Source organism: Flavobacterium branchiophilum NBRC 15030 = ATCC 35035 (assembly GCF_002217205.1).
GTDB classification, from domain to species: domain Bacteria; phylum Bacteroidota; class Bacteroidia; order Flavobacteriales; family Flavobacteriaceae; genus Flavobacterium; species Flavobacterium branchiophilum.
Genome location: NZ_MUGT01000054.1, coordinates 1 through 51,949 on the forward strand (window position 1 = coordinate 1; position 51,949 = coordinate 51,949).

Genomic DNA, 51,949 nt, shown 5'->3' on the forward strand with positions numbered 1-51,949 from the left:
AAGAAATAAGCCAACCTACGGTAAATTTCAAACAAATTAACAACATCATTCAACAACTAAAATCTGGATTACGAACAATACAAACTCACGTTAGTAAACATCATTTACAAAAATATTTAAACGAATATTTTTATCGATTAAATAGATCAATATATAAAGAAACAATTTTTGATAATCTAATAAAAAGAATGATAAATCACGAATGGGTAGGATGGAAATTAATTGTAGCTCCTAAGTAAGTAACTCGAAAATGAAATTTTTAAATACTAATAAAAATTGATCATTTATTTTAATTTTGATTAAAAAACTTATATTTAAACAGTTTTTCCAAAAAAACTTATCAATATTAAAATAATCACAATCAACAAACTCATTAATTATTCTAAGAATTGTTGTTTTTCCAGTTCCATTTTTACCAATAAAACATACTTTATTTACCGGTTCTCCCGTTTTGGGGTCGGTAAAATCGATGTAAGTATCTTGAAATTGTTTGTATCCTTTGATATGTATGCTGCAGATTTTCATTATTTTCCAAATTTTACAACAAATATAAACATTTGACATTTAAAATACAATTAGAATCTTATTTAAACTTTTATTAAGTAATTACATGTTTAACGTATCCTAATTGAATTTTATTATTGTAGTTGTAATGCTATAAACGCATCATTTTTTGTTTTTTATAAAATATTATAGCTATTTCTTAATTCTATTTTCATTTTGTTTTACAAAGGCATCCCAGCCAGTATAATTTTTTCCTATTTCTTGTTTGCCAGAATTAAAAAAATGACACACAGCAGCCGCTAAACCATCGGTTGAATCCAGGTTTTTGGGCAAGGTTTTTAAATCTAATAATTGTTGTAACATCTTGGCTACTTGCTCTTTGCTGGCATTTCCGTTGCCTGTTATGGCCATTTTTATTTTCTTGGGTTCATATTCTGTAATGGGAATCCCCCTAGACAAACCCGCTGCCATAGCTACTCCTTGGGCTCTACCTAGTTTGAGCATTGATTGGACATTTTTACCAAAAAAAGGTGCCTCAATGGCTATTTCGTCTGGATGATGTGTTTCTATAAGTTCGATGGTACGTTCAAAAATAATTTTTAATTTTTGATAATGATTATCGTATTTGGATAATTGTAACTCATTGAGTTGTAAAAAAGTCATTTTTTTTTGGACAACTTTGATCAGTCCAAATCCCATTATGGTTGTTCCTGGATCTATTCCAAGTATGATGCGTTCGTGTGTCAAAAGTCTTGTTTTTAAGGTATTAAAATGTAAAAAACATAAATTGTATTGGCAAGTCTAAAGTTTTCCTTTACTTTGTACCATGATAATTATTGCAGACAAAGTTAAACATTTATTGGTTTTTGCTATCAAAATTTTAATTGTTTTGGGAGCTTTCTATTTTATTTATAATCAATTGGTTCACAATCCCAAATTGGATTGGCAAAAAATTCAAAAATTAGTTTTTCAAAAAGCCACTTTTTTGGGAGTGATAACCATGTTTTTTTTGAGTTTTGTAAACCGTTTTTTAGAAATTATAAAATGGCAAAATTTAGTTTCTACTTTCAAATCCATTAGCTTGGCCGAGGCTACAAAACAAGTTTTGAGTGCCTTAACAGCAGGTTTGTTTACCCCAAATGGTTTGGGCGAATATGCTGGAAAAGCCTTTTATTTTAAAGCAACCGAGACCAAAAAAGTTATTTTTTTAAATCTGGTTTGCAATGGCATACAAATGATAATTACCATTTTTTTTGGAACTATTGGTCTCTTTATTTTAGGTTACACCAAAATAGGCGGGCTTATTTTATTGGTAGTTGGGATACTATGTGTAGTCTTATATTTTGTAAAAGATATTAAATTTAAAATATATTCTTTAAAAAATATTTATACCGAATGGCATCGTATTCCAAAAATTATACATACAAAAAATTTATTTTTAGCCTTGGGTCGCTATATCACTTTTTCGCATCAATATTACATGTTATTTATAGCTTTCGATGTGCAGGTGCCTTACATAACGCTAATGGCCTCCATAGCATCGGTTTATTTTTTGGCCTCATCTTTACCGTCATTTCAGTTTTTAGATTTTGCTGTAAAAGGCAGTATAGCGGTTTATTTTTTGCAACAACTTGGAGTTCAGGAGTGGATAGCCGTTTGGGTAACAACGCTTTTATGGCTGCTTAATACCGCTATTCCTGTTGGTATTGGTAGTTTTTATGTAATGCAATTCAAGATAAATAAAAATCTTTGAAATTGCTATTAACAACTTGTTTGTTGCAAACAAACGCCAATAAACAAAAGGCGGTAACATATTTGACCAAATTACAAATATGAAAATTGGAACACCCCTTTTTTATTACAATGAATGATACAACAGCAGATCATCTTTGCCAATGATTCATATATTTTGACAAAGATGATGGCGTATTAAATAATCATTTCAGGTATGTTGCCTTCTATAATCAATTGGGCTTCTGTAGCAGCAATAATGTGTTCTACACTTACACCAGGAGCTCTTTCGAGCAACTGAAACCCTTTTGGTGTTACTTGTAATACGGCCAATTCTGTTACCACTTTTTTTACACAACCAACGCCTGTAAGTGGAAGGCTGCATTTTTTTAAAATTTTACTTTCGCCTGCTTTGTTTACGTGCATCATGGCTACAATTATATTTTCTGCAGAGGCCACTAAATCCATTGCTCCACCCATGCCTTTTACCATTTTGCCTGGTATTTTCCAATTGGCAATATCGCCATTTTCCGAAACTTCCATAGCTCCCAAAATGGTCAAATCAACGTGTTGCCCACGAATCATACCAAAACTAAAGGCAGAATCAAAAAAACTAGCACCTGGCAAGGTTGTAATAGTTTGTTTGCCCGCATTGATGAGGTCTGCATCTTCCTGGCCCTCTATTGGAAAAGGCCCCATACCTAATACTCCATTTTCGCTTTGAAATTCGACCGAAATATTTTGCGGCACATAATTAGCTACAAGTGTGGGGATGCCAATTCCTAAATTTACATAAAACCCATCTTGAACTTCTTTGGCAATTCTTTTTGCAATATCTTCTTTTGTTAGCATCTTATTTTTCTTAAAAATATTTTCAAAATTTTATTTTTTTCGAACAGTTCGTTGTTCAATTCGTTTTTCGAAGTGATTGCCCTGAAAAATTCTTTGTACTAATATGCCAGGAATGTGTATTTGATTTGGATCTAAACTTCCGGCGGGTACTAATTCTTCTACTTCGGCAACAGTAATAGCCGCAGCACCACACATGCAGGGATTAAAATTTCGAGCTGTACCTTTAAAAATAAGATTTCCAGCTTCGTCTCCTTTCCATGCTTTTACAATGGCAAAATCTGCCTGAAAGGCATGCTCTAAAATGTGCATTTTACCATTAAATTCTCGAGATTCTTTGCCAATGGCTACTTCTGTGCCATAGCCCGCTGGCGTAAAAAATGCTGGTATGCCTGCTTGTGCTGCTCGACATCTTTCTGCCAAGGTGCCTTGTGGAATCAAATCAACTTCCAGCTCGCCCGATAGCATTTGACGCTCAAACTCGGCATTTTCGCCTACATAAGACGATATCATTTTCCGAATTTGTTTGTTTTGAAGTAATAAACCTAAACCAAAATCATCCACACCTGCATTATTAGATATACAAGTCAAATTGTTAATTTTCATATCAACAAGTGCTGCAATTGCATTTTCTGGAATGCCACACAATCCAAAGCCTCCTAACATCAAGGTCATATTGCTTTGAATGCCTTCTAGTGCCGCTTGTACGTGGGCTACTTTTTTTGAAATCATAATTTTTTAGGGACTTTATTTATTATCAACTTATTAAATATTTGTATATAGTATAAGGCCTTTTTTGTGGCTGTTGCACTTTTTTTTTGCCTTATTTCAAAATGATTTCAATTATAATTTTCAGTTTATACCAAAAAAATTGAATTTATAACAAAATTAAGGTTTTAAATGTAATAATAAAATAAAAACATCATTTTTTATTCAAAAAAAATGATGTTTTTAAATTGGGGGAATGTATGATTATGATTTGTTTTTTTGAAAAGAGAAATAAGCTATCAACGTACTGATAAACATTAAAATGCCTCCTAAAACAAATGGAGCTCCTGGAAATATAAAAGGGGCTTGGTTGTGAGTAAAATAATAAAAAACGGAACTCATCATGGGCGGGCCAATGATGGCAGAAGCACTCATCAAACTAGACAAAGTGCCTTGAATTTCGCCTTGCTCGTTTGCGGGTACTTGACTAGACACAACCGCTTGCATGGCCGGTCCTGCTATGCCTCCAAGACAGTAAGGAATTAAAAACACAAACATCATCCAACTTTTGGTAGCGGTGGCAAACAAAAACATTCCTACACAATACAATGCCATACCTAAATATATACTTTTTTCGTTGCCCAATTTTGGATTGATAACTCGAATCAAACCCCCTTGAACAATTCCTACTAAAAGTCCAATGGCACCAAGCGAAAAGCCTACCATTTTTTCGTCCCATTTGAATTGGTACATTGTAAAATAGCTCCAATTGCTATGTACTGCGTGAGAGGCTATGTAAAGTAAAAAAATAGAAAATACTAGTCCTATAAGGTGAGGGTATTTTTTGAGATGCAAAAAGGCTCCAATTGGATTGGCTCTTTTTAGATTGAATGGCCTACGGTTGTCAATGTCTAATGATTCTGGTAAAATAAATAGGCCATACAAAAAATTAACCAAACAAAGTACAGCTGCCGCATAAAAAGGGACTCTAGAGCCATATTGTCCTAAAATGCCACCAATTACAGGGCCAATTATAAATCCTAGCCCAAAAGCTGCTCCAATCATTCCAAAATTTTTGGCTCTATTTTCGGGTGTGCTAACATCTGCAATATAGGCAGAGGCAGTAGTAATACTAGCTCCCGTTAGTCCAGCAATAATTCGACCTACAAATAACCATTGGATTGTTGGGGCAAATGCCAAAAGCAAATAATCCATAGAAAAAGCAAATAAAGAAATCAAAATAATGGGTCTTCTTCCGTATTGATCACTTAAATTTCCAATTAGTGGTGCAAATAAAAACTGTGTTATGGCATAAGCAAATGTCAGCCAACCGCCATATTTTGAGGCTTCGCTAATGTCGCCGTGTATCAATTCCTTGATTAATTTCGGAATTACAGGTATAATGATACCCCAACCCGTAATGTCTATTAGCATGGTGATAAAGATGAATCCAATTGCAGCAGATTTTTTATTAGATGACATAAAATGTTGTTTGATAATTGTTTTTTAGAAAATGTTGTTTCTTTTGTATTTACAAGACTATATTTTTGAAAAAATAAACCCTATTTCTTCAAATACAAATGTTGCAAATAAAATGTGAATGTATAAAAAAAAAGATAATATTTTGATATATATATTAATATTTGTTAAAAAATTACATTTTAAATTTTAAATCTGCAATACTGTCTAATTCATTTTTTAGCGGCAACATATATTTGTTAAATGCAGGCTTACTGTTGTTATCCATTGGGGTAGAGGTGGGTAGTTTTAATTTTAGGGCATCTACCTGAACACCGTTTTTCCAAAATCGATAACAAACGTGAGGACCTGTGGCTAATCCTGTGCTGCCCACTTTGCCAATGATGTCGCCTTGTTTGACCGTTTGCCCCCTACGAACTACTATTTTGGACATGTGCAGGTATTGTGTGGCATAAGTACGGTCGTGTTTGACTTTTACAAAATTGCCATTTCCAGCCGTATATCCTGTTTGTTCTACTACTCCACTTGCTGTTGTCATGATGGGAGTACCTTGTGGTGCAGCATAATCTGTTCCGTTGTGTGCCTTCCATATTTGTTGCACAGGATGAAACCTGCTTTTGGTGTAATGCGAGGTGATGTTGATGAATTTTAGCGGAGCTTTTAGAAAAAAATTCTTTAAGGTTTTGCCATTTTCATCATAATAATCAGTGCGACTGCGGGGCGAAATTTGGTATGGGAAAGCATATATTTTGCGGCCTTTATATTCAAAAAATGCTGCTTTTAAGCTGTCCACACCATCATAAATAGTGTCGTCTATATACCTTTCGGTAATGGTAATGGCAAACTTATCGCCTCGCCTCGATTTGAAAAAATCGATAGACCAAGCATACATTTTTGTAATTTTATTGGCTAAATTGGCATCGATGCCATATTTGTTAAGTGTATAATATAGCGAGCCATCTAACCGACCTGCAATAGTACGTTGTTTATAAGAAATAGGTTTGGATTTGTTGTAAACCAACAATGAATCTCTAAAATCAATTAATGTAAAATGGCCTCTATCCTTTTGATATACAAAATACTGCAACTTTTTGGAGGCATATTTTGTTCTCAATAACCAGTAGGGTTTGCCCACTTTTATGGTTTTGACGTCAAATGAATCTTTAACCGTTTCGATGACTTGATGAACTTCTCGTTTGCCAAGGTTTTGTTTTTCTAATATTGCTCCAAAAGAATCTCCGTTTTTGATAGTATCTTGTATGACGTCAAAATTGTTTAGTACCAATCCAAAATCGACTACAATGGGAGCCACTTTTGGTTGGGGCAATACGACGACTTCGTTGTTGTTTTTACAAGATATAAATCCAATAAAAAACAATATGAGAATTGTTTTTCTAAACATAATATTCTATTTTATTTGGCAATAATAATAAAAATTTTTTATTCGCCCCAATGTTTGAGTTCCTCTTCCGACCAAAGTTCTGGAAAAAAGATCCTGCGTTGGTATTTAGGGTGCATGTATTTTTTCCAATCGCTTCCTCCTGTTGCCTCTCCGTTGCCCAAGCCACTTTGTTCGATGTATTTGATGGCGGTGTTCAAATGTTGCATTACCCATGTTACATTTACCGTATGGTCATAATGTTTCATGGCTTGAATCAGTTGGGGATTTTGCTGAGCCGATTCGGGCAATTGCTTGAACTTTTGCCAAATGTTAATGTCTTTATAATCAGACATATATTGTAAAAAAAGGGCTTTGTATTTTTTTTCAAATTCTAAAATCAAATACGATTTTTGACCCGTTTGATGGTCTTTGCCAGCTGCTTGCCAATACAAATGTTCAAATGCTGTTTGGTAATTAGTGTCTATTTGAGGGGTGTTTCGATACCTAAAATCTATCAAATTGATTACATCTGTTGATACAAATTCTATCAAACGGTATTGGGCACTCTGAAAACCACTAGCGGGTGTTAAAGTGGTTCTAAATTTCATATATTGTGCTACTTCCATCCCATTTCCCATGATATCAAACGAAGTAGTAAGCATGTCAAAATACCGACTCATACGACCTAATTTGTCTGTAAATAGTTCAGTTGCCTGTGTAGGGTTTTTTGAAAAATCATGATGGCAAATTTGATTCATCTCCCATAATATCATTTTAAATAACAATTCGTTAATTTGATGATACATAATAAATACCATTTCGTCTGGCAAAACAGTACGCTGTGTTTGTAAATTGAGCAACGCATCAGTTTGAATGTAATCCCAGTAGGTGATGGGTTTAGCCCACAACAATCCTTCCAAATGGGTTTCGGTATGTTGATTGATGTTTGAAAATTTGTCGTTTAATGCAGCAATAATCTTCGGAATGCTATCTTCCATTAGTTTGTTTTTATTTTAAATGAATTATTTAGTCCTTTGAAACTTTGTAAATCGGCTTTTAACGAACCCACTACTAAACTGGCCTTGATGCGAATCGGTATTTTATTATCATCGTCGGAAATCCAAACGGTTAAACTTTCTTGTTCTTTAAAAACCCGACCTGTTTGAACTAAAGGACGAAATATTTTGGTAGGTACTACTCCAAAATCCGTATCTAAATCTTCTTTTCCTAAATATTTGAGTTTGAATTTGGTTATTTCATCATCAAAAAACATATCAATAGCAATAGATTCTCCTACTTTCACTTTATCTACCATAGGATGATTTCTTAAATAATAGAACGTCGAAATAATATCTTGAACCTCTTCGGTAACATGAAATGTTTTTTCGGTTTTGTCTTTATAGTTTTTAACAAATACTTTATTGGCATCCTGATTGAAAAAACCCTCCTGGTTTTTGGTATAGCCTCCCTCATTTATTTTTCTAACAAATTGAAAGGGTTTGCCTGTATTTCTGTCAAAATAACTTTCATAATTGTCTTCTACTTTAAAAAACATTTTGGTCATACCTGTTGTATAACCTTTGCCAACGGCATGAAAAACTTTTCTATTGTTTACAACGGCATCTTTTAATTCTAGTGTGGCATATCCTGCATTGACAAAGCCATAATGAATTCTAAATTTAAACCATTCTCCCACTTCAAAGGCATCTTCTCGTTGTACACTATCAAAGCTTAAAAGACTACAGATACACAAAATTGCAACTATTTTTTTCATCTTGAATTGTATTTTTTTTTGAATTGTTACAAATTTCGTTCCAAATGTATGAAAACAAAAAAACCCAGTCAAATAAATGACCGAGTTTTTATGCTATTAACCAACCAAAAAATTATAAATTATGAAAACTTATAAAAAAACAGATAGGAAACCACTCCTAATTGTTTTACGGTGCAAATTTAATATATTTTTGTTAAATATTCAACATTTTATCAATTTTAACATATATTTATCAACTATATGGTTGCGATAACGTTGTATTATGAAAAATTGATAAAAAAAACTCGTTTTTTTTATGCAGAATGTTTTTTTTGGCTATAATAATTATATTTTATAAATGGTCTTACTTTTTTATATAAACTACATTATTTTCTTTTTATTGCTCATGCAACAAATTTTTAAGGCTATTTCTTTATGGTTTTAATTAATATTACAAAAAATGACTGTTTGTAACAGACAACAACTCAAATTCAATTAATTTACTTCACAATAATACTGTTGCGGTTAGTCAATTATTAAAACACTTAACTAATGTTTTGAATTGATATTAAAACTTAAAAAACGTATTAAGAGAGTGATCATTGGGCTAAATGAACACCATATTACATTTTGATTGCCATGTACCATTTTATAGAGTAAATCAGTCTCTAATGAATGGTGTTTCGTTATTTAAAATATTTTAGAATATAAAAGCAATAAGTTGGTTCCGTTTTTTGATTGAAATAATAAATGTTAAATGACTAAAAATTAAATTTTTAATTCGAAATAACTTCTATTTATCGCTTCTTACATTTACTTTTATTTCGATTGAAAATAGTCTATCAATAACTGTATTTTTAGTGAATTTTTCAATTAGAACTGATTACAAAAATAGTATATTTGTAAACAATAAACAGATAGAATAAAAAAGTTCTTTGTTTTTTTTAATTATTTCAAATACTTTTGTAATATTGTAAATCTATTATAAACAATTTTAAGCATGGCAATAAATTTACAAAAAGGTCAAAAAATTGACATCGGATTATCAAAAATCACGGTAGGTTTAGGTTGGGATCCCAATGAAGGCACAGGACATGGTTTTGATTTAGACGCTTCGGCAATCATGATTGATGAAAACAGAAAATTATTAGGCGAAGAATATTTTATTTTTTATAACAATTTGAGTTCGCCAGACGGTTCTTTAACCCACACGGGCGATGACCCAACAGGTGGAAACAGCGACGGAAGTGACGATGAAGCAATAAAAGTAGATCTTAATCTAGTAAACGAAAAAGTGCAAGAAATCCTTTTTGTAGTTACTATTGAAGACTTTGAACGCAGAAAACAAAACTTTGGACAAGTTAGAAATTCGTACATCCGAATAGTGGATGAAAACACAAATACAGAAATTGCCAAATACGAATTGGACGAAGACTTTTCTATAGAAACAGGTGTTGAGTTTGGAAGGCTTTATAAAAGAAATGGCCAATGGAAATTTGAAGCTTCGGGTATAGGCTATCGAGCTGATTTGGGTTTCTTTTTAGAGAAATATTATTCAGGACAAATCATCAAATAATTTTGAAAAACACATCATTTCCTAACTTGCCAATACATCAATTCGAACATTTGTCTTTTGATTTATGGCTTACATTAATTCGATCGAATCCTGAATTTAAAGCCAAAAGGAATCAATTATTTCTTGATTTTTTTGAAATCAAGGCCTCTTTTGAAACCGTAAGTAAGATCATAAGATATTATGATGTGTTATGCAATACTATGAATGAAAAAACGGGTTTAAATATTGATACTTTTGAAATTTATTATTTAATTTTAAACGCATTACAGGTTGATATTTCAGCCATTTCTATCGAAAAATTAAATTTATTTTATTCGGAAACAGAAAAATTATTTATGCAATATAAACCAGTATTAATATATCCTAAATTGAAACAACAATTTAATGTTTGGTCTAAAGAGCATAAAACAATTAATATTTTGAGTAATACTGGATTTATAAAAGGAAAAACATTGCGTAAATTATTAAATTATTATGAGTTAGATACTTACATTTCTTTTCAAATATATTCTGATGAAGAAAAGTTTTCTAAACCAAATTTTATTATATTTGACAAAGTTTTTTGCCAAGTAAACCAAATCAAATCGCTCCAAAAAAACCAAATTGTACATATTGGCGATAATCCATTAGCCGATTATCAGGGAGCAGCTTCTTTTGGATTTAAAGCAATATTAATTTAATAAAATATAAGTGAATACACGTTTTAGCTTACATAAAATAATAGACAAAGACCAATATCCTTTTGATCCAAAGGCTTACAGCTGGTTTAAATTTGGCGATAAAAAATATGCACAAGCATTTGCTTATGATTTGTTTCAAGCATTTATTTCAAATTATAAAGAGGTACTTTTAAAACATGACGAAATTGTCATTTTACCTAGCCCTTATTTGTCTATTCCTACGGCTTCTAATTTTTTGTGTTATTATTTTAAAAAAGAACTCAATCAATTTTTATTCCATCACCATAAAAAGGCCTCTTTAGAATCTAAAATCTATCGCAATCAAACGTATGTTACGGATTATGGTAATTTAAACTTTGAGGATAGGGTGCAATTGATTTCGAATGATACTTATTATATTGACAGTAATTTTATAAAAAACAAACTATGTTTGTTTGTAGATGATATAAAAATAACCGGAAGTCATGAGCATACTGTAAATAAAATTCTAAATCAATATCAGGTCAAAGGCGATTTTATATTTATTTATTTTGCAGAATTAATTAATAAAGAAATACATCCAAAAATTGAAAATTTTTATAACTATTATGCTGTTCAAAACCTACATGATATTATCAACATCATCAACAGGCCAACTTTTCAGTACAATACTAGAATTGTAAAATACATTTTGAATTTGAATCAAGATTCGTTTCAAACTTTAATAAATGCTATTGGAGAAAACCAAAAAAAGGAATTATTTCATTTGGCAATTAGTAATAATTACCATCAAATCACGGATTATAAAACAAATATTCAATCAATTATAATTTAAAAAAAAACTAAAAATTATGGCTATTAATTTACAAAAAGGGCAAAGAGAAAATATCAATGCTCCACAATTTACAATCGGTTTAGGTTGGGACACCAATCAATCGTCAACAGGCTCAGGATTTGATTTAGACGCTTCGGTTTTTGTATTAGGCGAAAACAAAAAAATGTTGTCCGATGATCATTTTGTTTTTTATAACAACTTAAAAACACCAGATGGCGCTGTAGAGCACACCGGAGATAATTTAACAGGTGATGGCGATGGGGATGACGAGCAAATCAAGGTAAATTTATCAAAAATAGCAGCCAATGCTTCTGAAATTTGTATTGTTGTTACCATTCATGATGCCGAAGAACGAAAACAAAATTTTGGACAAGTTCGCAATTCTTTCATCCGAATATTTGATACAGCAAGCAATCAAGAGATTTTAAAATATGAATTGGACGAAGATTTTTCTATAGAAACTGCAGTAGAATTTGGTCGAATTTACAAACGCAATGACGAATGGAAATTTGAAGCAGTAGGAATGGGAATGAAAGGCGGATTACAAGATTATTTAAACAAATACAATTAAATCATGGCTATCAATTTAGAAAAAGGACAAAGAATCAACCTCGAAAAAGGCAATGGAAGCAAATTACAAAATATTTGTGTAGGAATCAACTGGGGTGCTATTGAGAAAAAAGGGTTGTTTGGTACCAAAAAAGAAGCCGTAGATTTAGACGGAAGTTGCACCGTTTATGATGCCAATAAAAATGCAATAGATACCGTTAGTTTTAAAAAATTAATGTCATCTGATCAAGCTATAAAACACAGCGGTGATGATTTAACAGGCGATTTGAATGGAGACGATGGTCTTGATAATGAGATTATTACATTAGATTTAGCCCGTTTAAATCCGAATGCAAATTATGTTGCATTTTATATCAATAGTTTCCGTGGACAAGATTTTAAAGATATTCCTTTTGCATCCATTCGTATTTTTGAAGGAACGCCTTCAAGAGTGCAAGAAGTTTTTGCAAAATATGATGTGGCAAACGATAAAAATTTTGCAGGAAGTGTCTCTATGGTTTTAGGTGTTTTCTACAAAAGAAATAATGAGTGGAAATTTAATGCTATTGGGGAACCAACTAGAGATCGAAATATCGAAGAAACAGTGGTTACAATTCAACAAAATTATTTATAATTAAATGGAAACCAATCAAAACATGCATCCAGAGAATGCTTTAGTCATTTCTAAAGAAGGAACGGTAAATTTAGAAGTGATTTCTCCAGCAGACATGACTGTTTATCAACCTATTACTGAAAAATTAGTAGAAAGCGACACCAATTCAATCATCAATTTTGGGGCTGAAATTCAACAAAATATTTCCAAACAAAGTGATCATTTTTTGAATTCCGTTCGAACGTATAATTCCGGAGAAGTGGGCAATCATATCAATGAATTATTAACCGAATTGAATTATATAGACGTTGACGAATTGCAACAATCGGGTTTTAAGAAATTCTTGAAAAATGTTCCTTTTCTGAAAAATTTGGTAACAAATGTTGAAAAAATGTTCCAAAAATATGATAAAGTTACAGCAAATATTGAAAAAATAAGCAATAAGGTGAAAGCAGGAATGATCAATTCTGCAAAAGATAATGCCGCTTTGCAAACTATGTTTGATGCCAATGTAAATCAAATTAAGGAAATCGAAAAATACATCGTTGCGGGTTCGTTGAAATGGAAACAAGTTAACGAAGATTTGGCCGTTATGGAAGGCAATCCATCGCAATATCAAGACTATCAAATTGCCGATAAAAGAGATTTTTCTATCCGTTTAGACAAGCGATTGGCAGACATGAAAATTGTTCGTTTTATTATGATGCAAACCCTGGCACAAATTCGTGTGGTGCAAAATAATAACACCTCAATAGCCGAAAAAGCACAATCTATATTGACCACGACCATGCCTGTTTGGAAAAACCAATTGACATTGGCAGTAGCATTACAACGTCAAAAACAAAATATTGAGGTGCAAAGAAAAGTATCCGAAACAACGAATACAATTCTACAAAAAAATGCGGAAATGCTCAAACAAAATAGCATCGAAGTGGCTCGAGAAAATGAAAATACCATTGTGTCTTTGGAAACCTTAAAAATGACTACACAATCTTTGATTGAAACCTTAACAGAGGTGAAACAAATTCATGAACAAGGTACAGAAACAAGAAGAGCATTGGATACGGGATTACAACAATTAGAAACCGAATTGAAGAAAAATATTATTTCTTAATCTATAAAAAATCATTTTTTTGGAAGAAAATGCCCTCATAAAAGACAGTGAAAAGCGCATAAACAAGTTGAAAGTATTGCATCATTTTTTTGATCATCAACTTGTTGTGGCTATTTCCGTTCGCACAAGGGTTATTCATGATATATTCGCTTCAAATACGGCTTTGGATAGCAACAAATTAGAGCTTTTTCATTTGCAATATACCGATTCACTTTTGGATGTATTGAAAAAATTAAAGAAAAAAAACGAACAAAAATATTTGATTTTCAATAATGAAATCACGATAAATCAAGAATTGATAGATGAATTTCAAAAAGAAATAGAAAAAGATGTTTTTTATGATAGGGTAAAAACACACAACTTGATCATGCAGGCATTTATGCAATCGCTTTATCAGGATTTGGCTTATGAAAATACGGTTTCTGTTTTAACCAATTTGAAAGAAAAAAACGATTTATCAGACGAATTGGGATTGGAATTTTATCGTAAAATTTCAGAAGAAAATTATCAAAAATTTGTATCCTATCCTAGAAATGCTTCGTATCAGTTTTTAGATTTTGAAATCGAAAAAAAATTAATTGGAAAACTAAATACACAACATTTTATGTTCAAATTAGGTTGTGGTTTTCAATTTAATGGCTTTTTTATTGAAGTTTATGAATTCATTCATAGCAATGACTATTTTGTTTATATAAAAGACAAAAAACAGTATTTTTTCATTAATAAAAAAGATTTTAATGGCTTGGATTTTTCAAGAAACAAGTCCAATAAAAAGGAAATTATTGTGCAACTCAAACAAAAAAATGAACAAATTCAAATAAAAGCCAAACAGCAATTGCATTTGGTGCCCAATGAAGTAGAAAATGTATTAAAAGAGTATTTAGACAAAATTACTTCGGTAGAATTTTTAGATGATTTACAAAATATCGATGAAGAAACAAATATTTTAAAAACAATGTTAAACTTAAACATAAAATAATATGGCGATCAATTTAGAAAAAGGTCAAAGAGAAAAAATTAATGTACCGAGCTTCAAAGTAGGCTTGGGATGGGATAGCAATCAAAGTGCCACAGGGGATGCATTCGATATTGATGCCTCGGTTTTCATTTTAGGAGCAAACGGAAAATTAGTAAGTGATAATCATTTTGTATTTTTCAATAATTTAGCGTCACCAGATGGAGCTGTGGTGCATAGTGGTGATAATTTAACAGGTGCTGGCGATGGAGATGATGAAGTAATTTCAATAGATTTATCCAAAATAACAAACGATGTAACCGAAATTACATTTGTTGTAACCATTCACAAAGCCGCTGAAAAAAGACAAAATTTTGGTCAAATTAGAAATTCATTTATCCGAGTTGTGAACCAACAAAATAATGAAGAAATCGTTAAATACGAATTAGATGAAGATTTTTCTATAGAAACCGCAGTCGAATTTGGACGAATTTATAAACGCAATGACGAATGGCGTTTTGAAGCCGTTGGGAATGGACTAAAAGGCGGATTACAAGATTTTTTAAACAAATATAACTAACCAAAATCAATCAAAAATGGCAATTAATTTATCAAAAGGTCAAAAAATTGACTTAAGAAAAACCACAGGCGAAACATTAACAAACTTTTGTGTAGGTGTAAACTGGGGTGGTATTGAAAAGAAAACATTATTCGGTTTATCCAAAACAACTCAAGATGTAGATTTGGATTTAAGCTGTGTATTAATTGACGATCAAAACAATATTTGCGATCATTTATATTCTCCATTATATCGTGTGGAAGTATTGCAACAATTTGGTCTTCCTAAAGGAAAATTATTAACTTCGGATAGCGCTTTGAAACATACAGGTGATGATTTACAAGGAGATAAAGGTGGTGATGATGGTCTTGACAACGAAATTATTACGGTAGATTTAACAAAAATAAATAGCAATGTAAGCCAAATATTCTTCTTCTTGAACAATGCAGGTGCTGAAGATTTTGCTCAAATTCCGTATGCAAAAATCAGAATGTATGAAGGAACGCCAACGCGTGTAAATTCCGTTTTTGCAGATTATAATGTTTCTGCTGAAGCACAATATGCAGGTAAACGCTCATTAATTATGGGTAAATTATACAAAAGAAATGGCGAATGGAAATTTAGTGCCATTGGAGATCCAACAGAAGATTCTTTCTTAGGACAAACTATTCATCGAATTGTAAAATCCTATCTATAATTTATGCTAATCAAAAACATCGAAGGATTACGAGTTGCAGAAATTAAAGATTTAGTAAATAGAGGGGGGAAATTTGTTATTTTCCCCTATACCATTTCTTTTGTTGTTATGACTCTTCAACGCAATTCCGATATCTATTTTATTCGTCCTGAAGAAAAATCAATAAAATATTCTTTATCTTATGTTTTAATGAATTTTTTTATTGGTTGGTGGGGCATTCCTTGGGGTCCCATTTACACAATTGGTGCTATTTACAGACATTTACAAGGTGGTAAAGATGTAACCGCTATTGTCCTGACAGACCTGATTCAAAATGATCCTGAAGCAGATACTTCAACTTATGCTATCAATACCATGAATTCTTCAGATTCTAATGCTAACAATGGGTATAATATTCCCCGTTAATTTCAATTTATTATGAGAAGATTACCAGTTTATTTGCTTTTAGACACTTCGGGTTCCATGAATGGCGAACCTATTGAAGCCGTGAAAAATGGCGTTCAAGTGATGATTTCTTCTTTAAGACAAAATCCGCAAGCTATTGAAACCGCTTTTTTGAGTGTTATTACCTTTGATAGTGTGGCACAACAACTTATTCCGCTTACCGATTTGGCTTCTTTTCAAATGGTAGATTTGAAAGCAACTGGAGTTACCGCTCTTGGTGAAGCACTAAAATTAGTAGCTCACAAAATAGATACCGAAGTAGCTAAAACTACTATGGATCACAAAGGCGACTGGAAACCATTAGTATTTATTATGACCGATGGAATTCCAACTGACGACTGGCAAGCCGGATTAATTGAATTTAAAAACAGAAAAACCGCATTTACCGTAGCTTGTGCCGCAGGTAGTGGTGCAGATACAAAAGTACTCAAACAAATTACAGATAATGTAGTGAGTTTGGACAATGCAGATGGTGCGAGTATTAGTAAATTTTTTCAATGGGTAACCGCTTCTATCGGCGTTAGTTCTACAAAAGTGGAAGACAATGGTAAAGATATCCAAGGGTTTAAAGAATTGCCACCGCCACCGCCTGAATTAAATATTGTAGTTTAAAATGTCAAAATTCGGATTTTCATTTTCGCTTTCTAGATTATTAGGCATTACAGGTGTAAAGCAACGTTTTGCTAGAAAAACAGGCATACCAACATCAAAAACTGGTATAGAACGAAAAATGGGAAGTTTGATAATTCGTTCCTTATTTAAAAAATAATTTTATGAGAAGATTACCCGTTTATTTTTTATTAGACACTTCGGGTTCTATGTATGGCGAACCTATTCAGGCTTTGAATAATGCCCTTGCTGGAATGGTCAATAATTTACGTCAAGACCCATTAGCGCTGGATTCTCTTTGGATCAGTATTATTACTTTTGATCGAGATGTAAACGAAATTTGCCCGTTGACCGAATTGGCTTTGTTTCAATTGCCAGAAATTTCTTGTCCGCAAAGTGGCCCCACGCATACTGGAAAGGCTTTAGAATTATTGTATAGCAAAGTTCAAACCGATATAATGAAAAGTACTGAAACCCAAAAAGGCGATTGGAAACCCTTACTTTTTCTTTTTACAGACGGAAAACCTTCTGATATTCAATTATATAACGAAATAGCGCCTAAGTTTAAAAATCTAAATTTTGGAGCCATTGTTGCTTGTGCAGCAGGAAATTTAGCCGATGATTCCAAATTAAAACTATTGACCGATGATGTGGTACATTTAGACAATGCGGATAGTGCTACATTAAAGCAATTTTTCAGATGGGTTTCTGAAACTATTGAACAAGGAAATAAAAGTCAAGGAACTGGAGAAAGTGTAGCACTTCCTCCTCCTCCAAGCGAAATAACTTTAGTAATATGAGAACGCTTTTGCATTTCTTTATTATTATAGTCATTGTAGGGCTGTTTTTATACAATAAATTATTGCCTTATAAAGAAAAACTCAATCCACAATATAAAAAAGTGTTTTCCTTTTTTGACGCTATTTTTTCTCCTGTTTTTGAAATATTGAAGTCAATTTTTAAACCTGTTCAAGTAGGATACGGATTATTTGTGGACATGACCCAAGTGATTGTTTTACTGATTTTATTGTTTTTATTACATTTATTTTAAAATATGAGAAGATTACCTATATATTTCTTGATAGACGTTTCCGAATCGATGGTTGGGGAACAAATTCAATTTGTTGAAGAAGGAATGGCAACAATAATCAAAGCCATTAAACAAGATCCACACGCTATTGAAACCGTTTGGGTCTCCATTATTATTTTTGCGGGTCAAGCCAAAACCCTTGTGCCTTTGCAAGAAATCGTGAGTTTCTATCCGCCAAAATTCCCTATTGGTGGAGGCACTTCTTTCGGAAAAGGTCTGGGGCATTTGATGTATGAACTTAGAAAAAACACGGTTAAAACTACTTTTGAACAAAAAGGCGATTGGAAACCAATTGTATTTTTGTTTACAGATGGTGTACCCACTGATGATGCCAAACCTGCAATAAACGAATGGAAACAAAATTGGGCAAGAACAGCAAATCTTGTAACCATTTCTTTTGGTGACGATACCGATACATCGCTTTTGAGTGAATTGACTGAAAATGTTTTACAATTTAAAAATACAACGGAAGAAGATTATAAAAAATTCTTCAAATGGATTACCGATTCCATCAAAACAAGCAGCGTTAGTGTCGAAAAAAGCAGCTCCGGCTTTGAATTAGCCGAAATTGATCATGACACGATAACAAAAATTGATTTGACCAAGCAACCACCAAAAAAAGTGAATGTGGACAGTAATTTTGTAGTGCTTTCAGCAAAATGTCAAAATTCTAAACGTCCGTATTTAATGAAATATAAAAAATTCGTCCAACCCTCTATTTATGCGGGTATGGAAACGCGTTCGTATCGATTAGTAGGTGGTTTTCAGATCGATAACTCCTATTTTGATTTGTCCGATGATGAGCAAATGAACACACAAATCAATAGTGAAGAGTTAGTTGGTGCTCCTGCCTGCCCTTGCTGTGACAATCAATATGGTTTTGCTATGTGCCAATGTGGAAAAATTCATTGCATTGGCGACGAAGAACTAAACACCTGCCCATGGTGTGGCAATCAAGGAAATTATGGCTTTGGAGATGGCAGTTTTGATGTAAACAGAACATTAGGATAATCAAAAAAAATGACAAAATCATATATAGAAAAATTATTATTTGCTCACAATAAGACAATAACTCCAAAAAATAATCTTATTTTTGAAGCATTTATTAACGATTCTGAAATAATAAATGCAGTTGCAACTATATTAAATCAACAAAAACAAATTATGGCAAATTGGCAAATTCGTGAAAGTATTCATGACATCATTTCGGCTTCCATTCCAATTCCTAATGGCACCGTTGGAAAAGTATATGACTATGCTTTTGCTAATGAAAATGCGCTTTGGAACAACATGCTCCATTTTGAAATGAAAGGTCTTGAAAATGTCGGTTTGCAATTTGACCCTATTGAAAAACGAATTTTTGGAACCCCAAATAACAATGGTGATTTTAAAATAATTTTAAAATTCAGAGTTAATGGTGAACTAGAAAACAGCATTTTAAACGAAAAAACAATCAATTTAATCATCAATGCCGATCCAAAATCGCTTTGGCAAAATAAAGCGAGTGATCATACGGATCCATTTTGGAAAGAAGATAATGTAACTTCTTTTGAAAAAATTGGCGATAAAAATATTGTAGTAGCTTCAAAAAGAGGACGTTCTCATGCCAATGTAGGTTCGTTTCGAGACGATGATTTTGCCTTTCATCATTTTGAAAAAAACAATTGGAGTGTTGTTGCCGTTTCTGATGGTGCTGGAAGTGCAAAATATTCCAGAAAAGGCTCAGAAATAGCTTGTAATGAAGTCATTAATTTTTTTGAAATCCATTTTACAGAAGCTCCATTAAACGATTTTGATTTGCTTTTAAAAGAATATGCCAAAGAAAATAATTTGGCTAAAGAACTAATAAATACAGAAGCAATTCCTCAAGAGCAGCCGATACAAGAGCAAAAAACTGCGTCGAATAAAACATCCAATCAAATAGCGATAAGCAAATTTATTTACCATTATTTAGGCGGTTGTGCCAAACACGTTTTTAATAAATTAGATGATTTTGCAAATAAAAACGGTTTTGAAATCAAAGATTTGCACAGTACATTAATTTTTACCTTGTTCAAAAAATACGATTTTGGGTATGTTTTACTTTCTTTTGGTGTGGGCGATTGTCCTATTGCTGTCATCAACAAAGATTTTTCTGATTTTAAACTCATGAATTGGCTAGATGTGGGAGATTATGGCGGAGGCACCCGATTTATTACCATGCCTGAAATTTTTACAAATGATAAATTTTCAAGTCGATTTGGTTTTAAAATTTTTGATGATTTTTCATATTTAATGCTCATGACAGATGGTATTTATGATGCCAAATTTGTGGTGGAAGCCAATTTGGAGAAATTAGATAAATGGAAAGAATTTATTGCCGATTTGAACGGAAATAATGAAGATCAAGCAAAAGTAATTTTTGATGCAACCCATCCTGATTTAGCCCATCAACTATCAAATTGGATGGATTTTTGGAGTCCAGGAAATCATGATGACCGAACTTTAGCCGTGATATTTTAATTTAAAAACAATTCAAATGTCGATAATAACAGTAAAATCAATATTAAATGACGCAACTTATCAATATATTGATACGGGTGACCCCAAAAGTGGCACTGCTAAAAATGTCTATTTTAGTCCCGATAGAAAATATGTTGTAGCCATTTTCAAAGAAAAACAAGATTTCAACCAAATTGACCGTCTCAAACGTATTGCAAGTGTGCAACTCGAACGCATAAAAAAAATGGATGGAGGCGATTATTATTTGGAAGAATTGTTCCGATGGCCCACGGATGTTATTGAATCCAATGGAAAAACAGGGATAATTGTTCCGATTTATAAACCCAATTATTTCTTTAAAATAGGGTATGCCAATCAAGATTTAATCAAAGGAGAAGAAAAAAACGGAAAGTGGTTTGCTGGTGCTAAATTTAGAAACAAACTATTTCCATTGAGTTTAGATGCTTCAGAACTAGGCAATTGGCTCAATTATTTTCAAATTTGTATCAATATTTGCAGAGGTGTAAAAAAATTGCACCAAATGGGATTGGCACATTCCGATTTATCGTATAATAATGTTTTGATAGATCCCATTACAAAATCCGCCGTGATTATTGATTTAGATGGCATGGTGGTACCAGGAATTTATCCCGCAGAAGTATTAGGTACGGCTGATTTTATAGCTCCTGAAGTATTGGCTACCAAACATTTGGACCTCAACGATCCGAATAGAAAGTTGCCAAATATCAGAACCGATTTGCATGCCTTACCCGTTTTGATTTATATGTTATTATTACACAGACATCCATTAAAAGGTGGAAAAGTGCATGATTTGGACACCGAAAAAGACGATTTACTTTCAATGGGAGAAAAAGCGTTGTTTATAGAACATCCATCAGACAAAAGCAATCGCCCGAAAATGAATCAAGTTTCCAAATGGGATTTATATTGGTCGGATATTGACAAATTGCCATACACCATCACTGGACCCTATTTGAAACCGCTTTTTGACCGAGCCTTTATCGATGGTCTGCATCAACCTATGGCACGGCCAACTGCCGAAGAATGGGAAACTGCTTTGTTGAAAACTTCCGATTTGGTGCAAACTTGTAGCAATACCGCTTGCGAACAAAAATGGTATGTGTTTGATAATACCAACACGCCTAGATGTCCGTTTTGTGGCACCAAACACCAAGGTTCATTGCCTATTTTGGATTTTTATTCACAATTCAATGAAGGCGTTTGGAAACCAGAAAATCATCGGTTGATGGTGTATCACAACCAATATTTGTTTCAATGGCATGTGAATAAAAACATCATTCGCAGTGAAAAATTGTCCAATGAACAAAAAATTCCTGTTGGATATTTTACTTTTATTGATAACAAATGGGTATTTGTGAACCAAAAATTAACTTCTTTGGTGGATAAAACAGCAAACAAAGAAATCCCTATTGGAACCATGCTCGAACTCACGGATGGAAAACAAATTCTATTGTCCAAAGAACCCGGCGGAAGAGTGATGCTGGTAACCTTGGCTAATAAATAAAAAAAATATTATTTTAAAACACGATTTATAATTCAAAATTTTTTAAACTCAAATAAATTAAAAATGAACAATCACCCTATTTTTTCGGAGCATCCATGGCTCATTGTTACTTTTGCAGTAGCTGTTTTTGTCATGTTATTATTAGATCTTGGTATCTTTAACAAAAAAAGTCATGAAGTGTCGAACAAAGAAGCCATAACCTGGTCATTAGTTTGGATTTCTCTAGCAATGGCTTTCAGTGGTTTGGTATATTATTATGCAGGAGCTGCGAAATTTTATGAATTTCAATCGGCATATTGGATAGAAAAAGCCTTATCTGTGGACAATTTATTTGTGTTTATTCTTGTTTTCAAATTTTTTGATGTTGCAAATACGAACAAGCACAAAGTATTATTTTGGGGAATCATTGGAGCATTGGTATTGCGAGCCCTATTTATATTCTCAGGAGCCTTTTTGATTGAATTGACCTATTTGAACAAATTGTTAGGCATTGCAGGAATAGAAGGATTCCAATATGACATCAATATTATCATGACTTTGTTTGGTTTGTTTTTGGTATATGCAGGAATCAAATCATGGTCATCAGGAGATGAAGACGAAGACGAAGATTACAACGATACACGAGGAGCAAAATTGATTCGAAAATTTTTCAATGTGAGTGATAAATACGATGGTGATAAATTTTTCACTTATGAAAATGGCGTAAAATTCGCAACACCATTATTAGTAGTTGTGGCAGTTATTGAGTTTACCGATTTGTTGTTTGCAGTAGATTCTATACCAGCCATTTTTGCCATTTCAAACGATCCATTTATACTTTATACTTCCAATATTTTTGCGATTTTAGGACTTAGAGCCTTGTTTTTCTTATTAGACAATTTCATCCATTTGTTCAACAAATTGCCTTATGGATTGGCAGTAATTCTATCCTTCATTGGAGTAAAAATGATCATTGCCCCGTTTTATCATATCGAATCGTTGCATTCCTTGCTAGTTATCGGAGGTGTTTTGGTTATTTCTGTGATTTTGTCACTCCTATTTCCAGACAAGCAAGAAGAATAATCAATTAAAATACCAAACACTCATATAAAATAGCCCAATCTGCTAGCTCTTTTTCTCCAAATATTTCACAAAAAAATAATTACGTAGCCCAGCTATGAAATGATTTTTTTATAAAATCTTGAAAAAAAATAGCATTGCATTTTTAGACTATTTTATATAAGTGTTTGGTATTAAAAGTCAAAACACAGTAGCAACTTATTTTTTAGATAAGTTGCTACTGTGTTTATGAAATCAATAGAAATACGGGTGTTAGTATCTTTGGTATAAACCAGGTGGTTTTGTTATTTTTCTAATTGAAATTCTGTAATCCATTTTGCCACCACACCACACCATTCGTCTTCGTCATTCATACACGGAATGGCCATAAACTCTTCGCCTCCATGATGCAAAAATTGCTCATTGGCTTCCATAGCAATTTCTTCCAATGTTTCTAAACAATCTGCCACAAATGCTGGCGTTACAACGGCTAATTTCTTAATTCCTTTTTCGGGCATTTTGTTGATTTCTACATCCGTATAAGGTGTTAACCATTTGTCTCCTGCCAATCTCGACTGGAATGTTTGGCTGTATTTCCCTTCGGGAATGTTCAATAATCGTACCACTTGTTTTGTGGTTTCATAACATTGATGACGATAGCAAAATTCGTGTGCTGGCGAAGGTGTATTGCAGCAAGTACCATCTATGGTACAATGCGATTTTGTAACGTCTGTTTTTCGAATATGACGTTTTGGAATGCCATGATAAGAAAACAACAAATGATCGTAATCAAAACCTTCCAAATGTTTTTTTATCGAATTGGCTAACGCTTCAATATATCCGGGTTTGTTGTAAAATGCTGGAACTGTTGTGAATTTCATGTTAGGGAAATGCTTCGCACGAAGCTCTTCTGCTAACACCAAAATTGTGGTTGTAGAAGCCATTGCATGCTGCGGATATAAAGGAAAAAGCATGACTTCTGTTACGCCTTTGTCGTGCAATTCTTGTAACCCTTTTAGAATAGTCATGGTGCCATATCGCATGGATAATGCCACAGGGATGTCCACCAAAGTTTTCACTTTTTCGTGCATTTTTTTAGAAATCACAATCAAAGGAGAACCTTCGCTTGTCCAAATTCGGGCATAAGCTTCTGCTGATTTTTTTGGTCGGGTTTGCAATATGATACCTCTTACCAACAATGCACGCAATAAAAACGGAACGTCAATGACGTATTTATCCATTAAAAATTCATCTAAATAGGGTTTAACGTCTTTTGCTGTAGGACTTTCTGGTGAGCCTAAATTTACTAATAATACTCCTTTCATTTTATTGTATCGCTTTAATGGTTTCGTCTCCGCTAATATTTCTCACTTTTATTCTCAAAGGTTTTTTGTTACTTACTATTTTGCCGTCCCAAAAGTTTTTTGATTTTACGCCGTTTGTAATTATATAACCGAGTTTGTCAATTTTAATTTCTGTCGTGCTGTGCCATTGTCCTTCTGTGTTTTCGCAGTCAAGGGCAATAAGTTCTATGAGCTCTAAACCTTCTTCGCTGATGCTGATTGGGTTGAATGTTTTGCCTTTAGTAACAGATTGTAAATTTCCTTTCTGGTTGAATTCATTAATTTTCTGAATAAGTCTGTCGCTGATGAATTTTGTAATTTCCGTCTCGTAACCATCTTCAGTTTTGGTGGTTTTGAAATCTATGATGTCCTCTATTACTACATCGTGCAACAGATTTTTAAGGTCTTTTAGTTCAACTTCTATTTCTGTTGCGTTGTTGTCTTTAATGAATTTTTCTAATGCCTTTTGGTCGTCAATGTCTATGTAATACACAATTACTTTTTTGGCATTAACTTCTAGGTTTGATAGTTCCTGATTGATTATGGTATTTATGGTTGGAATATCCAACACCTTTTCTTGTGTATTGAGTAAATTAGGCACGTAAACCGGCACAATGCCTTCTTTACTTTTTGTGATTGCACCAAACCAAAAATTGCTAATTCCTTTTACTCCCTTTTGCAAACCTGGAATAAGCGTTGCCAATTTATCCATTGTCTGCTGTGGGTTGCGGAATAAGCTAACACCATCTTTTATTTCTAAAATTTGAAAGTTGGCTTTAGCTTCGACTAATCTGTCTCTTACCGTCTGAATACTGTTTAAACCTATGTCAACGTGAATAAATTTTCTTCCCAAGTCGCTAGAAATTTTGGCTGTAACTCCACTACCTCCAAAGAAATCGGCTACTACCATATTTTTTTTTGAAGCAATTTCAATTAAAAGTTCAATCAACCCTTCTGGCTTCTGAGTGGAATAATCTACCCTTTCTTTAGAAACATTTAAAACTGGTCTACAACTATATTCTTTAATATTGCCATCAGGCATTACTCTGTTAATAACACCCAAAAGTGTATCTGTTAAGATTGTATCAACATAAAATTTACCATTTTCATCTGTTAAAGTGCCTATAAACTGTTTATCTAAATATTGTCTTTCCTTTATTGTATTGATCTCAAAATTGTTTCTGTCATTTGTATAGAAATAAATTGAATCGTGTTTACGAGCAATTGAAGCTTTTTTTGATGCTCCACCACTTCTATATGACCATATAATTTCATTTACAAAATTATCTTCACCAAATACCTCATCCATTAAAATTTTTACATAATGTCCAATATGCCAATCCAAATGCATATAGATACTTGCGGTTTCACTCATTATGCTTTTGATTGCCATCAAGTTTTCATACATCCAATTTAAGTAATCTTCCTTCTGCCATACATCACCGTACATTTTTTCTTCAAATGCTTTAAGTTCTTCAATGTCCATTTCTTGCTCGGCAGCGGCTATTTTTTCTGCAAGTTTTGGATTTTTCCGCAAGTAAACTTTTTTAGAATAATCAGCACCACTTGCAAAAGGAGGGTCAATGTAAACCAAATCAAGTTTAATTCCTTTTTCTTTCAAGTAGGCACAAGCCGAAATACATTCGCCACGAATTACCAAATTTTCAGAAGGTTCGCCTACTGTTTCCAATGGTTCTACTTCGTAGTAAGGCATACCTCTTTTTATGCGGTCGTAAACTTTGTCGTTTTCACGGTAACGCAGCACTCTTTGTGTTCGGGTAATGTTATCTAATATCGCTTGTCCTTCAACCGTGTTAGGGTAATAGGGTATGTATTTTACTGGCATCTTTTTAATTGTTAATTGTTAATTGTTAATTGTTAGTGGTTAATTGTTAATGTTCAACTTAACCGATTTGATGATTGATGTTAGAAGTTTGATTATTTCTATTGCATCAGTATTAATGCTTTGAAATTGCTCAATGGTTAAATAGTCAGTTTCTTTGAGCAATTCGAGCCAATAGATACTTTCATTTATTTCTTTTTGAGCAATAGCCATTTTGTGTTTAAAATCCGCTTTGCTTTCAGCGTGTTCGGCTTCACGAACCAATGCACCAACTGCAGTTCCACTTCTCAACAATTGCTTTGAAAGAACAAACTCTTTTTTTGTTTCACACAAAAATTGATAGAGCTTTACTACTCTAATAGCAAATGCAAAACTTTTATTTTTGATGATATTCTCTGTCATTTCATTAACCATTTACAATTAACCATTAATCATTGAAGAACTGGTTCAACTTGTCATTCAATTTTGTAATGTTGGCCGCTATGTTCTTGCTGTCTTCCAAATACAGGAAGTCGAAACGTTGATAGCCGAATTTTTCTAGGTTGAGTTTTAAAAACTCGGTTTCTACAAAATCCTTTCTTTTTACGAAGTCGGGATTATTACTAAATCCTTCTCCTTTTGTTTCAATCATCAAAATTTTATGTATTTTTTCTTTTGCAGTTCTTTTAATGACAAGAAAATCAGTTGTGTATTGACCAACTTTATTCCAACGGTTTGAATTGTTTTTTGCAAAGCAATCTATTTTAAATTGCGTTAGATAATTATCACCGTTGTAGTAAATTTCCAAATCCTTCGTCTTAAAGTCCGCTAAACGCAGTGTTTCTTGTATGGCTTGCATTTCAAAACCACTACTACCACTTGCACCAAAATTGTATGGTAAATAATGGAATGTATTATTTTTAGATTTTATTGGTAGAGAATAATCTTTATCTGATTTGAAAGTTTCATATTCAGGAACCCACTTTTCCATTCCTTGACTTATCATAGTTTCCTTCATTACCTGATAAGCCTTTTCAACTTCTGCCCAATCAAATTCTATATCTGCATTTGTTTTATCTAATTCAAGAATTTTGTTTGTGTCGGCTTCGCTCGGATATAGTTTAGGATTTTGCTCTACATCGTTTAAGCGTTCTGCAATCAATAATTCCGCTTGTTTCGGAATTACTTCTGTGTCTGTTTGTAATTCTCTTTTAATGCTAAATGCAACTCGAATTTTAGATTGTATCAAATGTAAATCATACAATTCATTGAAAAAGCGGTTTCCGTCTTTTTCAAAAGAAAGGGTTTCAAATATTTCGTTTAGTTCTGTATCGTATTGGTGCAATTGCGTTTCTGAAATCAACCCAAAACTTTGACGACTTATTTCAAAAAGCCATTGGTTGTAATTTGCAAATGCAATTCCTGTTTCGTTAATGATATCAATAGTTCCAGTATCAATGTTAGCTATTTCACTAGTGCTTATCAATGCCGAAGCCTTATAATCCTCTATTTTATTGAAAAGTGCTAATAATTTAGCTTTTGTGTTTGCGTTTTCTTCTTCATCAATGCTTTGATAAGTTACCTTCATTTGATAAAATTCCACTTTTGGCAATTGCAAATATTCCATACGACTGTGGCGTTCCACCATTTCCGCTTTCCCAATTCGTTTGGTGCTGTTTAGTTCGTCAATGCTGCTGTTTTGTTCTTGTTTCAACTGTTTGTTCAGTGTATCGGCATTGTCTTTATTCAACCATATTAAAGCGGTTTCCTCTTTCCCTTTATCCACTTGGCGTAAACATCTGCAAGAAGTTTGCAATACCATATTTTGAGGACTGTCTCCTTTTTGAGAAAGGATGACGCCTGTTAAACTTGGGCAGTCCCAACCTTCTTTACCAACTTGCACCAGAAGAATGTAACGCTTTTTTGAAATTGCCAAATCCAATGAACGAAACTCTAATTCATTCTCCTTTGGCAAAGTGTATTTTTTATTTCCTCCGTGAAATTTTAAAATCTCGGCAGGATTTATTTTCAATTCGCTTGTCAGGAAAGGGTAAACTTCTTCTTCTAAAACTTCAATGTTGCTGCAATAGATAGCAATCTTTGCAATTGCTCCATTTTCATAAACTGTTTTCTTGTATTGTGTATCAAAGTCTTCAATTCCTTTTTTAATGATTTGAAAACGGTCAAGGTTTTGCCCGATTTTTACTGTCGGTGTTTTTAGGAATTTTTTAATTGCTGTTACCAACGGATAATAATAAACCGTGTTGGTTATTTGAGAAAATTTAAAAGCGTAATCACCTGCTTTGATAGTTTCAGCACCCTGCAAATATGGCGTTCCTGAAAAACCTAAAACGGTTGTAATGTTCCCTTTGCTGTGCCAATAATTTACGGCTTGCCGTAATTTAATATCATCGGTTGCTGCGTGGTGAACTTCATCTATAAGGATTGTCAAGTTCGGAATTTGTCCGAACAATCTTTTTAAATCGTTGCTTGTATCTTTTTCTTCTTCGTCAAGTTCCAATTCTGTTTGAGCATTGAATTTGAAACTTTCTAAAATCACTTTCTCTGCATTTACTACAAATACTTGACCAAATGGATTAGGTAAACAGGCGTTTACTTTTTGTGCATTTGGATTTCTTGCCTTGTTACTTTTCTTAGCTGATTTCTGCTCGTCCAAAACATCAAACTTCAATAGTTTTTTCAGTTTGCTTGCCGATGGCTCGGGCAATACCCAAGAAGGTTCGTAATTTTCAATTGTCTTTAAACTCGGAACGATAGAAGATTTTAAACCTGAAGGAATAAGCACCAAAAAATTATGTGCAAATGCTTTGTTCTCTGGTTCGTTGTCGGCAAAATACAAGTCTAAGTAAATGAAAGCAGCCATCAGAAAAGTTTTACCTGCACCCATTGGCAAACTCATTAAATAGTCGGCATAGCTTACGTTGTAAAAAATGCTTTTAATGATGGTATCGTAATCTAATGCGGTTGGATTACTCAAAATTTCATTTTCCAGACCTTGGATTTTTTGTTGTTTTGCAAAATCATACAAGGCATAAGCATTTTTATTTTGGGTTAAATATTCTCTAGCATTTTGATTGATGTTTAATTTGGATAAATCGGTCTCTTTTGTAAAAAAGCCTTCAGAGAATAATTTCCAAAGTGGTTTGTTCTGCCCCTCAATTTTTAAAAATAAATATGTTTCAATAGCCTCAATTTGGGTATCCCTTAGGTTTCCTTTAGTCCTTATATATTGAAGCAAGTTACTGATGCTACATCTTTCAGATAGTAACCAAATATTTTTTTTTTCTTTTATACTATTTTGAAGCATTATTAAAAATTACGTTTAATTAATTTACAAATATAATCAAATTTTTGTTGTTATTAGCCATTTAAATTCATCAAATACTTTTTTGGCGTAGTGCCAAATTTCTTTTTGAAAGCTGCAATAAAATGGCTTGAGGTGCTGTAACCAATTTTCAATCCCACTTCATTTACATTATACGAACCCGAATCTAGCAACTGTCTAGCATAATCCATTTTATAATCAAATAAAAAATTAAAAACCGTATCGCCATAAATTTCTTTAAAACCTGCTTTTAATTTTTTTAATGAAATGCCAACTTCATCTGCCAATTCTTGTAAACCTGGTGGCTCTGCCATGTTTTTTATAATGATTTCTTTCGCTTTTTTTATTTTCAAAACATTTTCTTCATCTGATAAAAAAGGACAATGTTCTGCATTGGGATCTTCATTGGTATTAAAAAACAAACTCAATAATTCGTAACTTTTTCCTTTTAAATACAAAGTTTTAATTGACGAATTTTGGTTGTAATGAAATATTTGATTCAACACGATTGACATAGAAGGACTGATGCTTTCTTCTGCATAATATTTTTTTTCTAAATTGTCTTTGCTCAAAAACGGAATCATTTCTGAATCGGATGAAAATAAAGTATGAAATTTTTTGATAGAAATTAGAATAGAAATTATCCAACTTTTAGGTGCTATTTCTAAATGAAGTGGTAATTCTTTTTGCGGATTGTATAGCAAGAGCGCTTTTTCTTCATTCAAATCTAATGTATAAGAATTATTGTTAAAAATAAATTTCCCTTTCCCTTTTACATTAAAATGAAACTGAATTAAACCCGAACCTACTTGTTTTTCTAATATTTCGGTACTTTCAGCATCGTTTTGAAATCGGAGTAAACTAAAATCGGTATCAATAATTATTTCTTCAAATGAACTCATAGCGTTGTTTTTTTTATAGAAAAATAATTTTAAATTCAAATTTTTTATTTATATTAATTCTAAACTAACATGTTTCAAGGGCTTAATATTGGTACAAAGTTATTGTTTTCTATCCAAATAAGAACTCTTTTTTATAAAAAAACTAATTACGATAAAAAAAGTACTTGTAGCGTTGTTTTTGTAAAGGTGTAAACTTTAATTTTGTGCGTCTTTAAGAGATAATACAAACTATGAATAATCAAACACCAGCAAAGCAAACTACATTTTATGCCATTGGCTTGAGCTACAAAAAAGCTGATGCCGAAATAAGAGGTAAATTTAGTTTGGATGAAAAAGCCAAAATAGCATTGTTGGAACAGGCCAAAATCAATGACATTGAAAGTTTGATTGTAACATCGACCTGCAATAGAACAGAAATATACGGTTTTGCACAGCATCCTTTTCAGTTGATACAATTGCTTTGTGATAATAGTTTGGGTACCGTTGAAGAGTTTCGGAAATATGCCTACATTTATAAACAAAAGGAAGCATTAAATCATATTTTCAGAGTAGGAACGGGTTTGGATAGTCAAATTTTGGGTGATTTTGAAATTATTGCCCAACTAAAAAATGCTTTTGTAGAAAGTAAAAAACGCCATTTGGTCAATGCTTATTTGGAGCGTTTGGTCAATTCGGTCATTCAAGCGAGTAAGAAAGTAAAAAATGAAACCGAAATTTCTAGTGGTGCTACTTCCGTTTCTTTTGCCGCGGTTCAATATATTTTTAAAAATGTAGAAGCCATTTCTGATAAAAATATTTTGCTTTTCGGAACAGGAAAAATTGGTAGAAATACTTGTGAAAATCTCGTAAAACATTCCAAACACGATCAAATTACGCTGATAAATAGAACAAAGGACAAGGCAGAAAAACTTGCCAAAAAACTTAATCTTGTTGTAAAAGATTATACCGATTTACAAATAGAATTACAAAAGGCAGATGTAGTTGTTGTGGCAACAGGTGCTCAGAATCCTACAGTTGATTTGGATATATTGAATTTAAAAAAACCATTGCTTATTTTAGATTTATCGATTCCAAAGAATGTAAACGAAAATGTAAAACAAAATCCTTTGGTTACCTTAGTTCACATGGATCATTTATCGGAAATCACTGATGAAACTTTAGAGAACAGAAAACAACATATCCCTGCTGCCGAAGCAATTATTAATGAAATATTATCTGAATTTCTAACATGGTCCAAAGGTAGAAAATATGCACCAACCATTCATGCTTTAAAAGCAAAATTGAATGCTATTAAAGTATCGGAAATCAATCACTTGAAAAAGAAAAATGCCGATTTCAACGATGAATATGCCGAAATTGTTACTGATAAATTAATTCAAAAAATAACCAGTCATTTTGCTAATCATTTGAAAGATGATAACACGGTTGTGGATGAAAGTGTAGAATGGATAAATAAAGTTTTTCAAATAAGCCCCCTAACCCCCAAAGGGGGAATTCCCAAAAAAGAATTAAATGAGCAATAAAAATAACAATCCAACTATTCTCCCTTCGGGGGCTAGAGGACCTATCCGCATAGGCACCCGCGATAGTGAACTCGCACTTTGGCAAGCCAAAACAGTTGAAAAACAGTTGAACGATTTGGGTTACAAAACGGAAATTATCGCCGTAAAATCTGAAGGAGATATTGTTTTAAACAAACCATTGTACGAACTAGGAATTACGGGAATTTTTACCAAAACCCTCGATATTGCAATGATTAATGGTCAGGTAGATATTGCGGTACATTCCATGAAAGACGTGCCAACATTATTGCCAAATGGAATTGTGCAAGGTGCAGTTTTGGAAAGAGCTTCTGTCTTTGATGTTTTGGTTTATAAAGATAATTTAGATTTTTTATCTCAAGAAAACAGCATTATTGCAAGCAGTAGTTTACGAAGAAAGGCAAGTTGGTTGCACAAATATCCTACGCATACCATAGAAGATATTCGTGGAAATGTAAATACCAGAATGCAAAAAGTAGCAGAATCCGACACTTGGAGCGGTGCTATTTTTGCCGAAGCTGGTTTGGAGCGCATCAACCTAAAACCAGAAAAAGCAATTGTTTTAGATTGGATGATTCCCGCACCAGCACAAGGAGCGATGCTTGTGGTAGCTATGGCGAATGACGAATTTACCCGAGAAGCTGTGAGCCAATTGAACGATATTGAAACAGAGATTTGCACCCATATTGAAAGACAATTTCTAAAAACTTTAGAAGGCGGTTGTACAGCTCCGATTGGGGCTTTGGCAAAATATGATGAGGTGAAAGACACTATTGATTTCCAAGGAGTTTTGTTTTCGGTTGATGGAAAACAAAAAATCGAAATCGAAAAATCGGTTGATATATCCGAGTGGAAGAAATTAGGATTCCATGCAGCACAAGAAATTTTGAATAACGGAGGTGCCGAATTGATGATCGCAATTAAGGAACAATTGAAAAAATAAATTTTAACCATTAAGATATTAAGAAAATTAAGAATAAGCTTGATGAACCTTAATGCCTTAATGGTTTAATAAAAAACAAAACAATGGCAAATCCAACCCGAATTTTATCGACGAAAGTGCTTTTGAGTCATCAAAAACAAGTCTTGACAGATGTTGGTTTGGAGGTGTTGGAATATAATTTTATACAGGTAGAAACCAAAAATTTTGAATTAAAAGGTATTAAAGACCATTTGATTTTTACAAGTCAGAATGCGGTACGAAGTTTTTTGAACCATCCACAATTTGAGAAAAATAAATCAGGTCTTCAATCGAAAAAAGCGTTTTGTGTAGGCGTTAAAAGCAAAACCATTTTGACCGATGCGGGTTTTGAAGTGGTAGCTTATGCAGATTATGCTTCCGATTTAGCGGAGATTGTCAGTTTGATTTATGCCGATGGGAGCTATACTTTTTTCACTGGAAATTTGCGAAAAGAAACCATGCCTTTGGCGTTAAAAGAAGCTGGAATTGCGTTCAACGAAATTGAGGTATATGAAACCAAATTGACTCCCAAAAAAATAACAGAATCGATAGATGCGATTTTGTTTTTCAGTCCGTCAGGTGTAGAAAGTTATTTGAAAGACAACAAAATCAAAAAAGAAATGTGCTTTTGCATTGGCGAAACGACTGCTGAAGCCTTAGAAAAAGTAACCAAAAACAGTATCGTTGCACAACACCCTTCTATTGAAGCCTTACTCGACGATGTAATCGAAGAATTAAAATAAGCCCCCTAACCCAAAGGGGGGATGTGGGAAGTTTATAAATTAAATAAATATTAAAATTTAGAAAGTTTAAATTAATACAATGAACAATATAGACAATCAAATTCTCCCTTCGGGGGTTAGGGGTCTGCAAAACGACCTTTTTTTACGAGCTTTAAACAACGAAAAAGTAGAACGCCCACCCGTTTGGATGATGCGTCAAGCTGGAAGATATTTACCCGAATTTAGAGCTTTGCGAGATAAATACGATTTTTTTACCCGTTGTGAAACCCCAGAATTAGCGGCTGAAATTACCGTGCAACCCATTCGAATTGTAAAACCCGATGCGGCAATTTTGTTTTCGGATATTTTGGTGGTACCAAGAGCGATGGGAATTCATGTAGAATTAAAAGACAATCTAGGACCGATAATCCCAAATCCGATTCGTACCATGGAACAAGTGAACCAAGTATTTGTGCCTGATGTAAATGAAACTTTGGGTTATGTTTTTGATGCCATCAAATTAACCAAAGAAATGCTGAATAACGAAGTGCCTTTGATTGGTTTTGCAGGTTCCCCTTGGACGATTTTTTGCTATGCGGTGGAAGGAAAAGGATCCAAAAGTTTTGATACTGCCAAAGGATTTTGTTTCTCCAATCCAGTTGCAGCACACACTTTATTGCAAAAAATCACCGATACGACGATTTTATATTTGAAAGAAAAAGTAAAAGCAGGTTGCAACGCCATTCAGATTTTTGATTCTTGGGGCGGGATGTTGTCACCAGTGGATTATCAAGAATTTTCTTGGAAATACATCAACCAAATTGTAGAGACTTTGGCAGACGAAACAAAGGTGATTGTTTTTGGAAAAGGATGTTGGTTTGCTTTGGGCGAAATGGCAAAATCAAAAGCTTCGGCTTTGGGTGTAGATTGGACGTGTTCGCCAAGAAATGCCCGTTATTTAACAGGCGGAAACATCACCTTACAAGGGAATTTTGACCCAAGTCGTTTACTATCACCAATTCCAACCATCAAAAAAATGGTGCATGAAATGATTGATGAATTTGGAAAAGACAATTACATCGTAAATTTGGGTCACGGTATTTTGCCGAACATTCCTGTGGATCATGCCAAGGCGTTTGTGGAGGCGGTGAAGGAGTATGGGATGTAAACGCACCTCCTACAAGGTTTCCAAAACCATGAATACGGTTCAACTACTTCGAGGTTTTTTATCTCTTGCAAGGTTTCCAAAACCTTGTAGGTGTTTTAAAATTGAAAGCGTTCAAAACAGTAAAAGCGTTATTACTCCTGCAAGGTTTCCAAAACCTTGTAGGTGAAAAAAAATGATATAATCAGTAGATATGAAACTTGAAATTTTAGAAAAAGATAATTTTTATCACATTTATAACAAAGGAATAAATGGCACTAATATATTTGAAAATGAAGAAAACAAACTATTTTTCCTGAAACAGTTAGCTAAATATTTATCTGAAAAAATTTCCGTTTTAGCATATTGTTTAATGGATAATCATTTCCATTTTGTTATCAGGATTGATGAAGAAGATAAAATCGTTACCCAAGCATTTTCTAATTTTTTTAATTCTTATGCAAAGGCTTTCAATAAACAGAATAATAGAACAGGAAGTCTTTTTGAAAAACATTTTAAAAGAATAAAACTTGAAAATGAATTGTATTTGAAGAATTTAATTATTTATGTACATCTAAATCCTAAACATCATTTAGGTTTGGACTATAAAAATTTTAAATTTTCATCTTTTCAAGCCATTCTTTCCGATAGCTATACTAGTATAAAAAGAAACGATGTCATTCAATTGTTTGGAGATTTGGATAATTTTGTTTTTTGCCATAATCAAAAAAATGATTTTTTAAATGAAAAATATACATTTGAATAGTTATCAAAATTAAATATAAAATTGAAAGTATAAATATCGATAAATAATAACAAATATAGATACCTACAAGGTCTTGAAGACCTTGCAGGAATCCTAGAAATCAAATTAAAAAATATGAATTGGTCTAAAATTTTAACTGTAGAAGTACCTTTGTTTTTACTAGTAATAAATATTTTATTTTTATTTACTGGAAGAAATACAAATCCAATGACATTTAGGTATAATAAAATTTTTACTCCAGATTTAAATACATGGGTTTATATTTCATTATGTTTTGTTTTAGGTTTGATAGGTATTTATTATCGTAATTTTAATATTGCCTTGTACTATTCAAGTCCGCTTTTTCTATTATTTGGGTTGATTTTTTGTAATCAAATTTTCAAAACGATATTTAATAGAAATATAATTATTGCTACAAGATGGGATTTTAAATCAGCTAAAATTAATGTTTTTGATAGAATATTTGGTTTTTTAATAGTTATAGCTCCGTTTCTTATGCCTATAATTTATCAGCAAATAATTAAATAATTAAAATAATTTCTTTAACCATTTATAAATTTTTTCATCCCAATGACCAAAGAAACCGCAATAAAACTATTTGAACAAAAACAAATTCGTTCTGTTTGGAGCGAAGAAGAGGAAAAATGGTATTTTTCTATTGTTGATGTTATTCAAGTTCTTATTGAAAATGATAGACCAAGAAAATATTGGAGTGATTTAAAAGCTAAATTACTCAAAGAAGGAAGTGAAGTGTCCGATAAAATCGGACAGTTGAAATTGCAAGCCGAGGATGGTAAAATGAGATTTACGGATGTTGCTGATACAGAACAATTGTTCCGACTAATTCAATCGGTTTCTTCCAAAAAAGCGGAACCTTTTAAATTGTGGTTGGCTCAAGTAGGTAGAGAACGAATCGAGGAAATAGAAGATCCAGAGCTGGGTTTTGACAGACTAATGGAAACCTATCTCAAAAAAGGCTATTCTAAATCTTGGATCAATCAACGTTTAAAAAGCATTGAGGTTAGAAAAGAATTAACAGACGAATGGGAAAATCGTGGAGTGAAAAATGGACAAGAGTTTGCTATTTTAACAGATGAAATAACAAAAGCTTGGAGTGGTTTGTCTGTCAAAGAATATAAAAATCACAAGGGCTTGAAAAAAGAAAATTTGCGAGATAACATGAGTAATTTGGAATTGGTTTTAAATATGTTAGCCGAAGCCACAACTACTGAAATTAGCAAAGAAAAGCAACCTAAAACCTTTTCTGAAAACAAAAAAATAGCCAAACAAGGTGGTACGATTGCAGGAAATACTCGTAAGGAAATAGAACAAAAAACAGGTAAAAAAGTGGTAAATAAACTAAATGCTTCGGACTATTTAAATAACAAAAAAGAATTAGAATAATGAATAACAAATTTAATGCTTATACCTTTAAGTTTATAAAAAAGCTAAAAAATTAAAGACTCAATTAAAATAAATAGTAACAAAAATAGATACCTACAAGGACTTGAAGACCTTGCAGGAAAAGTGAAAAATGAAAAACAAATTTTATACTTACATCCAAACCCTGCAAGATCAAATCTGTAAAGGGTTAGAAGACATCGACGGAAAAGCCAAATTCCGTGAGGATTTATGGGACAGACCCGAAGGCGGTGGCGGTCGCACCCGCGTGATTGAAAACGGAAACGTTTTTGAAAAAGGGGGCGTAAACATTTCAGCCGTTCATGGCAAATTGCCTGAGTCTATGCAAAAAATGTTTAATGTGGGAGAAGCGGATTTCTTTGCTTGTGGATTGAGTATGGTCATTCACCCAAAAAATCCAATGGTACCCACAACGCATGCCAATTGGCGGTATTTTGAAACTTATCCTTCAACAGAGTCTGGAGAAACTCCCCCTTCGGGGGCGGGGGGGCTGTCGTGGTTTGGCGGTGGTCAAGATTTGACGCCTTATTATTTGTTTGAAGATGACGCTGTTCATTTTCATCAAACGTGCAAAACGGCTTGCGACAAACACCATCCTGATTTTTATTCAAAATACAAAAAACAATGTGATGACTATTTTTGGAACGCACATCGAAATGAAGCCCGAGGAATTGGAGGTTTGTTCTTCGATTATTTGAAAGCAACCGAGGAGCAATCCATGGAAGATTGGTACAATTTTGTTACCGAAATTGGCAATTCGTTTCTTGAAGCTTACGTGCCAATTGTAGAAAAAAGAAAGGATTTGGCATATACACCAGAGCAACGCACTTGGCAGGAAATCCGTCGGGGTCGTTATGTTGAGTTTAATTTGGTGCACGACAAAGGCACTCTTTTTGGCTTAAAAACGAATGGAAGAATAGAATCGATTTTGATGAGTTTGCCTCCTCACGTGCAATGGCATTATGACCATCATCCTGTGGCGGGAAGCGATGAAGAAAAATTGTTGCAAGTACTACAACATCCAAAAGATTGGTTATAACATTGGAATTCAAATAATTAAAAAGGGTTGTCTGATATTTTTTGGTTGGCTCTTTTTAATTGTTTTCACTATTTGGATATGGAATACCTAATATTTCATCCATAATTTTTAGAAAAAACAACCTCCTTGTTGTGTTATTTATTGGAGTAAATGGTATTTCATTGCTCATGCGATGTAAAGGCTATTGGTATTATATTTAACATCAATAAAAAATGTTTATCTTTGCCCTTCAAATATTCTCAACTTAAAAGTTATATAGCATGCAACTGTACAATACTTTGAGTGCTGAAGAAAGAGCCAAATGGATAGACGCTGCGGGTAAGCAACGTTTAACCCTATCTTTTTATGCCTATACTCATTTAGAAAATCCTACACAATTTAGAAACGAATTGTTTTTAGCCTGGCATCAATTGGATGTTTTGGGGCGTATATATGTAGCACATGAAGGAATAAATGCCCAATTGTCGTTGCCTGCCGATCGTTTTTATGATTTTAAAAATGCGATAGAGGTATATGATTTTATGAAAGGAATCCGCCTTAATATTGCTGTAGAGCAACAAAATCATTCCTTTTTGAAACTAACGATCAAGGTTAGAGACAAAATACTTGCCGATGGATTACAAGACAAAACATTTGATGTTACCAACATTGGCACGCATCTAAAGGCCAAAGCATTTAATGACTTGATGGACAATCCAAACACCATAGTTATTGACATGCGAAATCATTATGAAAGCGAAATAGGTCATTTTCAAAATGCAATAACACCCGATGTGGATACCTTTAGAGCCAGTTTGCCATTAATTGAAAAACAATTAGAACAATACAAATCAGACAAAAATCTTTTGATGTATTGCACCGGTGGGATAAGATGCGAAAAAGCCAGTGCTTATTTTAAACACAAAGGTTTTGAACATGTATATCAGTTGGAAGGAGGCATTATTGAATATACCAAACAAATCAAAGAAGAAGGTTTAGAAAGCAAGTTTATTGGCAAGAATTTTGTATTTGATCACCGCTTGGGCGAAAGAATTACTTCAGACATAATAGCCCATTGTCATCAATGTGGAGAACTTTGTGATACCCATACAAATTGTATTAATGATGGTTGCCACTTGTTATTTATCCAATGCGATACTTGCAAAGCAAAAATGCAAAATTGCTGTTCGGATGCGTGTTTAGAAACGATTCAATTACCCGAAGACATTCAAAAACAGTTGCGAAAAAATAAGAAAAAGACAGGAAATCCGATTTTCAAAAAAGGAAAATCTGAAGTATTAACTTTTAAAAAGCAATAAAAAATGATACAAAAAATAGAATTAATGGCTCCTGCTGGCAATTTTGAGTCGTTACAAGCCGCCATAGATAATGGAGCCGATTCTGTATATTTTGGAGTAGAACAGCTCAATATGAGAGCAAGGGCTACCGTCAATTTTACTATGGATGATTTGGAAGAAATAGCTACACGATGTGCTACCAAAAACATTAGAACTTACTTAACGTTGAACACAATTATATATGACCACGATTTATCAATCGTAAAAACATTATTAAACAAAGCTAAGGAAGCTCAAATTACTGCCGTTATTGCATCGGATCAAGCGGTTATTGCAATGGCCCGAAGTATTGGTATGGAAGTTCACATTTCGACCCAATTGAATATTACTAATATTGAAACAATCAAGTTTTATAGCTTATTTGCCGATACGATGGTATTGAGCCGTGAGTTGAGCTTGCGTCAAGTAAAGAATATTACAGATCAAATTGCAAAAGAACAAATCAAAGGCCCCAACGGAAAGTTAATAGAAATTGAAATTTTTGGTCATGGTGCTTTGTGTATGGCTGTTTCGGGCAAATGTTATTTGAGTTTACATTCGCACAACTCGTCTGCCAATAGAGGGGCTTGTAAACAAAATTGTCGTAAAAAATATACCGTAATTGATCAAGAAAGCGGCTTTGAAATAGAAGTTGATAACGAATATTTGATGTCGCCAAAAGATTTGTGTACATTAGATTTTTTAGATCAAGTAATAGAATCAGGTATTCAAGTACTTAAAATTGAGGGTAGGGGCAGAGCACCAGAATATGTAGCCACGGTTATCAAAACGTATAGAGAGGCTATAGATGCTTTTTATGAAGGTAGCTTTACAAAAGAAAAAATTAAAGTGTGGATGGAAGCTTTGAATACGGTATATAACAGAGGATTTTGGGCAGGATATTATTTGGGGCAAGAACTGGGCGAATGGAGCGATGTACCAGGCTCATTGGCCACACAAAAGAAAGTTTATGTTGGCAAAGCAGCTCATTTTTTTCCAAAAGCCAGTATTGGCGAATTTAAAATTGAAGCTTATGATATTAAAATAGGCGATAAAATACTGATAACAGGACACAATACAGGAGCCCAAGAAATGCTGATAGAAGAAATGTATGTGGCAGATCAACCAGTTCAAAAAGCTACAAAAGGCGATAAATGTACTTTTAAACTTGATTTTAGAATCAGAATGTCTGATAAATTATATAAAATAGTAGAGAACTAATGGTCATCATTACATTGCAAAGAGACAAGTGCATTGGCTGTAATTACTGTGTAGAAATGGCTCCAGCTCATTTTCAGATGTCTAAAAAAGACGGAAAATCTGTATTGATTCATTCCCAAAACGCCAAAGGATTTTATACCCTAAAGGCTTATGACCATGGCATTACCGAAAGTTGCGAACTAGCGGCAAAAGCCTGTCCAGTTCATATTATTACTGTAAAAGTAACTTAATATATTGATCTAACTTACAAAATAATAAGTATAATTATTTTGTAAGTTTTTGTTTGTCTTTAATGTGTTTTGTAACTTATTTGAAAAGTAGTGCCCTTGTCTATTTCGGATTGCATCACTTTGATACTTCCTTTATGATAGGCTTCTACAATACGTTTAGTAAGCGACAAGCCGAGTCCCCACCCTCTTTTTTTGGTAGTAAAACCGGGTTCAAATATTTTGTTAAAATCTTTTTTAAAAATGCCTTTGCCTGTATCTGAAATCAAAATCCTTACATAAACGCTATCATATTCTATTTTCAAACTTATTTTTCCTTTGCCTTTCATAGCATCAATTGCATTTTTTACTAAATTTTCTATTGTCCAGCTGTGTAAAATAGGGTTTATTTTAATATAAATCGGATTAGAAGGTGCTTGAAAATGAAATGAAATTTGTTTAGAAAACCGAGATTGTAGGTATTCAAATGATTGTTGCGTTTCGAAAATAATGTCCAAATCTTCTAAAACAGGTTCGGATCCAATTTTTGAAAACCGATCAGTAATCATCAGCAAACGGTTGATGTCTTTTTCAATTTCTACAACAAGTGTTGGCTCTATTTCATCAGCTTTCATAATTTCTATCCATCCCATAAGAGAGGAGAGGGGAGTGCCAATTTGATGGGCTGTTTCTTTTGCCATGCCGGCCCAAAGTTTGTTTTGCGATGCTACTTTATGGCTTCGGTAATAATTGTATATCAATAAAATAAAAAGCAAAATAATGAGCAACAACGAAATAGGGTAATATTTTAATTTGTTTAACAAATCAGAATTGCCATAATATAGTTTTTGAGATTTGCCAGGCTCATAAACCATTACAATGGGTTCGTTTTGATTTTTTAATTTTTGTAAATAAGCCTTTGATTCTTCTTTATTTTTTACAATGTTTTCATCAATATTGGTTGTGTTGATGATCGAATCTTTTTCAGTAACCATTATGGGAATTCGGGCATCTTGAATGATTTTTAACAACAATTCAATATCGGTATTTTCATTAGCATTTATTAACGATTTTTGAGCCTCTGCCCAATGTTCCATTTTAATACGCTCTTCTATTTTAAATATTTGAAAAAATGAAAAAGTATTCCATAAAATAAGCGAAATCACTACAAATGAGGCCAGGATTAAGCCCCAGCGAGTAATTTCTTTTTTGGGAAACGACAAACTATTTTTTATTCTATTATATGTGTTGTAACGTTCCATTCTTTATAAAATTGTTCTAAATACATTTCCATAAAACGATGCCTCTCTGTGGCCAATTCTTTTCCTTTTGCAGTATTCATTTGGTCTTTTAGCAACAATAATTTTTCATAAAAATGATTGATTGTTGGTGCGGTACTGTTTTTGTAGGCTTCTTTGCTCATTCCTATTTCGGGTTTAATACTAGGGTCATAAATCATTCGATTTTTGAAACCCCCATAATTAAAAGTTCTTGCAATACCAATGGCTCCTAAAGCATCTAATCTGTCGGCATCTTGAACGATTTGTAGCTCTATCGAATGGTATGTACTCTCTTGGTGTCCACCCTTAAAGGAAATGTTTATTATAATCAATACAACTTGCTCGATAACAGTTGGTTCTACCTGTTGATTTTCTAAAAAATACCGAGCCTTTTGAGGGGCAATAGTTTCATTGCCCCCATAAAATTTGCTGTCTGCAATATCATGCAACAAAGCGGCCAACGACACAACAAGCAAATTGCACGTTTCGTTTTGTGCTATCAATAACGCATTTTGATACACTCGGGCTACATGAAACCAATCATGTCCAGATTCGGCATTATACAGCTCTTTCTGAACATATTGAATTGTATTGTTGATTAGTTTTGTTGTTGTCATAGCATGCAATTTTTTATTATTACAAAAAATAGTAAACAAATAAATTGGTTCAAGTTTTTTTTAAACGTTTTTTCAATGGTACACTTTATAAAACTCAAAACACACAAGTTTTTTTGTTCTTGTTTTGGTTTTACTCCACAAATTCAAACCATTTTACGTCCGCATTTGATGAATTTACCACATTTTCTATAAATGCCATACCTCGAACGCCGTCCTGTTCATTTGGATAATCCAGCATTTGTGCTGTTGGAGTATTGCCGTTTTTTTCGGACAAAATGGTTAAAGCAAAATTTTTGTAAATATTTGCAAAAGCTTCCAAATATCCCTCTGGATGGCCTCCGGGTGTTCTACAATTATCGGTCATGTATGGACTTTGAAAACCATAGTTGGCACCAGCTCTATAAATTTGTGTTGGGGCATCTAACCATTTTACCAATAGGGTGTTTGGCTCCATTTGATGCCACTCAATGCCGCCTTTTTCGCCATAAATTCTTATTCTCAATGCGTTTTCTTCGCCAGCCGCTACTTGCGAAGCCATCAAAACACCACTGGCTCCGTTATCAAACCGAAGTAAAACGTTGCCATCGTCGTCTAATTTTCTACCGGGCACTTTAATACTTAAATCAGCACATAAAGTCGTGATTTTTTGGCCCGATATGTATTCTGCCAAATGGGCTGCGTGGGTACCAATATCGCCCATACACCCACTTTTGCCGCTTTTGTTAGGATCTGTTCGCCAAGCTGCTTGTGCATTTCCTTCGCTTTCAGATAATTCACTCAACCAACCTTGTGGATATTCGACCCATATTTTACGAATGTTTCCAAAATCGCCGTTTTTTACCATAGCTTTGGCTTGTTTTACCATAGGATAACCAGAGTAGGTATGGGTTAAACAAAGTCTTAGTCCAGTTTTTTGTACTTTTTCTCTTAATAATTTAGCTTCTTCTAGTGTAAAGGTGATGGGCTTTTCCAATACGACATGAAAACCCAAATCGAGTGCCATCATGGCGGGTTCAAAATGAGCAAAATTGGGAGTTACTATCGATACTATGTCTATGCGTTCTGCAGCTGGCAATGCCGCTTCTTGGATAAGCATGTCTTGATAACTACCATAAATTCTATTAGCATCCAAGCCCAAATCCAATCCTGATGCTAATGCCGTTTCAGGATTGCTGCTCAATGCACCTGCGGTTAAGCTAATCAAGCCGTCTATGCCTATTGCATGCCTGTGAATACTGCCAATGAAAGCATTTTTACCGCCTCCAATCATACCCATTTTAAGTTTTTTAATTTCCATTTTTTTACGTTTTTAGTTTGATAGTAGTTGTTTAATAGTTCTTAATTTTTTTAAAATTTCAACATTATTTTATGATATTTTAAAAAATATAAAATAATATTATCATTAATTTTTAGATTTAATGCACACCAAAAAACCAATAAATTACATTGTTGCAAGGGTGCAAATTACTGTTTTTTTATCATAAATCAGCAATTTAGCAACAGCTTTATTCTCAATTTTTATCAAAAACAATATTGAAAATCGGACTAAATAACTACCTAGTTCATTCTTAGTCGCTTTTGATTTTTATTAATATCTACAAATAAATAATAAAAATATTATTATATAATAAATATATATTTACAAAAGAATTAATAAATATAATAAAAAAATTCTTAAAATGCAATTCATTTTTTTGTTTTTAATAAACACCATGTTGTATGAAAAAAATAATGAAAGTCGAATCTTGTTACTTACCAAGTCCAATCAACTATTCGGTATATTTCCAATATTTTCAATAATAATGGATGATTTAAGTCCTTAAATTCAATTTTTCCCGTTTATTTTTTGGTAAATATACTTATTTTGATGTTTTATTTCCAAATCTTTTATTTGACACTATTAATTAAGGCATTTATGGGTTTGAAGTTAGACATTTTTTTAAGGAGTTTTATTTCAATTAAAGCTAATTTTAGATAAAAAATTGAAAACATCGATTATTTTTTAAAAGAATCGTTTTATATTTCTATTTTAATTGTTATATTTACAAATTTTTTTAGAGTATGAAAAAACTTATATTTTATAGCTTTTGTTTGCTACTAACGGGTTGTTTTAACATTACCGAAACGGTCAAATATGGTACTAACCACAGTGGCAGTTATGGACTGCAAGTGGATTTTTCAAATTCGTGGCTCAAAACCAAAACCGCCATCATGTTGGAGGAAGTAGAGGGTACCAAAATTCCAAATGAAGCCGAAATCAAATCGAGATTGCTACAATTTAAAACCACGATATCCAAAATAAATGGCATTTCTGATATTGTAACATCAACTGATTTTGACCATTATATTTTCAAAGTTCAATTTCATTTTCAATCATTAGAAGCCCTCAACAAAGCTTTGAATCAGCTTGATAATCAGAAAAAAATAGTACATTTTAAAGAGGATAAAGGCCAGTTTGAAAGAATTGCGGCTTATCCGTTGCCCAAAAAATTAATAGAAAAAGAAGACAAAAAAGACGATTTGCTAAAAGCCTATATCATGGCTATTTATACTTTTGATACGGAAATCCTATCTGCCCAAAATGCTGCTAGTAAAATTTCGAAATCGAAAAAAACCGTCTTTTTGAAACATAATGTTTGGTCTGTTTTACAACATACTGCTCAAATGGACAATAAAATTGAGTTGAAAACCAATAACTTAACACAATAAAACAAGAAGCATCAATTAACATTACAATTACAAACAACTAATTTACTTTTTATGAAAAAATGGCTTTATTTGCTTGCATTAGCAACTTCATTTACTTTTGCTCAACACAAAACGGATTATTTTATACATTTCAATACAGCACAATTGGTACAAAAAGTGCCTTTAGACAGCCTTTTGGGGCATAAAATGTTTAAAAACTGGAATCAACAAGGCAAGAATATATCCCTGAAAGATTGGGTTACTATTTTTGATACCTCAAAACCCATGTCTATTCACGGAAATTTTTCTGATTCTATTCCGTATTACCAAATGACTTTTGCCTTGTCTAATGAAAAAGATTTGGAAAATTGGATTAACAAAAAAATGGCTCAAAAGGCAAACACTCCAATCGATACCCTTGATGAGACAATCAAAATATACAATAATTACAAAACATATTCACCAAAAGGACAATCTTTTACTATGGCATGGAATAAAAATTATGCTATTATTTACGGATTATTAAAATCGAAACGCCATGCCTACCCTCAAAACGATACAGACGAATTCACGATAGACTCTACAGCAGTGGAGGTAGATTCGGCTTATGCAATTGCAGATACTGTGGCTGTTGATTATGCTGTAGAGATGCCAAATGACAGCACCGAAGCTGTTGCTTATACTGTAAATGCAGACGATGACCTACAAGCCACAGCAGTTGCAGATGATGCCGTAGCTGCAAGCGAAACAACAGAAGAAAGTGAGGAAGCTTACCAACAATATTTGAAGGAACAAGAAGCAAAAGAAGCAGCCGAAGCTATAGAAAATCAATTGAAACAAGAAACAGCCATAAAAATACTGTTTGAAAATGGTTTTGTAGTTCCTACATCCAATAAAATCAATCCCAATGCAGATATATCTTCTTGGTTAGACTATCAAGCAGTGTATTCGAGTTTAGATGTATTGAAATATTGGTACAAAAGTTTTGCTCCAAAACCCAATAACTTGTTTGCCAATAACAGAGTAATTGGTATGGTTGCCGATTTTTATTTTGATAATGACAAGGTTAGCATGCATGAAACCGTAGAATATTCAGCTGCAATGGCCAATATAATGGAAGAAATTATGAGCCGAAAAGCCAATAAAAAGGTATTTGATTATTTCCCAAAACAAACCCCATTAGCTTATGCAACCTACCATTTTAGTACAGAAGCATTACTTAAAAATTATTCACAATTATCTGAACAAGCGTTGGCAAGTTTGCCAATTGAGAATGAAGATGCTAAAATTGTTACCGATTTGATGAGTACCCTAATAGACGAAAAAGCTACTGCAACCTTGTTTGATGGTGATTTTTCGGTGTTTTTACATCAATTAGAATCGTATGATGCTACTTTCAAATCGACTACTTATGACGACAATTATGAACCCATAGAAGAAGAAAAAACCATTACCAAAACCCGACCAATTATCAGCATGATCATGACAACCACACACGAAACTTTTCCTGATAGAATATTGGATTTGGGTGTGCGAAAAAATATTTTGATACAAAACAACAACAGCTATTTTTTGAAAAAAGAAGATCCTAAATTAGGAAAATTTGTAATTCAAAAACAAGGCGATGTTTTGATTTTTACAAACGGATTGGATTATTTGAGTCAAGGTACAGCATCCGATTTTGCCAAACAATTGAAAAAAGATTTGAAAAAGAATTACTTTTTAGGTACAGTTAATTTGCAGGATTTGATGAAACAAATTATTAAAAAACAAGATTTTGGGTCAAATACTGCCAATGTTTTGCAATGGAGCAATCAGTTTAAAGACCTACAATTTGTAGCTCCAAAAAAAGTATCTCAAAACAGCATGTCGTTTGATATGGAACTCCATTCAAATCATACCAACAAAAACATTATCCTTCAAACATTAGATTTGATGAGCTATTTGAATTAACAACTTTAGTTTAAAAAATAATAGGAATACAAAATTTTGCAAATAATAAAAAAAATGTTATTTTGTATTTCTATTATTTTATATGAATCGAGCCTAAGGCTCTAATATACAACGTGTAAATCCCGTAGGGATGACCCATATTATAACAACGGATTTCAATCCGTTGGATAAATGAAATAAAAATAAAATGAGCAAAGAAAACATAAACGCATTCAGTATAGTAAGGAAAGTATGGGTGTTTTGCCAAACTTTGCGAGATGATATGAGCCGAGTCTATGGCTCTTTTCTCGTGTTGCTTGTAATATCGACTGGACTGAAGTCCAGCCTTATAATATGAATCGAGCCTACGGCTCTAATATACAAAGTGTAAATCCCGTAGGGATGACCGATTTTGTAACAACGGATTTTAATCCGTTTAATAAATGAAATAAAAAAAAATAAAATGAGCAAACAAAAAACCCTTTAACACCGAGGACTTGAAACGGAAAGCTGGATAAGCTCCCGGAAAAAGTAGGAAACACCCTTTGATTTGAATTGATAAAAATGAGTGGCTGGTATTGTAATTTGTATCTATTGACAAAATTGTTTAATTTTACGCAATAATATTTTAAAACCACAACATGGACACACCAAAACGGCTTTTTCTGCTCGATGCTTATGCTTTAATCTTTAGGGGCTATTATGCTTTTATCAAAAATCCACGAATCAATTCAAAAGGCCTTGATACCTCTGCTATTATGGGATTTATGAATGCGTTGATGGACGTTATCAAACGAGAAAAACCCGATCATTTGGCGGTAGCTTTTGACAAAGGTGGGAGTGATTATCGGTATGAAATGTATCAGGAGTACAAGGCACACCGAGACGAAACACCCGAAGCTATTAAAATTGCGGTACCTTATATTCAGGAATTGTTGCGGGCCATGCACATTCCTATTATTGAAAAAGCTGGTTTTGAAGCTGATGATTTGATTGGAACATTGGCCAAGCAAGCCGAAAAAAAGGGTTATCGGGTGTTTATGGTAACTCCCGATAAGGATTTTGCCCAACTGGTTTCAGAAAATATTTTTATGTATAAACCCGCTCGAATGGGCAATGACATAGAAATATGGGGTGTGCGTGAGGTTTTAGAAAAATTTGAAATTAGCAATCCGCTGCAAGTGATTGATTTTTTGGGAATGATGGGCGATGCGGCCGACAACATTCCGGGGCTACCTGGAGTGGGAGAAAAAACGGCTAAGAAATTTTTGGCCGAGTTTGGCTCTCTCGAAAATCTTTTGAACAATACTGATAAACTAAAAGGAGCTATCAAAACTAAAATTGAGGCCAATGCCGAGTTAGGCCTTTTGTCAAAAAAGTTAGCAACAATATTATTAGATTGTCCTGTTGAATTTGATGAGCATGATTTTGAACTTTCTACCCCTGATATTGAAAAAACAGACGCTTTGTTTCAGGAATTGGAGTTCCGACAAATGAAAGCACAATTTGACAAATTGTACAACGGCAATGCTACCGAAGTTGAAACTGTAAAAAAAGTGGCGGTCAAAAAAACCCATGAAGAACAATTTGATTTGTTTGGATTTTCGGACGAAGATACCACAGAAATTCAAGCTAATACATACTACAATACACTCGACAATACACCACATTTTTATCAAATTGTTCAGGGTGATCTGCCTTTACGTTTATTGATGACCAACTTGTTGAGTCAGCAAACGGTTTGTTTTGATACCGAAACAACAGGTATCAATACGCTTCATGCCGAACTTGTAGGTATATCTTTTTCGTACGAAAAAGGCAAGGGTTTTTATATCCCATTTCCAGAAAATCAGGACGAAGCTTTGGCATTGGCTCAAAAATTAAAACCCTTTTTTGAAAATGAATCCATCGAAAAGGTGGGACAAAATATCAAATATGACCTGAAGATTTTGACAAATTACAACATTCAAGTCAAAGGGCCTTTGTTTGACACTATGATTGCCCATTATTTGATCAATCCTGATATGCGTCATAACATGGATGTATTGAGTGAAACCTATTTGAAATACAGCCCAAAATCGATAGAAACTTTGATTGGCAAGAAAGGAAAAGGACAACTGTCTATGCGTCAGGTAGATTTAGAAGCAATAAAGGAATATGCTGTGGAGGATGCAGATATTACTTTACAACTGAAAGACAATTTTAGTCCCATATTAGATAAAGCTGAAACAAAAAAATTATTTAACAACATCGAATTGCCTTTAATTTCGGTTTTGGCCGATATGGAAACAGAAGGTATCAATCTTGACGTTCCATTTCTGAAAGAAATGTCGGTTGAAATGCAAAAAGAAATCAACAGTTTTGAGCAAAAAATATATGAAACTGCTGGCGAAAAATTCAATTTGGCTTCGCCAAAACAATTGGGCGATATATTGTTTGACAAACTAAAAATTGGAGGTGCTAAACAAAAGAAAACCAAAACTGGGCAATATGCTACTGGGGAAGAGGTTTTGAGTTACTTGGCAAACGAACATCAAATTGTAAAAGACATTTTAGAATGGCGACAAATGGTGAAATTGCAAAGCACATACATTGACGCATTGCCTAATCAGGTTGATAGTAAAACAGGCAGGGTGCACACCGATTATATGCAAACTGTAGCTGCCACGGGTAGGTTGAGTTCCAATAATCCGAATTTACAAAACATTCCCATTCGAACAGAAAGAGGGCGATTGATTCGAAAAGCGTTCATTGCACGAAATGAAGATTATATTTTGCTTTCTGCGGATTATTCTCAGATTGAGCTTCGTATTATTGCTGCATTATCGGGCGAAGAAAACATGATCAAAGCGTTTCAAAACAACGAAGATATTCACAAAAGTACGGCTGCCAAAGTATTTAATATCCCCTTGGAAGACGTTACCAAAGAGCAACGAAGCCATGCCAAGACCGTCAATTTCGGTATCATATATGGGGTTTCGGCTTTTGGATTGAGCAATCAAACCTCGCTTTCAAGAAAAGAAAGTGCCGAATTGATAGACGCCTATTACCAAACCTATCCAAAATTGAAATCATACATGTCGGCACAAGTGGATTTTGCAAGAGAAAATGGCTACGTTCAAACCGTTTTGGGCAGACGACGCTATTTGAAAGACATCAATTCGGCCAATGCCGTAGTAAGAAGTGCCGCCGAACGAAATGCCGTAAACGCACCTATACAAGGAAGTGCCGCAGATATTATCAAAATAGCGATGATCAATATTCACAAAAAATTGATTTCAGAAAACTGGAAATCAAAAATGTTGTTGCAAGTGCATGATGAGTTGGTTTTTGACGTACATCACTCAGAGTTGGAAAGCATCAAACCGATGATTAAACACGAAATGGAAACCGCTTTCAAGATGAATGTACCCCTCGAAGTAGAACTAGGCGACGGAAAAAATTGGTTGGAGGCCCATTAGAAAGTGGTCAGTGTTCAGTAGCAGTTGGCAGTTAAATTTGTTTTGTCATTTCGACAGAGGAGAAATCTCATAATATTAGAATTTAATGAAATATTTAGCTTTTTTTATAAAATTTATTTTTTTGTTTCTAATTTCATATTTTGTAATTGGAACAATTATCATTAATATCACAGGAGAAACAGGAATAAATAAAACCGTAGGTTGGGCTTGGGATTTGACTAGTTTTATTATTCCTCTTTCACTAATTTATTTTTCTACATATTCTGCATTGTTTTTAATGAAGATTAAAACCAATATGCTGTTCTCTATACTAAGTATACTTTTGCTTTTATTTTCTGTTTTATTCAAAAACTATATTACTGTTTTCTTCTTAATAAGCTTTTTGATTTTTTTATCAAACGTTATTTTTTCCATTTATTTGAAATTCAAAAAATGATTACTGAAAAAGAAATAATTGATTTTATAGAATCGGAATATTGGAAATCAAATCTTAAGTCAGATTCTGATATTTTTACATTATTGAAAATTAACGGTAATGATTGTGATGATTTACTGTCAAAATATGCTGAAACATATAATGTTGATATGAACGATTTTCTTTGGTATTTTCATTATCAAGAAGAAGCAAGTTTGACATTTAATTTTGGTAACATATTTTTTAAAAACCCTCATAATAGAGTAAAAGAAATTCCGTTTACACCAAAAATGCTAGCTGAATTTGCTGTGTCTAAAAAATGGAAAATTGATTATCCCGTTCATGATTTACCAAAATATCGTTATGATATTATTATAAATATAATTATTTTAGGAATATTGATTTTAGGGATAATATTACTGAAAGTGAAATTTTAACATCTTTATTTCAATAGAGTTTAAAAATATCATTTTTGTCCTATAAAAGTAAAATACAATTTTAATGCTTTGATTTTTAATTGTTTAAATATTGAAATTATATTTCAGCTTTTTTTATGCAGCAATTAAAACAAAAAAATTGCCACAGATTTCACAGATTTAGCGGATTTTTTACGATAAAATCTGTGAAATCTGTGG

50 protein-coding genes and 1 pseudogene are annotated in these 51,949 nt (G+C 33.1%); 35 read left to right on the plus strand and 16 right to left on the minus strand.

Annotated features, from left to right (window positions below):
- On the plus strand, positions 1-239 hold a 239-nt coding region (locus tag B0A58_RS07490), incomplete at its 5' end, for a transposase (protein WP_165766310.1).
- On the opposite strand, the gene B0A58_RS07495 is transcribed toward B0A58_RS07490, so the two are convergent.
- Together B0A58_RS07495 and ruvC are read right to left on the minus strand one after the other, a co-directional pair.
- The gene (locus B0A58_RS07495; protein WP_089080544.1) at positions 232-525 is read right to left on the minus strand and encodes an AAA family ATPase; all 294 of its coding nucleotides are present in this window, start codon (positions 523-525) and stop codon (positions 232-234) included. The two genes, B0A58_RS07490 and B0A58_RS07495, sit on opposite strands and share 8 nt — an antisense overlap.
- Positions 526-696: 171 nt before the next feature.
- Complete coding sequence (gene ruvC / locus B0A58_RS07500) at positions 697-1,251, minus strand: crossover junction endodeoxyribonuclease RuvC (protein ID WP_014082679.1); 555 nt, start codon at positions 1,249-1,251, stop codon at positions 697-699.
- A gap of 79 nt (positions 1,252-1,330) precedes the next feature.
- On the opposite strand from ruvC, the gene B0A58_RS07505 reads away from it, so the two are divergent.
- Positions 1,331-2,257, plus strand: a complete 927-nt coding sequence (locus tag B0A58_RS07505) for a hypothetical protein (RefSeq protein WP_089080545.1) — start codon at positions 1,331-1,333, stop codon at positions 2,255-2,257.
- A 176-nt stretch (positions 2,258-2,433) separates the two neighbouring features.
- On the opposite strand, the gene B0A58_RS07510 is transcribed toward B0A58_RS07505, so the two are convergent.
- The 6 genes from B0A58_RS07510 to B0A58_RS07535 all read right to left on the minus strand — a co-directional run bounded on the left by B0A58_RS07510 (position 2,434) and on the right by B0A58_RS07535 (position 8,426).
- Positions 2,434-3,087: a CoA transferase subunit B gene (locus tag B0A58_RS07510; RefSeq protein WP_014082681.1), complete on the minus strand. Its 654-nt coding sequence runs from the start codon at positions 3,085-3,087 to the stop codon at positions 2,434-2,436.
- Between the two features lie 30 nt (positions 3,088-3,117).
- A complete protein-coding gene (locus B0A58_RS07515; RefSeq protein ID WP_014082682.1) occupies positions 3,118-3,816 on the minus strand; it encodes a CoA transferase subunit A in 699 nt (232 codons plus the stop codon).
- A gap of 240 nt (positions 3,817-4,056) precedes the next feature.
- Positions 4,057-5,274: a TCR/Tet family MFS transporter gene (locus tag B0A58_RS07520; protein WP_089080546.1), complete on the minus strand. Its 1,218-nt coding sequence runs from the start codon at positions 5,272-5,274 to the stop codon at positions 4,057-4,059.
- A 172-nt stretch (positions 5,275-5,446) separates the two neighbouring features.
- Positions 5,447-6,673 carry a M23 family metallopeptidase gene (locus B0A58_RS07525; RefSeq protein WP_089080547.1) on the minus strand — a complete coding sequence of 409 codons (1,227 nt, stop codon included), beginning with the start codon at positions 6,671-6,673 and terminating at the stop codon, positions 5,447-5,449.
- Between the two features lie 38 nt (positions 6,674-6,711).
- The gene (locus B0A58_RS07530; protein ID WP_089080548.1) at positions 6,712-7,650 is read right to left on the minus strand and encodes a tryptophan 2,3-dioxygenase family protein; all 939 of its coding nucleotides are present in this window, start codon (positions 7,648-7,650) and stop codon (positions 6,712-6,714) included.
- Entirely contained in the window at positions 7,650-8,426 is a 777-nt protein-coding gene (locus B0A58_RS07535) for a DUF3108 domain-containing protein (RefSeq protein WP_089080549.1), read from the minus strand. The genes B0A58_RS07530 and B0A58_RS07535 overlap by 1 nt, the downstream gene beginning before the upstream one ends.
- A 979-nt stretch (positions 8,427-9,405) precedes the next feature.
- Here B0A58_RS07535 and B0A58_RS07540 point away from each other — a divergent pair.
- The 18 genes from B0A58_RS07540 to B0A58_RS07620 all read left to right on the plus strand — a co-directional run bounded on the left by B0A58_RS07540 (position 9,406) and on the right by B0A58_RS07620 (position 23,194).
- Positions 9,406-9,981: a TerD family protein gene (locus tag B0A58_RS07540; RefSeq protein WP_089080550.1), complete on the plus strand. Its 576-nt coding sequence runs from the start codon at positions 9,406-9,408 to the stop codon at positions 9,979-9,981.
- 2 nt (positions 9,982-9,983) lie between these two features.
- Positions 9,984-10,661 carry an HAD family hydrolase gene (locus tag B0A58_RS07545; protein ID WP_089080551.1) on the plus strand — a complete coding sequence of 226 codons (678 nt, stop codon included), beginning with the start codon at positions 9,984-9,986 and terminating at the stop codon, positions 10,659-10,661.
- A 10-nt stretch (positions 10,662-10,671) separates the two neighbouring features.
- Positions 10,672-11,475 (plus strand): phosphoribosyltransferase family protein, encoded by an 804-nt coding sequence (locus tag B0A58_RS07550; RefSeq protein WP_089080552.1) that lies wholly within the window; start codon positions 10,672-10,674, stop codon positions 11,473-11,475.
- Between the two features lie 16 nt (positions 11,476-11,491).
- On the plus strand, positions 11,492-12,046 hold the full coding sequence (locus B0A58_RS07555) for a TerD family protein (RefSeq protein ID WP_014082690.1): 555 nt from the start codon (positions 11,492-11,494) through the stop codon (positions 12,044-12,046).
- A 3-nt stretch (positions 12,047-12,049) separates the two neighbouring features.
- Positions 12,050-12,658, plus strand: coding sequence for a TerD family protein (locus B0A58_RS07560; RefSeq protein WP_014082691.1), 609 nt, complete (start codon positions 12,050-12,052; stop codon positions 12,656-12,658).
- Positions 12,659-12,662: 4 nt separating this feature from the next.
- On the plus strand, positions 12,663-13,751 hold the full coding sequence (locus B0A58_RS07565) for a toxic anion resistance protein (RefSeq protein ID WP_089080553.1): 1,089 nt from the start codon (positions 12,663-12,665) through the stop codon (positions 13,749-13,751).
- A 19-nt stretch (positions 13,752-13,770) separates the two neighbouring features.
- Positions 13,771-14,730 (plus strand): hypothetical protein, encoded by a 960-nt coding sequence (locus B0A58_RS07570; protein WP_089080554.1) that lies wholly within the window; start codon positions 13,771-13,773, stop codon positions 14,728-14,730.
- Position 14,731: 1 nt separating this feature from the next.
- Positions 14,732-15,286 (plus strand): TerD family protein, encoded by a 555-nt coding sequence (locus tag B0A58_RS07575; RefSeq protein ID WP_014082694.1) that lies wholly within the window; start codon positions 14,732-14,734, stop codon positions 15,284-15,286.
- A 16-nt stretch (positions 15,287-15,302) separates the two neighbouring features.
- Positions 15,303-15,962: a TerD family protein gene (locus tag B0A58_RS07580; RefSeq protein WP_089080555.1), complete on the plus strand. Its 660-nt coding sequence runs from the start codon at positions 15,303-15,305 to the stop codon at positions 15,960-15,962.
- Between the two features lie 3 nt (positions 15,963-15,965).
- Entirely contained in the window at positions 15,966-16,367 is a 402-nt protein-coding gene (locus B0A58_RS07585; RefSeq protein ID WP_089080556.1) for a hypothetical protein, read from the plus strand.
- 12 nt (positions 16,368-16,379) lie between these two features.
- Positions 16,380-17,018 (plus strand): vWA domain-containing protein, encoded by a 639-nt coding sequence (locus B0A58_RS07590; RefSeq protein WP_014082697.1) that lies wholly within the window; start codon positions 16,380-16,382, stop codon positions 17,016-17,018.
- 1 nt (position 17,019) lies between these two features.
- A complete protein-coding gene (locus B0A58_RS16440; protein ID WP_165766311.1) occupies positions 17,020-17,175 on the plus strand; it encodes a hypothetical protein in 156 nt (51 codons plus the stop codon).
- Positions 17,176-17,179: 4 nt separating this feature from the next.
- Complete coding sequence (locus tag B0A58_RS07595) at positions 17,180-17,815, plus strand: vWA domain-containing protein (RefSeq protein ID WP_014082699.1); 636 nt, start codon at positions 17,180-17,182, stop codon at positions 17,813-17,815.
- The gene (locus tag B0A58_RS07600) at positions 17,812-18,066 is read left to right on the plus strand and encodes a YggT family protein (protein WP_089080557.1); all 255 of its coding nucleotides are present in this window, start codon (positions 17,812-17,814) and stop codon (positions 18,064-18,066) included. Before B0A58_RS07595 ends, B0A58_RS07600 begins: the two co-directional genes overlap by 4 nt.
- 3 nt (positions 18,067-18,069) lie before the next feature.
- Complete coding sequence (locus tag B0A58_RS07605; RefSeq protein ID WP_089080558.1) at positions 18,070-19,116, plus strand: TerY-C metal binding domain-containing protein; 1,047 nt, start codon at positions 18,070-18,072, stop codon at positions 19,114-19,116.
- A 9-nt stretch (positions 19,117-19,125) separates the two neighbouring features.
- Positions 19,126-20,607 (plus strand): PP2C family serine/threonine-protein phosphatase, encoded by a 1,482-nt coding sequence (locus B0A58_RS07610; RefSeq protein WP_243389468.1) that lies wholly within the window; start codon positions 19,126-19,128, stop codon positions 20,605-20,607.
- A 16-nt stretch (positions 20,608-20,623) separates the two neighbouring features.
- The gene (locus B0A58_RS07615) at positions 20,624-22,132 is read left to right on the plus strand and encodes a helix-hairpin-helix domain-containing protein (protein WP_089080559.1); all 1,509 of its coding nucleotides are present in this window, start codon (positions 20,624-20,626) and stop codon (positions 22,130-22,132) included.
- Positions 22,133-22,195: 63 nt separating this feature from the next.
- Entirely contained in the window at positions 22,196-23,194 is a 999-nt protein-coding gene (locus tag B0A58_RS07620) for a TerC/Alx family metal homeostasis membrane protein (protein ID WP_089080560.1), read from the plus strand.
- Between the two features lie 281 nt (positions 23,195-23,475).
- Here B0A58_RS07620 and hemH read toward each other — a convergent pair whose 3' ends face one another.
- Genes hemH through B0A58_RS07645 form a run of 5 tightly spaced genes read right to left on the minus strand, consistent with a single transcriptional unit; the run spans position 23,476 to position 30,583 of the window.
- Positions 23,476-24,495 carry a ferrochelatase gene (gene hemH, locus B0A58_RS07625; RefSeq protein WP_089080561.1) on the minus strand — a complete coding sequence of 340 codons (1,020 nt, stop codon included), beginning with the start codon at positions 24,493-24,495 and terminating at the stop codon, positions 23,476-23,478.
- A gap of 1 nt (position 24,496) precedes the next feature.
- On the minus strand, positions 24,497-26,359 hold the full coding sequence (locus tag B0A58_RS07630) for a DNA methyltransferase (protein ID WP_089080562.1): 1,863 nt from the start codon (positions 26,357-26,359) through the stop codon (positions 24,497-24,499).
- Between the two features lie 39 nt (positions 26,360-26,398).
- Positions 26,399-26,758, minus strand: a complete 360-nt coding sequence (locus B0A58_RS07635; protein WP_089080581.1) for a four helix bundle protein — start codon at positions 26,756-26,758, stop codon at positions 26,399-26,401.
- A 25-nt stretch (positions 26,759-26,783) separates the two neighbouring features.
- A complete protein-coding gene (locus B0A58_RS07640; protein ID WP_089080563.1) occupies positions 26,784-29,663 on the minus strand; it encodes a DEAD/DEAH box helicase in 2,880 nt (959 codons plus the stop codon).
- A 53-nt stretch (positions 29,664-29,716) separates the two neighbouring features.
- A complete protein-coding gene (locus B0A58_RS07645) occupies positions 29,717-30,583 on the minus strand; it encodes a helix-turn-helix transcriptional regulator (RefSeq protein ID WP_089080564.1) in 867 nt (288 codons plus the stop codon).
- A 230-nt stretch (positions 30,584-30,813) separates the two neighbouring features.
- Here B0A58_RS07645 and hemA point away from each other — a divergent pair, with 230 nt between their 5' ends.
- From hemA to B0A58_RS07700, 11 genes and pseudogenes are all read left to right on the plus strand, one after another.
- On the plus strand, positions 30,814-32,106 hold the full coding sequence (gene hemA, locus B0A58_RS07650; RefSeq protein WP_089080565.1) for a glutamyl-tRNA reductase: 1,293 nt from the start codon (positions 30,814-30,816) through the stop codon (positions 32,104-32,106).
- Positions 32,096-33,067, plus strand: a complete 972-nt coding sequence (gene hemC / locus B0A58_RS07655) for a hydroxymethylbilane synthase (protein ID WP_089080566.1) — start codon at positions 32,096-32,098, stop codon at positions 33,065-33,067. The genes hemA and hemC overlap by 11 nt, the downstream gene beginning before the upstream one ends.
- 83 nt (positions 33,068-33,150) lie before the next feature.
- Positions 33,151-33,828 (plus strand): uroporphyrinogen-III synthase, encoded by a 678-nt coding sequence (locus B0A58_RS07660; RefSeq protein ID WP_089080567.1) that lies wholly within the window; start codon positions 33,151-33,153, stop codon positions 33,826-33,828.
- A 79-nt stretch (positions 33,829-33,907) separates the two neighbouring features.
- Positions 33,908-34,975, plus strand: a complete 1,068-nt coding sequence (gene hemE / locus B0A58_RS07665; RefSeq protein ID WP_089080568.1) for a uroporphyrinogen decarboxylase — start codon at positions 33,908-33,910, stop codon at positions 34,973-34,975.
- Positions 34,976-35,165: 190 nt separating this feature from the next.
- The gene (locus B0A58_RS07670; RefSeq protein WP_089080569.1) at positions 35,166-35,717 is read left to right on the plus strand and encodes a transposase; all 552 of its coding nucleotides are present in this window, start codon (positions 35,166-35,168) and stop codon (positions 35,715-35,717) included.
- A gap of 114 nt (positions 35,718-35,831) precedes the next feature.
- Positions 35,832-36,245 carry a hypothetical protein gene (locus B0A58_RS07675; RefSeq protein WP_014082715.1) on the plus strand — a complete coding sequence of 138 codons (414 nt, stop codon included), beginning with the start codon at positions 35,832-35,834 and terminating at the stop codon, positions 36,243-36,245.
- Positions 36,246-36,287: 42 nt separating this feature from the next.
- Positions 36,288-37,121 (plus strand): BRO family protein, encoded by an 834-nt coding sequence (locus B0A58_RS07680; RefSeq protein ID WP_089080570.1) that lies wholly within the window; start codon positions 36,288-36,290, stop codon positions 37,119-37,121.
- 130 nt (positions 37,122-37,251) lie between these two features.
- Positions 37,252-38,178, plus strand: a complete 927-nt coding sequence (gene hemF / locus B0A58_RS07685) for an oxygen-dependent coproporphyrinogen oxidase (protein WP_089080571.1) — start codon at positions 37,252-37,254, stop codon at positions 38,176-38,178.
- 260 nt (positions 38,179-38,438) lie between these two features.
- Positions 38,439-39,473, plus strand: a pseudogene (gene trhO, locus B0A58_RS07690) (oxygen-dependent tRNA uridine(34) hydroxylase TrhO); the annotation flags it as partial.
- 6 nt (positions 39,474-39,479) lie between these two features.
- On the plus strand, positions 39,480-40,715 hold the full coding sequence (locus B0A58_RS07695) for a peptidase U32 family protein (protein WP_089080573.1): 1,236 nt from the start codon (positions 39,480-39,482) through the stop codon (positions 40,713-40,715).
- On the plus strand, positions 40,715-40,945 hold the full coding sequence (locus B0A58_RS07700; RefSeq protein ID WP_089080574.1) for a ferredoxin: 231 nt from the start codon (positions 40,715-40,717) through the stop codon (positions 40,943-40,945). The genes B0A58_RS07695 and B0A58_RS07700 overlap by 1 nt, the downstream gene beginning before the upstream one ends.
- Positions 40,946-41,004: 59 nt before the next feature.
- Here B0A58_RS07700 and B0A58_RS07705 read toward each other — a convergent pair whose 3' ends face one another.
- The 3 genes from B0A58_RS07705 to B0A58_RS07715 all read right to left on the minus strand — a co-directional run bounded on the left by B0A58_RS07705 (position 41,005) and on the right by B0A58_RS07715 (position 44,115).
- Complete coding sequence (locus tag B0A58_RS07705; RefSeq protein ID WP_243389469.1) at positions 41,005-42,183, minus strand: sensor histidine kinase; 1,179 nt, start codon at positions 42,181-42,183, stop codon at positions 41,005-41,007.
- Positions 42,153-42,818: an HD domain-containing protein gene (locus B0A58_RS07710; RefSeq protein ID WP_089080575.1), complete on the minus strand. Its 666-nt coding sequence runs from the start codon at positions 42,816-42,818 to the stop codon at positions 42,153-42,155. Before B0A58_RS07710 ends, B0A58_RS07705 begins: the two co-directional genes overlap by 31 nt.
- A 130-nt stretch (positions 42,819-42,948) precedes the next feature.
- Positions 42,949-44,115 (minus strand): Gfo/Idh/MocA family protein, encoded by a 1,167-nt coding sequence (locus B0A58_RS07715; protein WP_243389470.1) that lies wholly within the window; start codon positions 44,113-44,115, stop codon positions 42,949-42,951.
- Between the two features lie 764 nt (positions 44,116-44,879).
- Here B0A58_RS07715 and B0A58_RS07720 point away from each other — a divergent pair.
- The 4 genes from B0A58_RS07720 to B0A58_RS07740 all read left to right on the plus strand — a co-directional run bounded on the left by B0A58_RS07720 (position 44,880) and on the right by B0A58_RS07740 (position 51,751).
- Positions 44,880-45,527, plus strand: a complete 648-nt coding sequence (locus B0A58_RS07720) for a hypothetical protein (RefSeq protein WP_014082723.1) — start codon at positions 44,880-44,882, stop codon at positions 45,525-45,527.
- Positions 45,528-45,578: 51 nt separating this feature from the next.
- A complete protein-coding gene (locus tag B0A58_RS07725; protein WP_089080576.1) occupies positions 45,579-47,459 on the plus strand; it encodes a hypothetical protein in 1,881 nt (626 codons plus the stop codon).
- A gap of 620 nt (positions 47,460-48,079) precedes the next feature.
- Positions 48,080-50,899, plus strand: coding sequence for a DNA polymerase I (gene polA / locus B0A58_RS07730; RefSeq protein ID WP_089080577.1), 2,820 nt, complete (start codon positions 48,080-48,082; stop codon positions 50,897-50,899).
- A 432-nt stretch (positions 50,900-51,331) separates the two neighbouring features.
- Positions 51,332-51,751, plus strand: a complete 420-nt coding sequence (locus tag B0A58_RS07740) for a DUF1493 family protein (RefSeq protein ID WP_089080579.1) — start codon at positions 51,332-51,334, stop codon at positions 51,749-51,751.
- The last annotated feature ends 198 nt before the right edge of the window (positions 51,752-51,949 follow it).

What these genes read in the sequence shown, in the direction of transcription:
- B0A58_RS16440 (WP_165766311.1), top strand. Translation starts at nt 17,020, where the DNA reads ATGTCAAAATTCGGATTTTCATTTTCGCTTTCTAGATTATTAGGCATT.
- B0A58_RS07640 (WP_089080563.1), bottom strand. Translation starts at nt 29,663, where the DNA reads ATGCTTCAAAATAGTATAAAAGAAAAAAAAAATATTTGGTTACTATCT.
- B0A58_RS07630 (WP_089080562.1), bottom strand. Translation starts at nt 26,359, where the DNA reads ATGCCAGTAAAATACATACCCTATTACCCTAACACGGTTGAAGGACAA.
- hemC (WP_089080566.1), top strand. Translation starts at nt 32,096, where the DNA reads ATGAGCAATAAAAATAACAATCCAACTATTCTCCCTTCGGGGGCTAGA.
- B0A58_RS07565 (WP_089080553.1), top strand. Translation starts at nt 12,663, where the DNA reads ATGGAAACCAATCAAAACATGCATCCAGAGAATGCTTTAGTCATTTCT.
- B0A58_RS07595 (WP_014082699.1), top strand. Translation starts at nt 17,180, where the DNA reads ATGAGAAGATTACCCGTTTATTTTTTATTAGACACTTCGGGTTCTATG.
- B0A58_RS07645 (WP_089080564.1), bottom strand. Translation starts at nt 30,583, where the DNA reads ATGAGTTCATTTGAAGAAATAATTATTGATACCGATTTTAGTTTACTC.
- B0A58_RS07635 (WP_089080581.1), bottom strand. Translation starts at nt 26,758, where the DNA reads ATGACAGAGAATATCATCAAAAATAAAAGTTTTGCATTTGCTATTAGA.
- B0A58_RS07505 (WP_089080545.1), top strand. Translation starts at nt 1,331, where the DNA reads ATGATAATTATTGCAGACAAAGTTAAACATTTATTGGTTTTTGCTATC.
- B0A58_RS07530 (WP_089080548.1), bottom strand. Translation starts at nt 7,650, where the DNA reads ATGGAAGATAGCATTCCGAAGATTATTGCTGCATTAAACGACAAATTT.
- B0A58_RS07540 (WP_089080550.1), top strand. Translation starts at nt 9,406, where the DNA reads ATGGCAATAAATTTACAAAAAGGTCAAAAAATTGACATCGGATTATCA.
- B0A58_RS07725 (WP_089080576.1), top strand. Translation starts at nt 45,579, where the DNA reads ATGAAAAAATGGCTTTATTTGCTTGCATTAGCAACTTCATTTACTTTT.
- polA (WP_089080577.1), top strand. Translation starts at nt 48,080, where the DNA reads ATGGACACACCAAAACGGCTTTTTCTGCTCGATGCTTATGCTTTAATC.
- B0A58_RS07495 (WP_089080544.1), bottom strand. Translation starts at nt 525, where the DNA reads ATGAAAATCTGCAGCATACATATCAAAGGATACAAACAATTTCAAGAT.
- B0A58_RS07675 (WP_014082715.1), top strand. Translation starts at nt 35,832, where the DNA reads ATGAATTGGTCTAAAATTTTAACTGTAGAAGTACCTTTGTTTTTACTA.
- B0A58_RS07660 (WP_089080567.1), top strand. Translation starts at nt 33,151, where the DNA reads ATGGCAAATCCAACCCGAATTTTATCGACGAAAGTGCTTTTGAGTCAT.
- B0A58_RS07600 (WP_089080557.1), top strand. Translation starts at nt 17,812, where the DNA reads ATGAGAACGCTTTTGCATTTCTTTATTATTATAGTCATTGTAGGGCTG.
- hemA (WP_089080565.1), top strand. Translation starts at nt 30,814, where the DNA reads ATGAATAATCAAACACCAGCAAAGCAAACTACATTTTATGCCATTGGC.
- B0A58_RS07710 (WP_089080575.1), bottom strand. Translation starts at nt 42,818, where the DNA reads ATGACAACAACAAAACTAATCAACAATACAATTCAATATGTTCAGAAA.
- B0A58_RS07585 (WP_089080556.1), top strand. Translation starts at nt 15,966, where the DNA reads ATGCTAATCAAAAACATCGAAGGATTACGAGTTGCAGAAATTAAAGAT.
- B0A58_RS07525 (WP_089080547.1), bottom strand. Translation starts at nt 6,673, where the DNA reads ATGTTTAGAAAAACAATTCTCATATTGTTTTTTATTGGATTTATATCT.
- B0A58_RS07720 (WP_014082723.1), top strand. Translation starts at nt 44,880, where the DNA reads ATGAAAAAACTTATATTTTATAGCTTTTGTTTGCTACTAACGGGTTGT.
- B0A58_RS07670 (WP_089080569.1), top strand. Translation starts at nt 35,166, where the DNA reads ATGAAACTTGAAATTTTAGAAAAAGATAATTTTTATCACATTTATAAC.
- hemE (WP_089080568.1), top strand. Translation starts at nt 33,908, where the DNA reads ATGAACAATATAGACAATCAAATTCTCCCTTCGGGGGTTAGGGGTCTG.
- B0A58_RS07740 (WP_089080579.1), top strand. Translation starts at nt 51,332, where the DNA reads ATGATTACTGAAAAAGAAATAATTGATTTTATAGAATCGGAATATTGG.
- B0A58_RS07695 (WP_089080573.1), top strand. Translation starts at nt 39,480, where the DNA reads ATGATACAAAAAATAGAATTAATGGCTCCTGCTGGCAATTTTGAGTCG.
- B0A58_RS07610 (WP_243389468.1), top strand. Translation starts at nt 19,126, where the DNA reads ATGACAAAATCATATATAGAAAAATTATTATTTGCTCACAATAAGACA.
- B0A58_RS07705 (WP_243389469.1), bottom strand. Translation starts at nt 42,183, where the DNA reads ATGGAACGTTACAACACATATAATAGAATAAAAAATAGTTTGTCGTTT.
- hemH (WP_089080561.1), bottom strand. Translation starts at nt 24,495, where the DNA reads ATGAAAGGAGTATTATTAGTAAATTTAGGCTCACCAGAAAGTCCTACA.
- B0A58_RS07555 (WP_014082690.1), top strand. Translation starts at nt 11,492, where the DNA reads ATGGCTATTAATTTACAAAAAGGGCAAAGAGAAAATATCAATGCTCCA.
- B0A58_RS07515 (WP_014082682.1), bottom strand. Translation starts at nt 3,816, where the DNA reads ATGATTTCAAAAAAAGTAGCCCACGTACAAGCGGCACTAGAAGGCATT.
- B0A58_RS07560 (WP_014082691.1), top strand. Translation starts at nt 12,050, where the DNA reads ATGGCTATCAATTTAGAAAAAGGACAAAGAATCAACCTCGAAAAAGGC.
- B0A58_RS07680 (WP_089080570.1), top strand. Translation starts at nt 36,288, where the DNA reads ATGACCAAAGAAACCGCAATAAAACTATTTGAACAAAAACAAATTCGT.
- B0A58_RS07700 (WP_089080574.1), top strand. Translation starts at nt 40,715, where the DNA reads ATGGTCATCATTACATTGCAAAGAGACAAGTGCATTGGCTGTAATTAC.
- B0A58_RS07605 (WP_089080558.1), top strand. Translation starts at nt 18,070, where the DNA reads ATGAGAAGATTACCTATATATTTCTTGATAGACGTTTCCGAATCGATG.
- B0A58_RS07620 (WP_089080560.1), top strand. Translation starts at nt 22,196, where the DNA reads ATGAACAATCACCCTATTTTTTCGGAGCATCCATGGCTCATTGTTACT.
- B0A58_RS07575 (WP_014082694.1), top strand. Translation starts at nt 14,732, where the DNA reads ATGGCGATCAATTTAGAAAAAGGTCAAAGAGAAAAAATTAATGTACCG.
- B0A58_RS07715 (WP_243389470.1), bottom strand. Translation starts at nt 44,115, where the DNA reads ATGGAAATTAAAAAACTTAAAATGGGTATGATTGGAGGCGGTAAAAAT.
- B0A58_RS07590 (WP_014082697.1), top strand. Translation starts at nt 16,380, where the DNA reads ATGAGAAGATTACCAGTTTATTTGCTTTTAGACACTTCGGGTTCCATG.
- B0A58_RS07615 (WP_089080559.1), top strand. Translation starts at nt 20,624, where the DNA reads ATGTCGATAATAACAGTAAAATCAATATTAAATGACGCAACTTATCAA.
- hemF (WP_089080571.1), top strand. Translation starts at nt 37,252, where the DNA reads ATGAAAAACAAATTTTATACTTACATCCAAACCCTGCAAGATCAAATC.
- B0A58_RS07520 (WP_089080546.1), bottom strand. Translation starts at nt 5,274, where the DNA reads ATGTCATCTAATAAAAAATCTGCTGCAATTGGATTCATCTTTATCACC.
- B0A58_RS07580 (WP_089080555.1), top strand. Translation starts at nt 15,303, where the DNA reads ATGGCAATTAATTTATCAAAAGGTCAAAAAATTGACTTAAGAAAAACC.
- B0A58_RS07535 (WP_089080549.1), bottom strand. Translation starts at nt 8,426, where the DNA reads ATGAAAAAAATAGTTGCAATTTTGTGTATCTGTAGTCTTTTAAGCTTT.
- B0A58_RS07510 (WP_014082681.1), bottom strand. Translation starts at nt 3,087, where the DNA reads ATGCTAACAAAAGAAGATATTGCAAAAAGAATTGCCAAAGAAGTTCAA.